Source organism: Rubripirellula amarantea (assembly GCF_007859865.1).
Classification (GTDB): Bacteria; Planctomycetota; Planctomycetia; order Pirellulales; family Pirellulaceae; genus Rubripirellula; species Rubripirellula amarantea.
This window is the reverse complement of sequence record NZ_SJPI01000002.1, coordinates 747,406-805,076: the sequence shown is the minus strand read 5'-3', so window position 1 is coordinate 805,076 and position 57,671 is coordinate 747,406. Positions and strand designations below refer to the sequence as shown.

At 54.2% G+C, this 57,671-nt stretch carries 50 protein-coding genes; 27 read left to right on the top strand and 23 right to left on the bottom strand.

The features are described from left to right. Nucleotides 1–267: 267 nt before the first annotated feature. Nucleotides 268–1,137, top strand: a complete 870-nt coding sequence (locus tag Pla22_RS16355) for a phosphoadenylyl-sulfate reductase (protein WP_242632101.1) — start codon at nt 268–270, stop codon at nt 1,135–1,137. Between the two features lie 11 nt (nt 1,138–1,148). Then, nucleotides 1,149–1,574 carry an RrF2 family transcriptional regulator gene (locus Pla22_RS16350; protein WP_146515893.1) on the top strand — a complete coding sequence of 142 codons (426 nt, stop codon included), beginning with the start codon at nt 1,149–1,151 and terminating at the stop codon, nt 1,572–1,574. An 88-nt stretch (nt 1,575–1,662) separates the two neighbouring features. Here the strand turns inward: Pla22_RS16350 and Pla22_RS16345 are convergent, their stop codons facing one another. The 3 genes from Pla22_RS16345 to Pla22_RS16335 all read right to left on the bottom strand — a co-directional run bounded on the left by Pla22_RS16345 (nt 1,663) and on the right by Pla22_RS16335 (nt 4,029). Further along, nucleotides 1,663–2,622, bottom strand: coding sequence for a lysophospholipid acyltransferase family protein (locus Pla22_RS16345; RefSeq protein WP_146515892.1), 960 nt, complete (start codon nt 2,620–2,622; stop codon nt 1,663–1,665). A gap of 80 nt (nt 2,623–2,702) precedes the next feature. Then, the gene (locus tag Pla22_RS16340) at nt 2,703–3,515 is read right to left on the bottom strand and encodes a sugar phosphate isomerase/epimerase family protein (RefSeq protein WP_146515891.1); all 813 of its coding nucleotides are present in this window, start codon (nt 3,513–3,515) and stop codon (nt 2,703–2,705) included. A 91-nt stretch (nt 3,516–3,606) separates the two neighbouring features. After that, nucleotides 3,607–4,029, bottom strand: coding sequence for a DUF2780 domain-containing protein (locus tag Pla22_RS16335; protein ID WP_146515890.1), 423 nt, complete (start codon nt 4,027–4,029; stop codon nt 3,607–3,609). Nucleotides 4,030–4,674: 645 nt separating this feature from the next. Between Pla22_RS16335 and Pla22_RS16330 the strand changes: the two genes are divergently transcribed. Together Pla22_RS16330 and glgB are read left to right on the top strand one after the other, a co-directional pair. Then, the gene (locus tag Pla22_RS16330; protein ID WP_207310399.1) at nt 4,675–5,454 is read left to right on the top strand and encodes a ribonuclease H family protein; all 780 of its coding nucleotides are present in this window, start codon (nt 4,675–4,677) and stop codon (nt 5,452–5,454) included. Nucleotides 5,455–5,514: 60 nt separating this feature from the next. Next, complete coding sequence (gene glgB / locus Pla22_RS16325; RefSeq protein WP_146515889.1) at nt 5,515–7,782, top strand: 1,4-alpha-glucan branching protein GlgB; 2,268 nt, start codon at nt 5,515–5,517, stop codon at nt 7,780–7,782. Between the two features lie 238 nt (nt 7,783–8,020). Here glgB and Pla22_RS16320 read toward each other — a convergent pair whose 3' ends face one another. Then, complete coding sequence (locus Pla22_RS16320; protein WP_146515888.1) at nt 8,021–8,395, bottom strand: DUF3127 domain-containing protein; 375 nt, start codon at nt 8,393–8,395, stop codon at nt 8,021–8,023. A gap of 306 nt (nt 8,396–8,701) precedes the next feature. Between Pla22_RS16320 and Pla22_RS16315 the strand changes: the two genes are divergently transcribed. The 4 genes from Pla22_RS16315 to Pla22_RS16300 are packed head-to-tail and all read left to right on the top strand — an operon-like array spanning nt 8,702 to nt 12,161. Next, nucleotides 8,702–10,195, top strand: coding sequence for a lipopolysaccharide biosynthesis protein (locus Pla22_RS16315; protein WP_146515887.1), 1,494 nt, complete (start codon nt 8,702–8,704; stop codon nt 10,193–10,195). 35 nt (nt 10,196–10,230) lie between these two features. Further along, the gene (locus tag Pla22_RS16310; RefSeq protein WP_146515886.1) at nt 10,231–10,905 is read left to right on the top strand and encodes a hypothetical protein; all 675 of its coding nucleotides are present in this window, start codon (nt 10,231–10,233) and stop codon (nt 10,903–10,905) included. Nucleotides 10,906–10,965: 60 nt separating this feature from the next. Next, nucleotides 10,966–11,814 carry a sugar phosphate isomerase/epimerase family protein gene (locus Pla22_RS16305; protein ID WP_146515885.1) on the top strand — a complete coding sequence of 283 codons (849 nt, stop codon included), beginning with the start codon at nt 10,966–10,968 and terminating at the stop codon, nt 11,812–11,814. Beyond that, on the top strand, nt 11,811–12,161 hold the full coding sequence (locus tag Pla22_RS16300) for a histidine kinase (RefSeq protein WP_242632100.1): 351 nt from the start codon (nt 11,811–11,813) through the stop codon (nt 12,159–12,161). Before Pla22_RS16305 ends, Pla22_RS16300 begins: the two co-directional genes overlap by 4 nt. 219 nt (nt 12,162–12,380) lie before the next feature. Here Pla22_RS16300 and Pla22_RS16295 read toward each other — a convergent pair whose 3' ends face one another. From Pla22_RS16295 to Pla22_RS16280, 4 genes are all read right to left on the bottom strand, one after another. Further along, nucleotides 12,381–13,385, bottom strand: coding sequence for a DUF1573 domain-containing protein (locus Pla22_RS16295; protein WP_242632099.1), 1,005 nt, complete (start codon nt 13,383–13,385; stop codon nt 12,381–12,383). A 91-nt stretch (nt 13,386–13,476) separates the two neighbouring features. Continuing rightward, nucleotides 13,477–14,130 (bottom strand): Maf family protein, encoded by a 654-nt coding sequence (locus Pla22_RS16290; RefSeq protein ID WP_146515884.1) that lies wholly within the window; start codon nt 14,128–14,130, stop codon nt 13,477–13,479. 17 nt (nt 14,131–14,147) lie between these two features. Beyond that, on the bottom strand, nt 14,148–14,828 hold the full coding sequence (locus Pla22_RS16285) for a DUF3467 domain-containing protein (protein ID WP_146515883.1): 681 nt from the start codon (nt 14,826–14,828) through the stop codon (nt 14,148–14,150). Nucleotides 14,829–14,998: 170 nt separating this feature from the next. Beyond that, on the bottom strand, nt 14,999–16,567 hold the full coding sequence (locus Pla22_RS16280; RefSeq protein WP_146515882.1) for an ABC transporter permease: 1,569 nt from the start codon (nt 16,565–16,567) through the stop codon (nt 14,999–15,001). Between the two features lie 638 nt (nt 16,568–17,205). Here Pla22_RS16280 and Pla22_RS16275 point away from each other — a divergent pair. Further along, nucleotides 17,206–17,517, top strand: a complete 312-nt coding sequence (locus tag Pla22_RS16275; protein ID WP_146515881.1) for a hypothetical protein — start codon at nt 17,206–17,208, stop codon at nt 17,515–17,517. A gap of 279 nt (nt 17,518–17,796) precedes the next feature. Then, entirely contained in the window at nt 17,797–18,729 is a 933-nt protein-coding gene (locus Pla22_RS16270; protein WP_242632098.1) for a DUF6655 family protein, read from the top strand. Nucleotides 18,730–18,901: 172 nt separating this feature from the next. Here the strand turns inward: Pla22_RS16270 and Pla22_RS16265 are convergent, their stop codons facing one another. Together Pla22_RS16265 and Pla22_RS16260 are read right to left on the bottom strand one after the other, a co-directional pair. Next, nucleotides 18,902–20,281 (bottom strand): YhjD/YihY/BrkB family envelope integrity protein, encoded by a 1,380-nt coding sequence (locus Pla22_RS16265; protein WP_146515880.1) that lies wholly within the window; start codon nt 20,279–20,281, stop codon nt 18,902–18,904. 11 nt (nt 20,282–20,292) lie between these two features. Further along, a complete protein-coding gene (locus Pla22_RS16260; protein ID WP_146515879.1) occupies nt 20,293–20,667 on the bottom strand; it encodes a hypothetical protein in 375 nt (124 codons plus the stop codon). A 475-nt stretch (nt 20,668–21,142) separates the two neighbouring features. Here Pla22_RS16260 and hpt point away from each other — a divergent pair, with 475 nt between their 5' ends. From hpt to Pla22_RS16230, 6 genes are all read left to right on the top strand, one after another. Then, the gene (gene hpt / locus Pla22_RS16255; RefSeq protein WP_146515878.1) at nt 21,143–21,748 is read left to right on the top strand and encodes a hypoxanthine phosphoribosyltransferase; all 606 of its coding nucleotides are present in this window, start codon (nt 21,143–21,145) and stop codon (nt 21,746–21,748) included. A gap of 56 nt (nt 21,749–21,804) precedes the next feature. Further along, the gene (locus Pla22_RS16250; protein ID WP_146515877.1) at nt 21,805–23,160 is read left to right on the top strand and encodes a glycosyltransferase family 4 protein; all 1,356 of its coding nucleotides are present in this window, start codon (nt 21,805–21,807) and stop codon (nt 23,158–23,160) included. Next, nucleotides 23,157–24,266 (top strand): glycosyltransferase family 4 protein, encoded by a 1,110-nt coding sequence (locus Pla22_RS16245; RefSeq protein WP_146515876.1) that lies wholly within the window; start codon nt 23,157–23,159, stop codon nt 24,264–24,266. Before Pla22_RS16250 ends, Pla22_RS16245 begins: the two co-directional genes overlap by 4 nt. Next, entirely contained in the window at nt 24,251–26,278 is a 2,028-nt protein-coding gene (locus Pla22_RS16240) for a hypothetical protein (RefSeq protein ID WP_146515875.1), read from the top strand. The genes Pla22_RS16245 and Pla22_RS16240 overlap by 16 nt, the downstream gene beginning before the upstream one ends. Nucleotides 26,279–26,485: 207 nt before the next feature. Next, complete coding sequence (locus tag Pla22_RS16235; protein WP_146515874.1) at nt 26,486–27,469, top strand: DUF1573 domain-containing protein; 984 nt, start codon at nt 26,486–26,488, stop codon at nt 27,467–27,469. Nucleotides 27,470–28,068: 599 nt separating this feature from the next. Further along, nucleotides 28,069–29,061: a hypothetical protein gene (locus Pla22_RS16230; RefSeq protein ID WP_146515873.1), complete on the top strand. Its 993-nt coding sequence runs from the start codon at nt 28,069–28,071 to the stop codon at nt 29,059–29,061. A gap of 215 nt (nt 29,062–29,276) precedes the next feature. Here Pla22_RS16230 and Pla22_RS16225 read toward each other — a convergent pair whose 3' ends face one another. Next, the gene (locus Pla22_RS16225) at nt 29,277–30,110 is read right to left on the bottom strand and encodes an endonuclease/exonuclease/phosphatase family protein (protein ID WP_146515872.1); all 834 of its coding nucleotides are present in this window, start codon (nt 30,108–30,110) and stop codon (nt 29,277–29,279) included. Nucleotides 30,111–30,475: 365 nt separating this feature from the next. Between Pla22_RS16225 and Pla22_RS16220 the strand changes: the two genes are divergently transcribed. Beyond that, complete coding sequence (locus Pla22_RS16220; protein WP_146515871.1) at nt 30,476–32,248, top strand: SulP family inorganic anion transporter; 1,773 nt, start codon at nt 30,476–30,478, stop codon at nt 32,246–32,248. 120 nt (nt 32,249–32,368) lie between these two features. Here Pla22_RS16220 and Pla22_RS16215 read toward each other — a convergent pair whose 3' ends face one another. The 4 genes from Pla22_RS16215 to Pla22_RS16200 form a co-directional block, all read right to left on the bottom strand. Then, nucleotides 32,369–32,830 (bottom strand): TadE/TadG family type IV pilus assembly protein, encoded by a 462-nt coding sequence (locus Pla22_RS16215; protein WP_146515870.1) that lies wholly within the window; start codon nt 32,828–32,830, stop codon nt 32,369–32,371. A gap of 24 nt (nt 32,831–32,854) precedes the next feature. Then, the gene (locus Pla22_RS16210; RefSeq protein WP_165440708.1) at nt 32,855–33,982 is read right to left on the bottom strand and encodes a VWA domain-containing protein; all 1,128 of its coding nucleotides are present in this window, start codon (nt 33,980–33,982) and stop codon (nt 32,855–32,857) included. A 32-nt stretch (nt 33,983–34,014) separates the two neighbouring features. Further along, nucleotides 34,015–34,530, bottom strand: a complete 516-nt coding sequence (locus Pla22_RS16205; protein ID WP_146515868.1) for a TadE family protein — start codon at nt 34,528–34,530, stop codon at nt 34,015–34,017. 216 nt (nt 34,531–34,746) lie between these two features. Beyond that, nucleotides 34,747–35,379: a TerB family tellurite resistance protein gene (locus Pla22_RS16200; protein WP_146515867.1), complete on the bottom strand. Its 633-nt coding sequence runs from the start codon at nt 35,377–35,379 to the stop codon at nt 34,747–34,749. Between the two features lie 187 nt (nt 35,380–35,566). Here Pla22_RS16200 and Pla22_RS16195 point away from each other — a divergent pair, with 187 nt between their 5' ends. The 3 genes from Pla22_RS16195 (at nt 35,567) to Pla22_RS16185 (ending at nt 39,643) form a co-directional block, all read left to right on the top strand. Next, nucleotides 35,567–37,573 (top strand): arylsulfatase, encoded by a 2,007-nt coding sequence (locus Pla22_RS16195; protein ID WP_146515866.1) that lies wholly within the window; start codon nt 35,567–35,569, stop codon nt 37,571–37,573. Continuing rightward, nucleotides 37,570–38,502, top strand: a complete 933-nt coding sequence (locus Pla22_RS16190; protein ID WP_146515865.1) for a putative 2-dehydropantoate 2-reductase — start codon at nt 37,570–37,572, stop codon at nt 38,500–38,502. Before Pla22_RS16195 ends, Pla22_RS16190 begins: the two co-directional genes overlap by 4 nt. Nucleotides 38,503–38,647: 145 nt before the next feature. After that, nucleotides 38,648–39,643, top strand: coding sequence for a serine/threonine protein kinase (locus Pla22_RS16185; RefSeq protein ID WP_146515864.1), 996 nt, complete (start codon nt 38,648–38,650; stop codon nt 39,641–39,643). A gap of 103 nt (nt 39,644–39,746) precedes the next feature. Here the strand turns inward: Pla22_RS16185 and Pla22_RS16180 are convergent, their stop codons facing one another. The 4 genes from Pla22_RS16180 to Pla22_RS16165 form a co-directional block, all read right to left on the bottom strand. Beyond that, nucleotides 39,747–40,739 carry an archaemetzincin gene (locus Pla22_RS16180; RefSeq protein ID WP_146515863.1) on the bottom strand — a complete coding sequence of 331 codons (993 nt, stop codon included), beginning with the start codon at nt 40,737–40,739 and terminating at the stop codon, nt 39,747–39,749. 224 nt (nt 40,740–40,963) lie between these two features. Then, nucleotides 40,964–41,797, bottom strand: coding sequence for a zf-HC2 domain-containing protein (locus Pla22_RS16175; protein ID WP_146515862.1), 834 nt, complete (start codon nt 41,795–41,797; stop codon nt 40,964–40,966). 45 nt (nt 41,798–41,842) lie between these two features. After that, complete coding sequence (locus tag Pla22_RS16170) at nt 41,843–42,448, bottom strand: sigma-70 family RNA polymerase sigma factor (protein WP_165440707.1); 606 nt, start codon at nt 42,446–42,448, stop codon at nt 41,843–41,845. Next, entirely contained in the window at nt 42,435–43,109 is a 675-nt protein-coding gene (locus Pla22_RS16165) for a DUF4864 domain-containing protein (RefSeq protein ID WP_146515860.1), read from the bottom strand. The genes Pla22_RS16170 and Pla22_RS16165 overlap by 14 nt, the downstream gene beginning before the upstream one ends. Nucleotides 43,110–43,454: 345 nt before the next feature. On the opposite strand from Pla22_RS16165, the gene Pla22_RS16160 reads away from it, so the two are divergent. The 3 genes from Pla22_RS16160 to Pla22_RS16150 all read left to right on the top strand — a co-directional run bounded on the left by Pla22_RS16160 (nt 43,455) and on the right by Pla22_RS16150 (nt 49,009). Further along, nucleotides 43,455–44,975, top strand: a complete 1,521-nt coding sequence (locus Pla22_RS16160; protein WP_242632192.1) for a sulfatase family protein — start codon at nt 43,455–43,457, stop codon at nt 44,973–44,975. A 61-nt stretch (nt 44,976–45,036) separates the two neighbouring features. Beyond that, nucleotides 45,037–47,328, top strand: coding sequence for an FAD-dependent oxidoreductase (locus tag Pla22_RS16155; protein WP_146515859.1), 2,292 nt, complete (start codon nt 45,037–45,039; stop codon nt 47,326–47,328). Then, on the top strand, nt 47,282–49,009 hold the full coding sequence (locus Pla22_RS16150) for an FMN-binding protein (protein ID WP_146515858.1): 1,728 nt from the start codon (nt 47,282–47,284) through the stop codon (nt 49,007–49,009). Before Pla22_RS16155 ends, Pla22_RS16150 begins: the two co-directional genes overlap by 47 nt. A 97-nt stretch (nt 49,010–49,106) precedes the next feature. Here Pla22_RS16150 and Pla22_RS16145 read toward each other — a convergent pair whose 3' ends face one another. Further along, nucleotides 49,107–50,333: an adenylate/guanylate cyclase domain-containing protein gene (locus Pla22_RS16145; RefSeq protein ID WP_146515857.1), complete on the bottom strand. Its 1,227-nt coding sequence runs from the start codon at nt 50,331–50,333 to the stop codon at nt 49,107–49,109. Between the two features lie 132 nt (nt 50,334–50,465). Here Pla22_RS16145 and Pla22_RS16140 point away from each other — a divergent pair, with 132 nt between their 5' ends. Beyond that, entirely contained in the window at nt 50,466–50,831 is a 366-nt protein-coding gene (locus Pla22_RS16140; protein ID WP_146515856.1) for a hypothetical protein, read from the top strand. Here the strand turns inward: Pla22_RS16140 and Pla22_RS16135 are convergent. Next, on the bottom strand, nt 50,828–51,739 hold the full coding sequence (locus tag Pla22_RS16135) for a metallophosphoesterase family protein (protein ID WP_146515855.1): 912 nt from the start codon (nt 51,737–51,739) through the stop codon (nt 50,828–50,830). The genes Pla22_RS16140 and Pla22_RS16135 overlap by 4 nt on opposite strands. A 111-nt stretch (nt 51,740–51,850) precedes the next feature. Between Pla22_RS16135 and Pla22_RS16130 the strand changes: the two genes are divergently transcribed. Next, nucleotides 51,851–52,834 carry a tetratricopeptide repeat protein gene (locus Pla22_RS16130; RefSeq protein ID WP_146515854.1) on the top strand — a complete coding sequence of 328 codons (984 nt, stop codon included), beginning with the start codon at nt 51,851–51,853 and terminating at the stop codon, nt 52,832–52,834. Nucleotides 52,835–52,871: 37 nt separating this feature from the next. Here the strand turns inward: Pla22_RS16130 and Pla22_RS16125 are convergent, their stop codons facing one another. Beyond that, nucleotides 52,872–54,059 (bottom strand): lysophospholipid acyltransferase family protein, encoded by a 1,188-nt coding sequence (locus tag Pla22_RS16125; protein ID WP_146515853.1) that lies wholly within the window; start codon nt 54,057–54,059, stop codon nt 52,872–52,874. An 84-nt stretch (nt 54,060–54,143) separates the two neighbouring features. Between Pla22_RS16125 and Pla22_RS16120 the strand changes: the two genes are divergently transcribed. After that, on the top strand, nt 54,144–54,701 hold the full coding sequence (locus Pla22_RS16120) for a hypothetical protein (RefSeq protein WP_146515852.1): 558 nt from the start codon (nt 54,144–54,146) through the stop codon (nt 54,699–54,701). 15 nt (nt 54,702–54,716) lie between these two features. Continuing rightward, a complete protein-coding gene (gene tmk / locus Pla22_RS16115) occupies nt 54,717–55,355 on the top strand; it encodes a dTMP kinase (RefSeq protein WP_146515851.1) in 639 nt (212 codons plus the stop codon). Nucleotides 55,356–55,461: 106 nt separating this feature from the next. Here the strand turns inward: tmk and Pla22_RS16110 are convergent, their stop codons facing one another. After that, a complete protein-coding gene (locus tag Pla22_RS16110) occupies nt 55,462–56,787 on the bottom strand; it encodes a type III polyketide synthase (RefSeq protein ID WP_146515850.1) in 1,326 nt (441 codons plus the stop codon). Nucleotides 56,788–57,671 lie beyond the last annotated feature (884 nt).

The following is a 57,671-nucleotide window of genomic DNA, read 5'->3' as shown; positions in this document are numbered from 1 at the left end:
CCTGGACGAAAGAAAAGTCGCTCAGTCAACCATTCTACCTCGAAAACCGGTGCCGCACTCGATCGACCTCGAAGGCAAGTGCCGCACCTATCTACCTCGAAGGCGAGTGCCACTCGATCGAAAAGCCTTCACGCTCACGGGCTTGGGAAACTCGCGCAAGACAATTTTCCTGCAGCAAGGCCAGGTGGCGGACGATAACCATACTTGACTATCTAGATCAAGTTACTAAGATATCCGGAAATCAACCCCACTTTGCAGGAAGGCGACATGTCCGCCCCATCCGCCAACAGACCAACCACCAAGCCCGGTGAGCCGATTTCAGCCATGAACCAGCCTTTGCCGGACCCCAAACCTGCTGCCCAAACACCACCTTTGCAGGTGTTTTCGATTGATAGCAACGAGCCGCGTGGAGCACTCGCTGCCGATCCTCCGCTTGCGCCAACCGATGAATTTTTAGCTGAGCTTGAAGCCGATAGCCTGAAACTTGAATCGGCTTCTCCACAAGAGATTCTTCAGTACGCAGTCGATCGTTTTGCGCCGAATTTTACGATGGCAACGGCGTTTGGCCCCGAAGGGATGACAATCATTCACATGTTGTCAACGATCGCTCCTGAAACACCCATCTTCAATCTCGATACGGGATACCAGTTCCAAGAGACCTATGACCTTCGCGATCGGGTGAAAGAAAAGTACGGAATCGAAGTCGAGTACAAGCTGCCCGACACCACCGTTGAGGAATACGAAGCTGCTAATGGCGGGCCGGTTTACAAGACCAACCCGAACCAATGCTGCTTCGACCGCAAACTAAGAGTTCTTCATGAGGCCGCGAAGGGTAAGCACGCTTGGGCGAGCGCGATTCGTCGTGACCAGAGCCCGGATCGTGCGAAGGCCCCCATCGTTGGCTGGGACCGCAAGTTCCAACTCGTGAAGATTTCTCCGTTGGCAAACTGGACTAAGAAAGACGTTTGGAATTTGATTCTCGACCAAGACATTCCTTACAACCCATTGCACGACAAGGGTTACCCGAGTGTTGGCTGCTGGCCGTGCACACGCTCAACCCAGTTGGGTGAAGACGAGCGAGCGGGGCGATGGAGCGGATTTCAAAAAACCGAGTGTGGACTTCATTCTTCCGATTAAGGGGCGACGCGATGACAATTTCTGCACGCGCTCATTACGCTTGCCTTGCAATGGTGGAACTCGCCATTCGTCAAAACGAAGGTTCGGTCGTGACCATCCGCGAGATCACGGATCGTCACGATATTCCGGGACCATTCTTGGTGCAAATATTGCGTACCCTTCGTAGCGCTGGATGGGTCGAAAGCACTCGTGGCAGCCAAGGCGGTTACCGCTTGGGCGTAGATCCGGAAACGATCAGCGTTCTCGAGATCGCGGAAATGGTCGGCTGCCAGGAATCAGGTTGTCGAACGGACGCTGCCCCGACACCTGCGGGCGAGTTGCTTCAGGAAATCTGGGCGGAAGCCGCGGAAGCGTCTCGAAGCGTGTTAGCAGCAACGCGGCTATCCGATTTGGTCGAGCGATCTCGCCACGGCCAAGAAACGATGTTCTATATCTAGTTGCCACGTTTACTCGCCGCATCTAGGTGCCATAGCACTTTGACAACTCGCCGCCCAATCGTTTTCTAACCTCGCGCAATGCCGGCGATTAGGCACTCGCTGCCGCTTTTGCCAACCGTTTGGCAACCCGAGCGGGTGGCTTTCGCCATCTCCGATGCAGCCACCAGTACTGTTCAGGTGCCTCCGCGACCGCAGCGGCTAAGCGCTCGTTGTACCACTTCGTCATCGCGGGCACTCCGCTACACTCTTCGCCGCCGCTGAGCGGGTCAGCGATTCCGTAACAGTTCACCTCGAACTGCATTGGCTTCCCACCTATTCGCTGAGTCGAAACGACCAGCATGGGTGCGTCCGATGAAAGTGAAAAGAGAGACAGTGCCTTGTGACAGGACGCCGGTGCACCCATAAAGTCGACCCAGCAACCTTTATCGCCAGCATGCTGATCCGCTAACAACGACAGGATTCCCCCGGCTCGCAGGTGCGCGTCGACCATTTGCGCACAACCTTCCTTGTCGACCATGTGTTGACCTTTGGCGCTACGAAACCGCTCCACCCAACGGTGCAGGTATGCGTTGTCCAGTCGCCTCGCGATCGTCAACGTGGACACCCCCATCAAACCCGAAACATAGCCGCCAATTTCGAAATTCCCGAAATGTCCGGTCACCAAAACGGTCGGACGCGGACCGAGCATGTAGCCCAGCATCGTTTCGTTCTCACGGAACGTGACATGACGATGCCAGTTTGTTAGATGCAGTCTTCGCTGAGCCCAAGCGATTTCGCAGACCATCAACAACAGATGGTGCCACATGGCTTTCTTGAGTTGCAAACGTTGTTGAGCGGTCGCGTTAGGAAAGATCAAGTTGAGATTGTGATCGGTGGCCTTGGCACGCACGGGCAACGGACCGGTCAGCAGCCAAGCCAATCCGCGGCACAACGAATTGCCCATGTCCAAAGGCAGAACTTGAATGACGGCCACGATCACTCGCACCAAGAAATACGCGAGCGCATCGCCAAGATGTGCGAGAGCCGGGCGTAGTCGTGAGCTGATCATGGCACAGTAGCGACGTTCAACGGACTCGAATCCGTTAGCAAATGGGAAATCCGTTTCGATGCGACGTGATTGAGTGCACGCTAGTCCATGGCCGCCCGCATGTTCGCCATGCTCTCGGTCACCAATCGTTCCACACCTGGTTCGTAATCAAACACTTCGACACTGACCCAACCGTCGTATCCCACTTCTTTCAGGGTTTGAAAGATTGGCTTGAAGTCAATCTCACCCATTCCCGGGCCTTGGCGATTCGCATCGTTGGCGTGGAAGTGGATCATCGCATCGGCGTTGTCGCGGATGATGTCGACGATAGGAGTTTCCTCGTCGCTCATTGCCTTGACGTCCAGGTGCAAACGAACATGTTCGCTGTCGATCATCGAAATCAATTTCCGAGCCGATGCAGCGGTGTTCAGGAAATTACCTTCTTGGCGCCCCAACGGCTCCACAGCGATGCGGACGCAGTACTCTTCCAAATCCGGCGTCACATCCCGAATGACACTAGCCGCATTTCGCATCGCGGATTCCAGCGATTGAGACTTAGGGTAGTTCCGCTGCAACGGCGAACCCAAAACCATCACTTCCCCACCGAGGTCACTGCATAAGCGAATCAGCTCTCGCAAGTATTCCGAAGTGTCTTCGCGTGCGACGCGGTCTTGCGTCGTCAGGTGCAAGCCCTTTGTCTTGGCAAGCAACCAATGCAAGCCGATGATTTCGAAACCAGCTCCTTCCACTGCTTTGCGGTACTCGCGTCGCTTGGTGGTCGAGTAGGTCATCAGGTTTTCCGTCAACATGAACGGCGCGATTTCCCAGCCCGTGTATCCTGCTTCGCGCGCAAACGCGAGTGCTTTTTCCAGAGGCCAATCACCAAACGTCTCGTTGCAAATTCCGAATTTCATGGGATGAAGTTTTAGCTATCAGGTTTCAGGTCACCGGCAGAGGGAAAGATCAGCGATGGTTTCTGCCGCAACCATTTCGCCGCCCTGATGCCTAACCCAGGAGGGTTTTCAACATCGGGAACTTAGCAAGAATTTGTTCCGTGACTTCGTCGCCGACCTTGTCCTTCAAAAACTGAATCAGCATCGTCACGAATCCGCCCATCTTATCAGGCTCAACGCCTGCTGATGTCAATGCCGCCCCGAGTTCTAGGCCACCGCCAGCCGATCCGCCCAGTGCACTCGAAGCCATTCCAGCAAGTTTGCCGAGCATCCCGCCACCTTCGACAGGCTCCGCCGCATCCGAAGCAGCCGAACTGGCAATGTCAGCCGCACCGGGAATCGCCGAGGATATTTTGGCAAACAGGTCATCGCCAGCGTGCTGTTTGACCATCGCCATTGCTTTTCCAGTAGCCAAATTGGCAACGGATTCGTCTATGCCGAGTTTGCTAGTCAGTTGTGCAATTAGTTCGTCCATCGTTGGCCTCGATTAGGGGGAGTTCACGTGAATGTTCAGTTTCCAGTATCTCGAGTCGCCCGACAACCATGGGCGAAAGGTTCTCTGAGTTGCTGCACGCGTAGAAACACCTAATCAACGCTGTGCAATCCGACTTCAATCCCGCGCCATCCGACTGGGGTCACCGTAGAACCTGGGTTCACCAAAGAAACTGGGTTCGCCAAAGAAACTGCGTCTGCAACCAAACCGTCATGTCCGCTGCCGGCCTGGCCCCGCAAGCATCGCGTCCTGTCGAGAAGAGCCAAGCCACACCGCAACCAGCTAAACCGAACTAGCCGAACTGAACGGGCCGAAACAAACTAGCCGAACTGAACGGGGCATCCACTCAATCGATGGCATTCCCGTTTCGCTTTGCCAACGAATTCGATTCGGAGGGTAATGCGAATTGGCGCAGTCGCGTCGACGCATGTTAAGAGCTTTCAACTCTTTTCGTCAGTCAAGCTTTGGGGACCGGGTAGAGTTTGACGAAGACGTTCTCTGTGCGGTGTCTGTGTTTCCACATTCGCCGTCTCGATGGATCGCCTCACCTCCCTCACGTTTTGCATTGCGACACCACGGCCGGTTGTCCGCCAAAACGACGAACCATCCAACCCGCATTATCCCACCGTGAAATACTCACTCGAGGACGTTACTCGTCCACTCGCTCCCGGCGTTGCTGCCGATCGGAGCGTCAAAGCAAAAGGCCGATCGGCTGCTGATAGTCGGACACCTACCCAATCGCACCTGAGCGAACCAACGAGTTCGGAGTTCCTGCTAGTCTGCACGGCACAATCGTTGACCTTGGATTCGGGAACGTGGTCGTTCTCGCTCGAGTCCGTTGACGGTCAATCGGTGCTTGAAGCTTCGGATGAAGAGTTCGGCGATCTGAACCGTCTGTCCTTGCTTGCTGCAGTTCGAGGACTCGAAGCGATCGACGGCTCGTCGGCGGTAACGTTGTTGAGCCACAATCGATATCTGATTCGATCTCTATCCGATTCATTACCAAGGTGGCGGCAAAACAATTTTGTATGGGAACACTTCGGTCGTCGCATCGATGTTCAGCACGCGGACTTGTGGCGACGAGTGGATCACGCGTTGGCCATCCATCGCGTGGAAGCATGTCTAGTGTCATCGCGTTTGGTCAGCAATGGAAAAGCAGATGCTGCGCGCGGATTGCGAGTGATGCCTAGCGCTAACGTGGCTGAATCTTCCAACGATTCGGTTCAATGGCGGATCGATGGCGCCCACGGCAAGGGTGTTCCCGCACCAAGCGGACGATCGTCAAGACGCGAACAAGCCGCACCGTCTGACAACCTTCGTCGTTGGTTATTGGGCGGCGCTGCGTCGAGCCGACACGTATCTAGGGGGCAGCGTTTCACTGCGGCTGACTTGATGGAAACGGCCTAATCGCCAACGTCTGCTCCCACCTCGCTTACCTCCCTCAACGTTTGCTTTCACGGACGATCCATGCATACCCAGGTTTCGCTTTCAGCGATTGGTCGACTCCTCGACGGAACCCACGAAGATCCCGCTAGCCTGCTCGGTCCTCACCCGATTTCGTATCGAGGCGAGTCAGCTACCGCGGTACGAACTTTGCTACCCGAGGCACAGGCCGCATGGATCGTTGACACCGTCAGCGGCACCAAGCGTCCGATGCGGCGAATTCACCCGCAAGGCTTCTTTGAGGCAATTTGTGACGGTCCTGTTGATACGTACTTGAGTCCGGATTCAACCGGTGACTCGAAAAGCGTTACAATGAACGCTCATCAAACTAGCTCGCGTTATCGCATCGAGATGATCAACCAGCACGGCGAAACTTCCAACATGCAAGATCCCTACGCCACACCTTCCATTCTGACGGACTTCGATCGCTACCTGATCGGTGAAGGCAAACACCACAAGCTTTACGAACGACTCGGTGCGCAAATTCGCACGGTCGATGGCAAGAAGGGTGTCAACTTTGCTGTTTGGGCACCCAATGCGCGAACCGTGCAAGTGGTGGGAGACTTCAACGGCTGGGATGGCCGTGCCCACGCAGCCCGCGGCAGCGACTCCGGCATCTGGGAGATTTTCATTCCCACGGCCAAGGTGGGCGATAAGTACAAGTTCCGACTGCTCAACGAACATGGGCAATGGGTCGACAAAACAGACCCGATGGGATTTGCCGCTGAATTGCCACCATTAACTGCGTCGATCATCACCGATCTCACCAAGCACACTTGGAATGATTCGGATTGGATGACAAAGCGGGAACAGTGGAACCCGATGCACGAACCGATGAACGTGTACGAGGTTCACTTAGGTAGCTGGCAAACCGGGCCCGGCCGGACTCATGGCTGGCTCGACTACCGCGACTTGGCCAAACGTTTGGTGGAATACTGCAAACGTATGCGGTTCACGCACATCGAACTGATGCCCATCAATGAGCATCCCTTCACGGGATCGTGGGGTTATCAAGCCGTCGGTTACTTTGCGCCAACAAGTCGCCATGGTTCGCCTGAAGACTTCATGTACTTTGTCGACCATATGCACCAACACGGGATTGGTGTGATCGTCGATTGGGTTCCCGCTCACTTCCCGAAAGATCAACACGGGTTGGCTCGGTTCGATGGATCGGCACTGTACGAACATGCGGACGTCCGCCAGGGTGAACACCCGGATTGGGGCACGCTGATCTTCAACTACGGCCGCAATGAAGTGCGCAACTTCCTTGTCGCGAATGCTCTGTTCTGGCTCGATAAGTACCACATTGATGGTTTGAGAGTCGATGCCGTGGCGTCGATGCTGTATTTGGACTACAGCCGAGAAGACGGCGAGTGGGTCCCGAATCAATACGGCGGTCGTGAAAATCTAGAAGCGATGGAGTTCCTTCGGGAGTTCAACGTTGCTGTTCACGAGAAGTTCCCCGGTGTCGTAACAGCGGCCGAAGAATCGACAGCGTTCCCTGGCGTGTCGCGTCCTGTTTATGACGGCGGACTTGGCTTCACGTACAAGTGGAACATGGGTTGGATGAACGATTCGCTTCGTTACATGAAGAACGAGCCTATTCATCGCTCACATCATCAAAACGAACTTACGTTCAGCCTGATTTATGCATTCACCGAAAACTTCATGCTGCCGCTTTCGCACGATGAAGTGGTGCATGGCAAGGGTTCGCTGTTGTCCCAGATGCCTGGAGACATGTGGCAAAAGTTTGCCAACCTGCGATTGCTTTACTCCTACATGTGGACTCACCCCGGCAAAAAGTTGCTGTTCCAAGGTGGCGAACTGGGAATGTGGAATGAGTGGAATCACGACGACGGCGTCGATTGGATGCTGCTTGATTTCGACACCCATCGCGGCATCCAGCAGTTGGTAGCCGACCTCAATCGCGTTGTGATCGAAAACCCAGCACTCTATCAACTTGACTTTTCCCACGATGGATTCGAGTGGGTTGATAATCAGAACGCCGCTGACAGCATCATCGTTTACCTTCGCAAAGGTTTCGAGGGCGAGCCTCCATTGTTGGTGTGTTGCAACTTCACACCCGTCGTGCGCACGGGCTATCGAGTCGGAGTTCCGAATTCAGGTCACTGGAAAGAAATCTTCAATAGTGACAATGAAGCCTACGGTGGAACCAACGTTCTCAATGCACCCGGATTGGACACGATCGGTGTTGGACACCACATGCGGCCTGATAGCATCGAAGTCACGATGTCACCGCTTGCGGTTTCGGTCTTCCGCTTCGAAGGCTAGAAGATGCCTCGCGGTTCGACTGAACCGCGGCGTTGTTCGCCAACGCAGACGAACAAGTGATTTCGTCTGCGTTACAAAGTCGGCTGCGATTTAGTGGTCGCATGCGAATTGAAGTTTGCTTGCGGCCCCGGATCTTCTCGCAAACTAAAGTTTTCTTGTAAACTGTTTTTTTTCGCGAGCAAAGGTTTCTCGCGAGCAAGATGTTCTGCGGATTAAACCGTAGCCTGAGACGTCAAGCTTAGAACGGCGCTTCGTCGTCGCCGGCTTCGGCGAACGCATCGTTGGCATCGCGAACGGTTTCGTTCATCGTTCCACCGCTTGAACCCTTAATTTGAAACGCAATGGCTTCCGCGTTCAGGAAGAACTTCACTTCGCTGTCGGGATCTTTTTGCCAGCGACGACCGTTGAGCCGATAGGTGACTTCGACTTCATCGCCCACATTCATGTCGTCAACGCTGTCACACGAATCGCGAGTGAACTCGACGGGGACGTAGTTGGTGAAACTTCCTTTGTCCTGTTCCAGCACGACCACGCGTTTGCGGAAACCCTTCGCGCCGTAGGTCTTGGTTTCTTCGATCAAGTGGACAATGCCAGTAACTTTTGAATCACTCATTTCTATCAAATGCAATCGCGAGGGATGAAGGTTTTTCGGTGTGCAGGAGTCTAGCGGATCACTTGCACATACGAAAGTAGAACAGACCCGTCTGTGATGCTCTTACTGCCCCACCCGTAGCACGAAACGCGGGTAATTCCGATCAGGTCGCAGAATCGGCACAACCGGAAAGCCTTGCTAGCAGCGGGTATTTTGTTCACTGCCCACGCATTTGGTTGCCAAGCGGTCACGGACTGTGAAGCATTTTTGAGCGGACGAACTCATCAATAATCGTCATTCGCAGTTTTCAGCGCATTCGCTCACGGCATGACCCAGAAACCACTCTCTAAGAACGACGATAGCTTTGTTGCCGACTCGCTCGCCATCGGCATGATGGTGATGTTGGTGATGACGATCATCCAGCGCGGCCTAGGCTTCTTCCGAGGGCTTTGGTTTTGTCGAATGCTCGACGATGCAGTGGTCGGCCAATGGTCGATGGCGTACGACTTCATCACGCTGATCACTCCGGTCATGTTGCTGGGAATCCCCGGATCGCTTCCTCGGTATGTCGAACACTACCGGACCCAAGGCCACTTACGCCCCTTCGTCAAACGACTGCTTGTCGTCACAACGGTGCTGGGCATCGTGGCCCTGGCCGCGATACTGGCGGCGCCAAAATGGTTTGGATGGCTGGTGTTCCTAGAAACGCGAAACATGGCGTTGATCTACAGCGTAGCGGCGGGTGTGGTTGTGACGATCGGTTTCAATTTCGTCTACCAGCTCGTGTCGTCGTTGCGTCAAGTTCGCGTGGCATCGATGATGCAGTTCGTCCAGAGCGTGGGGTTCACCGTCATCGCGGTAGTGTGGCTCGGCATGGGCGGAGCAATCACGGGATTAGTCTACGCATTTGTCGCCGCGACAATCTTGGGTTCGCTTCCGGGTCTGTATTCGTTGCTTTCGGGCTGGGCCGGTTTGCCACATAGCGAAGACGCGTTTGAGCCACCGACCATGTGGCGGCGATTGTTGCCCTACGCGGTGGCCTTGTGGCTGATGAACTTATTGACCAATACGTATGCCATGGCCGATCGTTACATGATCTTGCACCTGATGCCGGGCGGCGAAGAAGTCACACAAGCCGCCGTAGGACAGTACCACAGCGGACGTATCATTCCGATGTTGCTGGTGTCTTTAGCAACGATGGTTAGTGGCGTCCTGCTGCCTTACTTGACCGCCGATTGGGAAGCGGGCAAGAAAGCTGAAGTACGAGCTCGCCTGCAACGCATTTTGTTCGCAATGTCGACCCTGTTTACTGCGGGAGCAGCCTTTGCATTGCTGATATCGCCGTGGTTCTTCGAAACGATGCTTCAAAATCGCTATTCTGCGGGTTTGACTTTGATGCCGATGACGTTCGTTTTTGCAATATGGATTTCGATTGGCACCGTCGGGCAAGAGTACCTGTGGGTGGTTGAACGCGGCAAATGGGCGGCGTTCGCATTGGGAGTTGGCTTCGCACTCAATGTGATCCTGAACTTGGTGCTGTTACCCGTCCTGGGACTACACGGCGCCGTGCTGGCAACGTTAATTTCCAACGGTGTGCTTTTGGCAGGATTATGGTTAGCGATGAGCCGCAACGGATATCCGTTTGATCGAACATCGCTTGTAGCGACCCTGCTACCGATGACGTTGCTCGTTAATCCCTACATTGCGATCGCTTTCGTCGGCATCGTTTGCCTTGGATTTTCGCAGACACGTGCCTGGTGCACGGAACTACTTGATGGGCTTCCGCAATTGATGGCCTCGCGCAAGCCAGTATCAGGCTAACTGATAGTTTATCCGCGATCTGTTATGCTTCGCGGATGAATTTTCTTTGCCACGCGCTGCCCTACTTAGAAACTAACCCGCTTGTTGCAATTTGCACTGGGGTGCCGGATTGGCTTAGCGCCGTCGATCGCAAAGTTCGCGCTCGACGTAAAATGGCCGCTTTGCATCTCGATTCGGACGATCAAAAGTTGCGAGATGTCGCCGCGGGGATCATGAAGCACATCGACGACGACCGGTGGTTTCATTCCACCGAGGCGTTCACTCACACGAACTTGGAACTCGCTGTCGAGCTCCGCGACCTATTACCCGGCGACACTGGCTTTCGTCCCATGTTTGTCGGTCACATCGTGATTGAGATGCTGCTGGATTCGATTTGGATTCGTCGCGACCGCTCTTTCGGCGAGCAGTATTACTCGGCGGTGGAGAACGCCGACGCGCGTGAGATCGAGCGGTGCGTGAACGTCATCACCGGCAAACCCACAATGGCGTTGGCTCCCTTGATCGGACGTTTCGCCGAAGTCGCTTTTCTTTATGACTACGCCGAACCCGAAGGCATGCTGCTTCGGCTCAACCAAGTCATGAAACGGGTAAAATTGCAACCTCTGCCCGATTCGCTGCTCCCCTGGATCGCGCGGACCGACAAGCTGGTAGAATCACGAATGCAACGACTGTTGACGCCGCCCGATGGCCGCCAGTTGTTCCAGTTTTGATCAAGCCTTCCAGGCTATCTTTTTCTTCGCTACCACGTACCCCTAAGAGAACCGCCGACGATGAAATACGGCATGAACCTATTGCTTTGGAATGGTGAAGTCACCGACGCCCTGATGCCTACTTGCGAGGCATTGAAAGAGATCGGCTATGACGGCGTTGAGCTTCCCATGTTCAACCTCGACCTTGATTATGCGGCACTGGGCAAGCGCCTCGATTCCATCGGACTTGGTCGAACGGCAGTAACGATTCGCGGTGAGGACGACAATCCGATTTCGCCTGATGCGAAGGTTCGAGCGAAGGGTGTTGAACTCACCAAGAAGACGCTCGACTGCTGCGCCGCGGCGGGTGTGGAAACGCTCGTGGGTCCTTACCATTCCGCGCTCGGAAAGTTCAGTGGCGCTGGCCCAACGGATGACGAATGGAAGTGGGGCGTGGACAGCATGCGTGAAGTCGCCGAGCACGCCGGCAAAGTTGGGGTCCGGTTGGGCGTCGAGGCTTTGAATCGTTTTGAGTGCTACTTGCTCAACACACATGCTGATAGCGCAAGGTTCGTTCGCGATGTCGATCATCCAGCATGCGGCATCATGTACGATACCTTCCACAGCAACATCGAGGAAAAGAACATTGCCGATGCGGTCAATGCGGGTGGCGATAAACTGTTCCACATTCACATCAGTGAGAACGATCGTAGCACGCCCGGTGAGGGGATCGTTCGTTGGGACGACAACTTCAACGCTATCGCCGAAAGTGGTTACGACGGTTGGTTGGTGATCGAGGCGTTTGGTCTGGCGTTGCCCGAGATCGCCGCTGCAACCATGATTTGGCGACGCATGTACAAGGATGAACTGACGCTCGCCGCTAACGGACTGAAATTCATGAAGAGCGAGATTGAAAAGCGTAAGTCATGATGGACGAGCAATCGCAAGGCGTTGTCGCTCTCTTGTCCGGTGACCTGCTCTTTGCCTCGAAAGTAAAATCAGCCGCAACCAATGGTGGCTACGAGTTCTACTTCGGTGGCAATCTTCCGAAGGAAAATACCGCGTCGATCCGCTTCGTGATCTTGGACTTATCCACGCGAAACGGATTGGTTCCGACGATTGCAAAGCAGTGCGCCGACGAGTGCCCGGACGCGAGGCTGATAGCGTACGGGCCGCACGTCCAAGTGGAAAAACTCAAAGCCGCCCGTGAGGCTGGCATTCCGCGAGTTCTGACCAATGGCCAGTTGGACGCCGGATTATCAGGCCTGTTCTCGTAGACCTCGTCTGCTTATCAGAACTGGAAAACGAAAGTACTAAGCCTGTCGCGACCGCCTGCCGTGCCAAGACGATATGAGTTCAGACTCTTGCTCGAGTCTGAACTTGTGCGTCCAATTTAAAACGAACCTACCAACATCAGGTGCTGATAATGGCACCGGAAAACCTGTACCAACATTCTTAGGCTGTGACTCTAGTGCATCAGCGTTACCGCCGCGTTCTTAGTGCACCGAACCGGTCACGATACAGGACGCTGACTTCTTGCCGGGAAGGTTCGTGACGATTCGAACTTCTTGCGAAATGGGGTCGGTGGTGCCATCGCCGTTGTAGCGCATTTTGACGAAGTGAACCTTCTTGCTGCCGACGGGGACCTCGAAGGTGAAACGCTCATCGGCACAAAGCACATCGTCGATTTCAAACGGTTCTTCGCCGCGGATCACCAATCGTTGTTCAACTTTGCCATCGGAAGTCGTCGATCCCATGCTCACCGCCTTGGGAGTCACGCTGACGGTGGGTCGAATGTGACCCGAGATCGACATTTCAGTCGTGGGAAAACTTCGGTCGTTGCTGATCAAAGTCAACCGTTCGTGAATATCGCCTTCGGCCATGTTCTCGTCCATTTTTACCGACATGCGATATCGGACCAACCCTGGCGTACGCTCAGCGGGATCCAACCGCACTCGCAGGTTGCTGCAGTGGCTTCGAACATCAAGAATTTGCCAGTTGCTGTTGCCGCTATGAGTGATCACGACTTCTCGTTCACCAGTTCGGCCTGAAGGCAGATCCCCAAAATCAACTTCTGGTGGATCGAACGTGATATCCGTTCGAATGAAACCACTGACCTTCAACTGCACTTCGGCGTAGCTCGGTCGATCAAAGATCACCGTGACCGTTGCTGCCTTTTGGCCAATGAACGTGTTGGTGTTGAACGTTGCGACGATGGCGCCCGTTTCGTGGGTCTTCAACGTTTCTTTGGTGATCGTCGGAGTGGTGCATCCGCAACTCGTCCGAACTCCGGCGATGTGGATGTCTTCTTCGTAGATGTTGGTCAGCTCGAAATGATATTCACTCTTGGTTCCACGACCCACGATGCGAAAATCATGAGTGGTATCCTTGAACATCTTCTCGGCCCAGTTTTGGGCGTTAGCGGTGCCCGGACTCAAGGCAAAGAATCCGATAGCGATCGCGAGAAAACCTGTCAAAGGCCGCTGTTGAAGACGCAACATTTCGGCTCACCGTTACTAGAAGGAAAGAAATTGGCCGTGCGGACGCAGCGCACAGTCAACCTGTGCGGCCTGGGTAACTTAGCACGATTATTTAGATCGCCCCAGGAGGTCCGGACACTCCGGTAATAACGTTTTCGGCTAGTGAGTCGAAATTTTCCAGTAATTCCGCCAACCGTTCCATGGGAAGCCCCACGACATTGCTTTCGCTGCCGCCGTTAATGATCCGCAACCAATCATTTCCGTCCTGGAAACCGAATGCGCCGGCCTTGCCTTCCCAACGCATCGAGTCGAGGTGCTCTGCCAGCATTTCCTCGCTTAGCGTTTCCATGACCAACTCGGTCCGAACGGCTTCGACCACGCACTTTGACTGTTTCACGGACCAGACGCAGATTCCGGTGTAGACATCGTGCTTGCGACCGGACAGTAATCGCAGGATAGATTCCGCATGAGCCACATCGCGAGGCTTGCCTAGAATCTGGCCCATGCAAGAGGCGACCGTGTCGGCCGCTACGATCAATCCCTGATCGCTCTTCATAACAATCTCGGCAGCCTTTCGATAGGCGTAGCGAGCAACCATTTCAGGCGCGGTTTCACGGGAACACATTCCGCATTCCGCTTCGTCGCTGGCCACTTGCACCGTGAACTCGTACCCGGCAGCGGTCAATAACTCAGCCCGTCGAGGCGATCCGCTCGCCAAGATCATCGGCTCGTCGGTCGGCAAAACAGCTCGGGGCAGGTTCTTCATCAGTGGCAACATCGCGTTCAAACTTGGTCTGGATTGGACGGGTCGGAATCCGAACTTGGTGGCGGAAGATTTCCGCCGGGTGGATTCTGACGTCGCTGTTCGAGTTGCTTCACGGCACCGCGTAGCGATTCGAGCAAACGAGGGATCTGTCCCGCAGCAACGAACACGCGTGCACTGACGGCCGATTGCGGAAAGAAGCTGGTAAGGAAGTCTAAGCCAAACTCGCTCGCACCATGGCCAATCATCACACCATTGGCGTAGCACCCACTAAGTTCGTCGTCGGGCAGTTTTAAGTCGTCGTAAATTTCTTGCGGTGTGGGACGACGAGCTTGATTGGGCGGTTGAGCCGGCGGAGTGGCGGGTTCGCCAAATCGAGTCTTGTACAAATCTAAGTTGGTATTCAAAGCCTCAATGAACTGAGGCATCACCGGGTGCGGAATCACCACTCGCTTCACCACTTTCTGCGGCCGACCAATCGTTTGCAGAAAGTCCACGATGAACTCGCTAGGCCCCGTCATCACAATCGCTCCGGTGCTGAAACAACCATCACCGATCGAATCAGGCACGCGAGCACGAAGTGCCTGGTTTTGAGACTGTTGATTCGGTTCAGCCGATCCACCGTCGTTGGATTCAGGTCCCGATGAATCACCCGGAGGGTCGTTGCCATCGGGAGGAAAGGGCGGTTGTTCAGAAGACATGGACGCTCAGTTTGGCTGAAATGGGGGCGAATCGAGGGGCATGGTCGTATTCTACGCGATGCCATCCAAATGCAAAGTACAGCGAGTCACTGAGTATCGACGAGCGGTTTCGCTGGAAGCAGGCCAAACGAAACAATCGAACAATAATGCCTTGCTTTTACCGTTTGGCTTCACCGGCTTGCTTTGTTCGCATCGAGTTCTTGTTGAACTCGCTTGGGCATGGCAATTCGTCTTGGAAATACCAGCTTCGGATTCGAAAGTACGGTAACCATGAATGACAAGGTAACGAAGAAACCTACCGGCACCATCAATGCCATCCGCGTACTCGTCCGAGCCACCTCGGAAATGGTCCAGGCCCAATTTGTGATCTGAAACATCGAATACGGGTAGTCGCGGTAGTCATTGAAATGAAGACCGATGGAATACGGGATGAGAGCCGACAAAACGGCGACCGCGATCAACGCGGCGATCCCCAGTTCGACCCGGGGATGGTTTCGACGGCGAATTTGCGCGATGACCCAATAGACCGCTGTTAAGAAACCAATCAAGTAAGTTGAGTAGGCGATGCAAATTCGCGGAAACACGTTCAATTCGCGTCCCATCCCAACGCCGTTGCCTTGGTCGCGCAGCACCATCATTCCGCCGACGATAAACGCGGTCGTAACCACGATGGCGGTGGATGAAAACACCAGGCCAGTCGCCGGCCCGGGTGTCAGCCACGTCAATGCTGCACGCGAAAGGAAACTGCTGGGCAATTCACGTCGAACTCGCGGGGTAACAATCGGCGACTCGGCGCACATCATGCTCGCTGCCACCGTCCATAGCGCAGAAAGCGTCAAACACATGAACACTGCAACGCTAAAACCGGACCGACCAAGCATCAAAATTGCTAACGCCGATAGGCCCAGGGCGACCGACGTCACGATCAGCATTGAACATCGAATCTGAGTCGATCGGTTCTCGCTATCGGGCGTTAACTGCGCCGCTGTGGTGGCAAGCAACAAATGCCCCAACGATAGCGGAATTGCGATACTTGCGAGCACGACGTAGTACAGCTCGCTGGACGATAGCGGATTCCCATACATGATCATGTTGATCACTAAGACCGCTAAACCCCACTCCGCCCCAAGCAAAATCATCATCACAGCCAGCAAGGTAACAATGCGACCCGATCGCGTGCGGGCGAGCGGCGCAAAAAACAGGGCGACAACGGTTAGCAGCAAACCAGCAACCAACAATACCGCGACCATCAACAGCACGGTCGGCAAATCGACTCCCCTGAGCGTGTACGCATAGGCAACGCAGGGAAACAACGCAACAAAATAAAGCAGCATCTGCAAAACCGCGCTGGCGAGTTTACCAATCACGATCTGCCAAGGGCTCAACACGGTGATGGAAAGTAACTCGAGAGTCCCGTCGTCAATCTCGCCTTCGAGCGAACGATAGGCCGCAAGCGGGACAACCATCAACATCGGAATCGCCAATACGATGTAGTAGCCAATAAGCATTCGCGGTGCTGATGGCGACGTATAGATTCGCGGCATCATCATCAGGCTACCAATGATCGTCCACGCCAGTGCCGCAAAGAGTAAGATCGAAAAAGTGATAACGAACTGGCGACTCTTCAACGCCTGTCGCGTTTCCTTGACCAAAATCGGGTTCAGCTTATCGCCAACAAGTTCACAGAACTCGTCGATGCGACGGAGTAGTTTTGATTCGGTGGGAATAGCAGCAGTCATATAACGCAACTCAAGGACAACGGCATCGGTTCGATCGGCTTCGTTTAGGATACCAACTTTTGCGTTCGCAGAACGCTGATGATTGGTTAGTCAAATCCAGAGTTCGAAAAACATTCACATTTTCCGTTGAAACGCGCGGCCGCATGCTTCCGTCTGGTTAGTGCAATTGCGCCTCGCAGATGCATGGTTCCGCTGCGCACCGCCTGTGACGATCAGCGCCACGTATAGCGAATGTTGGCATCGCTCGCGTGGTGCTATGCAATCAAGGTTTGTTCGTGATCGCGACAAGATGTCGACGATGACAGTGTTGTTCGACAACGAAACATTCCAATCGAAGCCTTCATACAGCCTTTTGGAATGCTCGAGCCTCCCTCCCCTCGTGATTGTCGCAGAGACAGTCGGAGGGTTGTCGCGAAGAACTGTGCTGGTCCTGACGAATCATCCCCCCAATTCGTTCTCGCACGTTTCCGCGCCAACCCTCCGAACTGTTCCCTTCGCGATCATTGGCTCACGTTGCGCGTCCGGTCATCCGTTGCCACCTTCCCATTTTGGCGACTGAATTTGATGGGACGTGGATCGCTCGTTTCGTTGCCAGCACCTCCCTTCCCCCAAAACCCACTTCCTTCCCGAGGGTTTCCATGGCCAAAAAAGATACGTTCCGTATTGTCACTCGTGGCAAAGACAATTCCCTGATCATTCGCGACTACCCGACTGCTGACCCGCTCATCCATTCCTACTTGCAAGTCGGTACCGACGACTGCAGCACCGATCTTGCTCTTCGTGGAATGCCAATCTTTCGTGGATTGATCGGCCCGATGCCCGAAGGCAAGAACGTTGTTCGTTACGAAACGCCCGAAGTGTTCGAAGCGCTCACCAAGGAATGGGGATCCGCAAAGCCGCGTCGTCGCACACGACGGAAGAAAGAAGAAATCGCAGAAGCCGTTTCGTGAAGTTGAAATCCGTTTCATCTTTCAAGACGACAACACGAACTTGAACTGTTTCGTTTGATCGCGCTGGCCAAAAAGCTTGGCTCGGTACATCAAACGAAGGTTGTCATGGTCCATTCCAAGACGCGTCCACGAGCGTTCCGATCCAGGGGACGCGCGTCTTGGCTTGGCGATGACGCCAGTTTCACGACACGGTGGCAGAAGTGATCTTGCTGGCAACTGCAAGTTCTAGGTAGCTCTGGGTTAGTCATTCGACATTAGCCCACCTCCTTTTCCGCCTTGATGAGAAACGAAACAGTACCGCCCATCTTTCCGAAGCTTTCCGCAATCGCTTTTCCGACCATTGCTATGGCGCTTTGGTTGTCACTTATGGTGACGGGCGGTTGTGGAACAACGCGTGAATATAACGCTACCTCGCAGCTTGTGATGAGCGATGCGGTTGATCGTAGTATTGCAGCGATCGACTTTCGTCCGCTTAGCGGCCGAAAGGTTTATCTTGACACGAGCTACATGCGGCAGATCAAAGGCGAAAGTTTCGTTAACGCGGACTATACCACCAGTGCGATGCGTCAGCAGATTGCAGCGGCAGGTTGCTTGCTTCAAGACAGCAGCAACGATGCTGAACTAATCATCGAAGCTCGCATCGGAACTCTCGGAACCGACGACCACCGAGTCACATTCGGCATTCCAGAAAACAAAAGCCTGGGTTCGGTGATATCGCTCGTTCCAGGTGCGCCGGCTGTACCAACGATTCCCGAGATCGCATTTGCCAGACGTGAAGCGAGAGAAGCAGCGGCAAAGGTCGCGGCGTTCGCGTACGACCGCGAAACTCGCGAGCCCGTTTGGCAATCCGGAGTCAAACCAGCAAACGCAACCGCCAAAGACACCTGGGTACTCGGTGTCGGACCGTTCCAAGGCGGATCCATTCGCGAACGGACGAAACTTGCCGGTGGTGCTCTTCGCTTCAATCGCAAAAAGCAAACCGGATCTCCGGCGATCGTGTACGACCGGCCGCCGGTTGACTACACAGCCGTCACGCGGTTTCAAGAAGGAGAGCCGCTCCTTCACTTCGATGAAAATGCGATTGAAATGATCGGTTCAGACTCAGAAAATGAATCCATCGCCGAGCTTCAAGACACGAAACCGAGTCAACCAACGAGCGGCTCAGACGTCGAATCGATCGCTGAAAAGCCAACTGAATCGTTGGTTCGCTAGATCAGCGACTTTGGCTGAACCAAGTGAGGACGACTCGATCGCGCTTTCGAAACCGAGTTTCGTTTGCCACCGTTTTCATGGCCCACGATCACTACGCGTTTGATCGCATTCAACGCATCAAGCGAGATCATAAGTTTCGTCGCAATTCACATCGTGCGATGCAATCATGCGGCTAAGCTTGGCCTTCACTCTGGTTGGATAAGTCACGCGATTGATGCGAGCTTGCGTCGGCGTTTGAAATCTCATGGAACAAATCTGCAAGCGTTGCTTCGCGACCTGATGCATTTCCTTTGGCAAGCAATCGCCATGCTTGATGAGTGAAAGGTTGGCTTGAATCGTTGGCTTGCTTCAGAACTTCATTGACGGTGATTTCAGCCGCAGGTCGAGCGAGCACAAATGCCTCGGCTGAACCTTCGGTGGCGCTGACCTTGCGCAATAAGTCCGCATCTACCAACCGTTTTGACATCGCGTGAACGACACGTCCGGTAATCCCAAGACGTTTGGACAGATCCGCCGTAGTGATCGTGTTCCCCTGATCAAATTCCTGCATGACTTCGGTCATCAAGGGCAGCATCCAGTCGGGGTCATGCTCAACGCCGTAGAGCCTTCGATTGATTGCGGTATCGTCCCGCCAATTGCCCCAAAATCCATTGGCCATCATCTGCAGAGTGTAAGTCAGGATCAGCCCCAGCAGAACGATCAACCATGTCAGGTAGATCCAAAACAGGAACAGCGGAATGAGACCGAGCGATCCGTAAATGGCGGAATAGGGAACCGCTTTGGCAACGTAGATTTGAAAGCCGAACTTCGCACCTTCCCATAAGACGGATGCTAGCGACGCACCCACCGCAGCAGCGGGAAGCGATACCTTCGTATTTGGCATCAGGCTGTACAGCAGGAACAGCAACACAAAACTAGCTAGCACTGATAACGCGTGACTGATCAAAAACGCAGGCGATGACCCATCGGTTAAACCCTGGATCCAACTGTCCTTAGAAGCCCAGTCGAGAATGCGAGCTGTGAACGATAGGCTTGCGATCAATAGCCCACTGCCTAAAGTGATGATCGACCAATGGATCGCTAATCGAATGTGAAAGGGCCGGTGCGACGGAGCGTCGTAGATACGATTGAAGACTTTCTCGGCCGAATTGGTCAAACCGATCGCGGCATAGATCAACAGCGCCAGGCTTAACACACCCAGCGAACGCACGTCGATCGCGGCAACCTTGTGAGTCAGGTCGCTCAGCGTGCGACGAATGCTGGCACGGGTTCCTTCGTCACCGATCGCGTCGCTAACGCCAGAGTAGTCTTCCGGCACATCGGGAACACCGAAGAACGAATAGAGTTGGTCTTCAAGCGAAGTCGTGACTTCCTCGAGTCCACCCACGACGCGAATCACAATCAAAGCCAAGACGGCGACCGGCACGAGTGAAAAGATCGTACGGTAGGCAAGTTCCGCTGCCATGCCGTCGGCGTGATGGCGAACGAACTGTCGGTAAACAAGGCTGGCCAATTCGCGTGAATAGCGAATGAAGGATTGGCCTCGGTTCATAGCTGGCGTGCTTAAGCGGCTTTACGTTCCGACGCCTCATCCTCGTTAGTCGATGGCGAGTTTTCCATCGGTTGCGGCATCCGAATAACGTTTGGCATGTCGTTGATGTCGTCGGCCAATTCGGCCATCGACGTGATCTCTTCACTGCCAAGCGTCGCACACAACGTATCGTCGGTTTGGTAGATCTTAAGCTGATCTTCCTCAATGAACCACACCGCCCGGTGGGTGTCCGTGCGAAATCGCCGACCGCAATAGAATTCATCGCGAATCAGTATGGACTCGTTGATGATCTCACCGACCGATTCTTGATCGTCCAAGTCGCCATGGTTCAAAATCCAGGCGGTCAGGGCGGCACGAACAGTAGCCAAACGTTGAGAATTGGTCATGCGGCGACTAAGACGAGGTTGTACGAAACGGCGATCAGGAAGTTGGACCGCCAAGGATTGGTTTCGACGCAAACGACCGCTAAATTCGACTCAATTAAGGCGGCACCGACAGACGCCGCAACGCGCAAGAGTCCCGTAACCCTCCTAAGTCCCCAGCGGCATCCCCAAAACAGCCCGCATCTCGACAGTGTGAGAGTACTTAAGTCCGAGTACTTAAGTCCGAGTACTTAGGTGCGAGAACTCACGAGCGAGTCCCCCGTTGATCGCGTGGACCTTGGATCGAATGGGATCGGCACGCCGAGAGCCAACTGCACGAATCTCTCGTTTCTAAAAGATCGTTAATCCTTCGCGATTCGTGATTCCCGCCACAATTGGCCACCGTTGCGCTCTAATTTGGCCAATATCGGCCCGCCATCTCTGCAAACGCGGCGATTTTCGTTCTACTTTGCTTTCCCCAGCCAAGGAATTGCTTTCAATGCGAACACTACTCAGCGAAGACGAACTGACGACCGGCGTCAATCAACTTGCCGGCGAAATCGACCAGTACTACGGAAGCGACCGTCCGCTTACCGTGATCGCGATTATGACCGGGTCATTGGTCCTATTCGCCGATCTGATCCGCCGCCTTTCCATGCCCCAACGCGTCGGGGTGATTCGAGCCTCTAGCTATCGCGGTGGCACCAGCAGCGGCGACTTATCGGTCGATGCCGAAATGATGATCGACGTCAAAGGACGCGATGTGCTTTTGGTGGATGACATCTTCGACACAGGAAAGACACTCGATCGACTCAGCGGCATGATGCTTGAGTTTGGTGCAACGTCGGTCAAAACAGCAGTCTTATTGCATAAGCAACGCGAGCACGTCACTAAGATGCGCCCCGACTTTGTCGCCTTCAAGATTCCCGATGAGTTTGTCGTCGGTTATGGACTCGACTACATGGACATGCATCGCAACCTACCGTACCTAGCTATCCTTGAACCGCGTGAGATCCTGGAAACGGCCGCGCACGCCCGCGGTGAGATGATCGCAGAAGAGGCAAGTGACATGATTGCTGGTGGTGAGTCCAGCGACGGCGAGTAGACTAAAGCCCCGACCTACGCTGATTAACACTTCTGCCAACGTCTTTTCACTGTTCGATGACTTCAGATTTAGGACACGAACGCTCACCGCGACAACCGGTCCAACAGGATGAACCGTTTCGTGGTGGCAGCCGATTACGAGTCTTGATGCTGGGCCGAAGGTTTTGGCCGTTAGTGGGTAACGACTCCGCAAACTATCTTGTCAAATTAGCAACCGGCCTGTCGCGCATCGGGATGCATGTGGAAGTCGTTACGCCAAAATCGGCTTCGTCATGGACTCAGCAATTTCAACTGCACGACATCCGTGTGCACCGCCCCGTGATGACACCCAAGGGCGACTGGACAGCAAGTCGTTACACTCGCCAATTGACTCAGTGGTTGAGATCACAAGCTGATTCCTTCGATGTCATCTTCGCCGACTCGATCCGCGAGGAGGCGATTGCGGCGGTCGAAGCCTGTCGTGGAAAACGCTGTAAAGTGATTTTGCGATTGGGTAACGAATGCGGGTTGAGCGACGCGGATTGGTGGAAGCACAATCGTGCATCCAAACGATGCGAAGCGATAGGAAGAATGGCGGACGCGATTATCGTGAAAAGCCCCAAAGATCAACGCGCGCTGCTGGGATGCCAATACGATGCGAAGAAGATCCATCGCGTTGCCATTTCGTTTCCCGCTGGCAACGATTATTCAGCGAACCAACGTTCACAAGCACGCCAAACCCTCGCAAGCGTCAACTCGGACCTGACGACGTCTCCCACAACGCCCGTTGTGTTGTGCCATGCGAGAATGAACACGACCAGCGGCATTGATCAATTGGTCCAAGCGGCAAGATTGCTGATCTCTCGCGATCCTGACACCCGGGTTTGGATGATCGGCGATGGTCCAGAACGAGATCGCATCTTCACGACGCTTCGTGGCGATGGTGTTCGAGCTAACATCGCGATGCCGGGATCGTTTTCATCGCTTGATGATGTCTTTGCGGCAGGCAATTTATACGTTCAAACTGGCAACGATGGCCTCGACTACTTCTTGCCGCAAGCTATCGCCGCTGAGTTACCGATCGTTGCCGCGGACATCGAGAACATTCGCAACGCCGTCGCGCCTTCCGCAATTAGCGAGCCTAACGATTCCGTGACTTCATTGTCCGATCTAATCCACTGGTACGATCCCGCCAAAGAATCCTCGTTGCGAAAAACCATCCAATTGGTGATGGCGGATATGAACGAAGCTGCCGAGAAAGCTCGGCGTTTGCGAATGGGCCTGCTGCGTTGGCAACCTGATTCCCAAGCACTTGATCAGTACGCCGCGCTGATTCGAAGTCTGGTGGGAAGTCATCGAGGCAACGACGCTTCCGTAGCTGAAAAGCAAACATCGGTTCCGACCAGCCAAAGCTCTAGCGGGACAGGTGGATGAAAACCAAAATTGCCTGGGTCATCCCCACGATGGATCGTGGCGGAGCTGAGAAACAGCTTTGCTTGTTGGCTCGCCATTTACCACGCGATCAATTCGATCCCCACGTCTTTTTACTCACCAGAGACGGACCGCTTTCGCAAACGCTGCGCGACGATGACATTCCGGTGACCTTGATTGGAAAACGATTCAAAGCTGATCCGACCGCGCTTTTTCGTTTGCGAAAGGAACTGTTGCGACTAAACCCGGATATCGTGCACACCTACCTTTTTGCCGCGAATAGCTTTGGCCGGATGGCCGCGTTGATGGCGAACGTCAAAACGATCATCGCGAGTGAGCGATGCGTCGATCCCTGGAAGACGAACTGGCAGTTCATTATTGACCGTTGGCTCGCCAAGCGGTCCGCTGCTATCACCACTAACAGCAACGGTGTAAAGGATTTCTACCAACAGCGCGGCATCCCCGGTGACTTGTTCAAAGTAATTCCGAATGGAATCGCATCGGCTGGATCGGTGGAGAGCTTTGCATCGCGAAGCGAAATCTGCGAACGGCTTCAGGTGGACCCGGCTCGCAAGCTTATCGTCGCCGTCGGTCGGCTGTGGCCTCAAAAACGTTATCGCGACTTGATTTGGGCGGCTGAATTGGTGGCGACATTGCGGAATGACACCACGCTGGTGATCATCGGCGACGGCCCTCAATCGAACGAGTTGATGCGTTATCGCGACTCGGTTTCGATCCCACAGCATGTGCGTTTTGCCGGACATCGAGACGACGTGGCCGAGATATTGCAGCACGCCGATGTGTTTTGGATCGGCAGCGAATACGAGGGGCAAAGCAATTCGTTGATCGAAGCCATGCAGGCTGGTGTACCCGTCGTCACTAGCGACATCGCTGGCAACCGTGACTTGGTGGTTGATGGCGTAACGGGTTTTCTGGTCGAACTTGGCGACACTGCCGACTTTGCTCGGCAAACCCATGCGATACTGGGATCTGCCGAATTGGCCCGCAGCATGAGCGACGCAGCTCGCGAACGGATTGACCGCGAGTTTACGATTGAAAAGATGATCCAAGGCCACGTCGAACTCTATCAAAGATGCCAAAGCCGTTGAATATCCGAGACATCGTCACCGCGTTTGGACAACTGCTTACCGTTGTGTTGTTGGCATGCTCGATGACGACTCTCGCACGGGCGGGCGTAAGCAGTGAAAATGTGATCCTGGTGGTCAATGGTGACAGCGAAGATTCTCGCACCGTCGCTAACCATTACGCTCAACTGCGTCAGATCCCTTCCGTGAACGTCGTTGTGTTGCGAGACATTCCCGAAGGTTTGTTTTGCAGCTTAACCGAGTTCAAAGACAAGATTTTGAAACCGCTGCTTGCCGAAGTCGATCAACGAAAGCTCTCGCGTCAAACTCAAGTGATCGCTTACTCGGTCGGATTTCCCACCACGGTGAAGATCCCCGAGCATACTGCTTTGCTGACCGACCCGATGCTGAAAAAGTATCAGCGTCCCCGAGGATCGATCACTGGACTGACGTATCTCTATCGGTTTGTGATGTCGGACAATCCGTCGTACCTAGGATTGGTTTCGAACTTCTACGCTCGCGGAAGTTTTGAACGCGATTTCATGAATCCGTTTTTGAAGGAGGAGGACCGCAAGAAATTCGACGTTTCCGAGAAGACGTGGAAGGACGAGAACTACGAAAGATCGGCCAAGCAGTTTGCTGAGCTGTCACGACTCTTTCCCGCCCACGCACCTTTTTCGATCCGAGCCGCCCAGTCGTTTGCGCGCGAAGGCGACCTCGATTCCGCTGCGAAATCTCTTCTTCAAGCGGTCACCGCAGGTTGGCAGTCTGCAAAGTTTATCCGTCAAGACGAAGCACTTGCGAAGTTGCTAACGCGGAGTGATGTTTCGAAGGCGATGGAATCGCTTTCCGAACTGCCGAACGTCTCGCAGTTTCCGTTTGGTGCGAATAGTTCGACCCCCTGGTCGCCGGCCGGTTGGCCCACCGCGGACACAAATTCTGGAATCAACTATCTTCCGTCTTGCATGCTGGGCGTTGTCCATGAACATGCCAGCACCGTCGATCAAGTGATCCAGGTTCTCGATCGCGCTTCGAAGGTAGATGAAACATTCCCGCAGGGAACGTTCGTGTTTTCGAAAACCCGTAACGTTCGATCAACGACGCGGTTTCCCTTATTCGGCAGCGGCGTTTTACTTCTGAAAAGCCTCCAACAAGACGCTCAGATTGTGGCATCGCAACAGCCAAAACCAGGCATGACTTGCGTCGGTGTAATGTTTGGAAGTGCGAATATTCCAGTCGCGACACGATCGTGGAAGTTTGCTGAAGGTGCCATCGCCGAAAACTTGACCAGCTATAGCGCTGCGTTCAAGACCGCCAGTCAAACGAAGATTACCGAGTTCTTACATGTGGGAGCAGTGATGAGTTGCGGTCCTGTGGATGAACCGTACACGCTACCCACGAAGTTCCCGACACCAATGTTGTACGGCTACTACGCAATGGGCGCGACCGCAATCGAATCGTTCTACCTATCGCTTCAATCGCCCTACCAAACCTTGATTGTCGGTGATCCGCTCGCGGCACCCTTCTTGGTAGCACCGAGTGACGTCGTGGAAATAAACGACAGCGACATGAGCGACCGTTTCGTTGTCAGTTGCCGTCCCAGCGCCATCGGAGTGGCAGAGCAACGCGCCAAGGCATTGGAATATTACGTCGACGGGCGGCTCATGCAGATCGCGCCGCCAAAGTATTCCGTCGCGGTGGATCTTCGAGGTGCACCGGCGGGCTATATCGAGGCTCGCGTGACATTGGTGGGCCAATCGGCACTGGCGCCCCGACGGTCCATACAACGGTGGGTGACGATCGGCGATCCGCCGCATATTCCAACCATCGACGTCGAAGATTCCATCGCAACGCTCCGATGCGATGGAGCACAAACGATCGAGTTGTTTCACCACGTCGAATCGTTAGGCACCATCCAAGGCGATCAGGGAACGATCACGCTCGATCGCGCAACGCTTGGCAGCGGACCACTGAGGCTGCGGGCGGTCGCGACCGTCGATGGCAAACCGGTTCAAGGTCGCCCGGTTGCACAGTAACTGCTTCCAATAGGGAAGATCTAGGCAACTGATATGACCCAAGAATGAAAAGCGGCTCAATCTTCGCTGAGTGATGTGTTTTGTGAGCAATCGCTGTTGGCGTGTCAATTTAGGATCTCCGGCGCAGCACACGGTTACCGTGTATATCCTAGAAATTTGCTTGACTGACGATTCCAGGTCGCGGTATCTTTCGTTTGTGCTTGCGAAATGCGGGCTCTTACTCGATTAGGGCAAAAAGATGAACCGGCTATCGGCTATCGGCTATCGGTTTGGATCCTTTTTCTGATCCCTGGTAGCGAACTTTCTTCGGCGGAAGAAATCAGGCTTACGGATGAGCAACTTGCCATGAGAGCAAGGCTTGGAGTGGTAGTATTGTCTGCCGACAACAAGGTCGAGTTGAAAATTCCTCTGGGATTCATGGACGACAAAATCCAAGGTCAAGTCCTCCTGGTCAATGATTCAAAGGCGCCGGCTACGATCGCGAATGTGAAGACTTCGTGTGGCTGCACGTCGGCTGTTCCTGTTGAAGAACTAATTCAAGCGGGAGGTCGGAACATTCTTCTCGTGGATTACCGACCTAAGTCGGCTGGAAAATCTCGCTTGGAAGCGTTGATCACGTTCGGCGAAAAAGAGTTTCATTTGAGCGGTATCGCTGAGACAATGCCTCGGATGGCGCTCGTTTCTACGACCATGGAGTTTGGGAAGAATGACAGGGCCAATATCGTCATCAAGAAGTTTGCACCGACGCGGATCGATCGACTCATTGTTTCACCAGCCAGTATCAAAGTCGAGAACTTCGTCGATGGCGATGAGTCCGTATCTGCCACATTGGTCCGAGCGCCCGATCGATTCCACGACCATGTTTCTGTATCGCCTGCTTTAGGCGACCGTTCTTATGCGGGTCTCAATCTGACTGTTCACTACAAAGGAATGGTCGACGCCTTGCCTCGGCGAATCATCGCGACTGGAAAAACACTTCGGTTTTATTTGCGCGGTGATGTCGAGCCGCTCGTTAAGGCCGATGAGATGAGCATTTCGTTTGATGGGCAAACTCTATGCGTGCCTTGTAAGGTGACACCGCAAAACGGAGTATTGAAAGTTCTGATCGAAGACGTGTTTGAGCCGGGAGAGCACATGCTATCAGTTCAGATGAATGATTTCTCGTTTCCACTTACGATTATCAAAAGGTAAAGAAGATGCGATTATCAATGGTATTTTTATGGATGGTCATCATGATCAGTCCAGTGCTTGGACAGGACCCGTTTGACTGGGTGGTTGGCGATGAAGCAAATCATGGATGTTGGGCGGAAACCGGCGACCCGCCGTCCACGCCCTGCAAAGATTGGTGGGACAGTGAGTCACAGTATGTAATCGACGTCTTTTCCTGCACAGGCCGTTGCACTTGGTCTCAGCAATACGGCCGGATGGGGTGCATCGTGGGCCATTCAAATAACTACAAGAAACCCGGCCCAGATCTTAACGCGGAAGACATAGCCATAGGCTCGGTACCGTCCCCCACGAATCCCGGTCCAGGCAACGTTCCGAGATATCGCGATCTCAAATGTGTTCAGAAGGGCATGTGTCGCTGTATTTCCAATTTAGTTGGCACACTAATTGTATGTCGGAACGATCCGACGATACCAGTAACTTACGACAACCCTACGTCGTATATCACAGATGCTGGTGGGCCGGCATGTAATCCTGCGCCCGGTGGCTGAGGTTTGAGATGACAGCTGAACGTGATTGATTTCTAATACCAATAGACTCTTCCTATTCATCTTGGATTTGCCATGCGACTAATTTGTCTGTTCGTCGGACTGCTGCCTATTGCAATGCGTCACTCCGTTGGTCAAGCACCTAACTCAGCGGAAATCCGTGAAGCCAAGCTGTTCGAGACAATTGGTGAAATCATTGATCGTCGCGATGAAATGTTGAAACGCTTTGCGGTTGTTTTGCAGGGCGAAAGTACGTCAATTCGTCCAGGAAGTCCGCCAAGGGTGATGCCCCACTTTTTTTGTCGCGTCACCGATTCGACCCGACAATTTGATCTCTACGCCAACTTTGTAGTGCATCCCGATGGTCTTGAGCACGGAGCGGAGACCGTTCGAATCGACAAAGTGTGGAAGGGAAGGCATGCTGGAAGCCTGTTCGTGCGTCCCTATGATGTAAAGCCAAAGGGAAAAGGGCCCTCTAGTTGGTCTGAGCAATACTCAATGTCTGACGGCTTCGAGCCTTATGATGACTTCCTCCTGGGGGCTAACGCAATGCAGCTTCGTGATGCACCAGGAGCAATCGAAAAGGTGTATCTGAAGCAAGTCAGTGTCAAGAAAACAGAGGAGTCTACGGGCGGGCGATTGCTAGCTCACTGGGATTTTGTTTTCTCGCCTACATATACATTGCATCAAACAGTCCAGTTTGATCCAGCCTATGAGATGATGCCCGTTCGCTCGAGTGTCCGCGTTGATGGAAAACCTAACGATTTTCAGGAGATGAGAATCCATTGGTCCAAGCATGGCAAACATTTACTACCCCACAAAATTGAAACGGCATCCGGCGATATAGACGACAACGTTACAAGCACTGAGGGAACCTTTAAGTGCCATTGGGCGATGGGGGACGAGGTACCGGATGCGATCTACGAAAGTGAGGATCACCTAGCTGCGTTGTTTGACCACTTCAAGCTCCCGCACGCCGCACTTGTCAACCGCGATGTCATCCACCCCGAATACGATGCTCCCCTCGATCTGTACAAAGACACGAAGGAAACCAAGATAAGGGACTAGAGGCCAAGATCTCGATCTAGGTTTGGAGCGATGCAACTCACTGTGCTTGGTGTCAACTGAAGGGTAAACGATTCTGCGCAAATGCAACTTCCAAACCCAGGCCAAGTTTTCGTAGGACGAAACAAGACGCCCAGCAAGGCCGGGCCGGCAGAGTCTCGTATCTGCAAAATGCCGCGACGGCTTCGCTGCTTGTTCTGGCCTGCTTCTTGCTTTCGTTAAGGTGCCAGCACCAGTTCCAGCGGGCGGTGGTCGCTGGTGGTCTTATCGTCGGGGAAGTCTCCGTCACGCACGATCACTCGCGATGTCGGATGCCAATGCTTGGCTTCCCCGGCCACAAAGGCGAAATCTAGGATTGATCCCGGGTAGTCATCCTCGCCGTCACCATTACCATCGAACCAATTGGAATCGACAAGCGGATTGGGCTTCACCCACTCGAACGTACCGTCTTGAGCAAAGACGTCAAAGGCACGATTACCCTGCTCAGTCGCAAAGACATAGTCAAAGTTGTAGTCGCCGATCGCAATGATGGGACGATTCAGTGCGGACGCCCAACGACGAAGCCCTTCGGCTTGTTGCTGGCGAACTTCGGCCTTACCGCGGGCCAGGTGATTCAGCACGACTGTGAAGACCGTCTTGTTCAATCGGTCGTACAGTTCGTACACATGCGCCGATCGGTAATTGCCGGGATTGATGATGATTCCATCAAACGAACCAAGTTCGCCACGACTCAGGATTTCGAAGCGATCCTTTTTGACGATGTAGGCGGTTCGGTCGTTGAAGCCGGTGCGGCTGTACCAATAGTCGTAGTCATCACCCAACGCTTCCTTGATCGCTTGCCATTCTTCGGCCTTGACTTCTGTCAAACCGTAAATGTCGTAGCGAGGCATCTCTGCCAACTGTTTCGCAATCACATGGATGTCGGCTCCTTCGGATTCGATGTTCCACGAAAGGATGCGAATCGGAGTCTTATGGGTGGCTGAGGTTTCTTCCGCAGCAACACGTGTGGTGAACAAGACAGCGAGTATCAACAGCGGCAAAGCAAGTTTCATAAAGCACGAAGGGGGCAAAGCAAGGACGGGAGCGGTGTCGTTTCGATAGGGAGACGCGACTCAAAGAACGCGTCAAGGTTAATCAAGAACCAGCACCAAAAAGAACGGTTGGTGCCAAAGTCTCGGTACCGCAGTTTATCGCGATGACCGTGTATCAGTATCCCTGAAATACTTTTTGAACGTCTCGGATCGAGCCTGAGCCGTTATCGGTGGCACGCGCTTCCTCAAGGCGTGGCTAACGGGGATTGAAGTCACATCCGTTACCAGTGGTGATCATCAAACACCCTGGGGTTCCACGAATCGACGTTGACCGTCACAGGGCTGACATTATAGTTCACCCTCTCTTTCACATCTCTGGACCCCTCATGCTGAATTTCTTCCGTCAAGAATCTGGATCGATCAAGAACGATGTTCTGTCCGGTCTTACCGTTGCCCTCGCACTTGTCCCCGAAGCCATCGCCTTCGCCTTTGTTGCTGGCGTATCGCCGCTCATTGGCCTCTACTCGGCGTTCTTCATTGGTTTAATCACGGCTGTCTTCGGAGGCCGTCCCGGAATGATCTCCGGTGCGACCGGCGCTATGGCCGTGGTAGTGGTCGCCTTGGTCGCCCAGCATGGCGTTGAGTACCTGTTCCCGACCGTGATCCTTTGTGGACTGCTGCAGATTGCAATTGGTCTTGGACGTCTAGGGAAGCTGATTCGGATGGTGCCTCACCCGGTCATGCTTGGCTTCGTCAACGGTCTTGCGATTGTCATCGGGATGGCTCAACTAGGGAGTTTCAAAACACTTTCTGCGTCTGGCACCTTGGAATTTTTAGGTGGCATTCGTTTGGGACTGATGCTGGCACTGGTCGCGCTGACCATGGCGATCATTTGGTTGCTGCCCAAAATCACTCGCGCGGTTCCCGCTTCACTCGCTGCTATCCTTGCCGTTTCGCTGATTTCGATCGGCATTAACCAGTCCAATTCCGAAGGCGAAAATGTTCTGGCAACGGTCGGTGACATGTTGGAAACGAACACCAAAGCGGCCGCCATTGCTGAACTACGCCAGGAAGCAGAAGCCGATTTAGTAACATTGGCAAGCGCCACCGGCACTGACCTTGTTCCGGACACAACCTTGGTCGCCGACGTGCAGGCGGGCACCGACCTCGAAACCGTGAAAGCGGCCGCTAGCGCCGCCAGTGGCACCGAAGCGATCCTGCTATCCGAAACATCATCAGGAATCAGCGGTGGGCTCCCTCGCCTGTTCTTCCTCGACTACGAAATGGTTCCGTTCAATTTCGAGACCTTGCGAATCATCCTTCCGTTCGCCGTGATCCTCTGTGGCGTCGGTCTCATTGAATCGTTGATGACGCTGACCCTGATTGACGAGATCACCGAAACTCGCGGCCAAGGTAATCGAGAGTGCATTGGCCAGGGCGTTGCCAATTTAGTTTGCGGCGTCTTCGGTGGCATGGGCGGATGCGCCATGATCGGACAATCGTTGATCAATGTGAATTCCGGTGGTCGAGGTCGATTATCGGGAATCACCGCTGCGGTCTGCTTGTTGCTTTTTGTTTTGTTCATGGCTCCCTTGATTGAGCAGATTCCGATGGCCGCGCTCGTTGGCGTGATGTTCATGGTCGTGATCGGAACGTTCGAGTGGGCGTCGTTGAAGATGTTCCGACGTATGCCAGCGAGCGACATGATCGTGATGGTTCTGGTTGCCGGATACACGGTATTCATGCACGACTTGGCATCCGCAGTGATCCTAGGCGTGATCGTCTCGGCTTTAGTATTCGCTTGGCAACACGCAACGCACTTGGGTGCTGAAGTGCGTTACAACGAGGCTGGAAGCAAGATCTACCAAATTCACGGCCCACTGTTCTTTGCTTCGGTTTCGTCCTTCAAAGAGCTGTTCGACGTCGCTGATGATCCTCAGGATGTCGTGATCGACTTCTACTATTCTCGCGTGTACGACCAATCGGGACTCGAGGCTATCAATGGTCTGGCAGACAAGTACGAAGCCGCCGGCAAACGCCTTCACTTGACTCACCTGAGCAACGAATGTCGAACGCTTCTCGATCGCGCCGGTGACTTGGTCGAAGTCAATGTATCCGAAGATCCGCATTACCACATTGCGACCGATCGCCTCGCATAATCGCTATGCTGCGAGGCTAATCACGCTGCGACATGCCTGACATGAAATGATATGGCACGTCACGTCACGTCATTGTGCTGTGGTGTTTCGCAGCCTCACGGCGCCGCGTTTTGAAGCAGCTTACGGCGCTGGACCGGCGGGAACAGCTTCTGCCATTCTAGCGGGAGCTCGTTCAGCCAAGATGCGAGTTCGCCCGGTCATGTCACCGCTGAAGTAGACCGGCGCAATCCAACTGTTACCGTGAACCGGCACGTTCACGGTCACTTCGACAATTTGAGTGTCATCGGTGATCGTCGCTGGATTCACATTCACGGACCCAAACGACAATCCAGCGTTCTGCAAGTGGTTTAACGCCACGCCTTCGGCTTCCGCAGTCGATGCTCCGACCACCATTGCCTGCCGAGCAGCGAGATAGGAGGCATGCTTAACTGCGTGACGAACCATCGACATGCGAGTGAACTCGATCGACGCAAAGATGATGAGCAAGAGAACTGCGGCCGATATTGCAAACTCAACCGCCACCGCGCCCGTGGGTGCGTGTTGCCGTGAACTTGGTCGCTTAGCTAAGGAATACTTCATCATCAAGGGACTTCAATAGTCGTTGGGTTACTGAGTCAAAATGGACGGCAAGCTGCGAGCGATATCGCGGAAAGCCGCGTTGAGTTGGCTTGCGTTAAGAGCGCTGTAATGGTTGCCGCCCGTCATCGAAGCCATGTCTTCCATCAGGATCGTGTTCGCTTCGTCACTAAAGCTGACGGTGTAGATCGGAATCGAACCGGCAATGGCAGAATCCACAGCAACGTACGGATCGGTCCCAGTGTTGTGATTGCCATCGCTTAGCAACACCATCACCTTGGTCGCCCATCTGCGAGCTTTCGAAGGATCGTTCAGACACGCCACTCCCTCTAGGATTCCATCGCCAACATTCGTTGCTTGCCCGTCGAAATCGTCGCTGATGTCGTCGAGTGCATTGCGAATGTTGCTGTAGTACCTCGTCAACATGACATGGGTTGCACTGTTTGTTTCGTAGCTCGAAAGCGATGCCTGCTCTATGCCGTACGTCGCTTCCAGCTCGTCACAAAAGCCATTCACCGCATCAACCACATCTAGCCAACGACTATTGGGCGGAACCGGCCCGCTGTAATTCCATCCCACGGGCGCCGATGCCGGTGGTGATCCGCTCATCGAGTCTTCTGAAGTCGAAAAGCACATCGAACCGCTGCGGTCGACAACGATGGCGATGTCGAGCGCGAGTTGAGTGTGTGCCGCGGTGCAGAGGGGACGGATTTCAGAGTCATTGCCGAACAGAGGAAACGCAGGAGTCAAAGCCGCACCGGTTCCCGAAGCAAAACTGTTGGTCGACAGTCGAACGGCGTTGCCCGGCCCCCCGGCGGCGAAGCTGTATCGGCTGGTAGTGCTACTACGAGTGCTCACACCAAACTCAAAATCCGATGGTGTAAACGTTAGCGTGATGCCTTCGATAGGGTTGGCGGCCGCTATGGCTTGCGCCGCTGAAATCGCAGCCGCTTCGCTTTCGGTGGTCGCGTACTGCGTCCCAGCCGCTCGCGTCGCGGCATCCGTGACCATTTGTGTTTTCGTCTGAATCGATTGCACATAGGACAGATTGATCGCCATCGCGGCCATGATTAGCAGGAACGGCAACATTGCCATCACCGCGATCATGGTGGACCCGTGACGTGAATGACAACTTGTTGAGTTGCGATGTGCTTTCATCTTCGATGATCTTTCGATTCGAGAGGGACCAATCATTCGACACGCATGACCATGGATTCAGTCAAGGTTTTGTCTTGATAGAGAACCGCACCGACGAGTGAGTTCTGAGTGCAAGGGGCGGCGACGGTAACGGTCAACGGTTGGCCTCGCGTGAGTGTCTTGGGGTCGGAACTGATCGTAATGCTGTACCCTTTGATTCCGCGATCTTCCATCAACATGTTGCACTGCGTTTCAATGGCAGTCTTGCTCGATCCTGGAAGCACACCAATTCGCACGCCTTCATAGGCAGCCACCGACAGGTCTTGCTTGAGGTGAATCATGTGGCACGCTTCGATGGTGCCCAACAGAACAAACACCAGCAGCGGCAAACAGATCGCAAGCTCGACGACCGCAACGCCGCGAACAGGATGCGACTTCGCAAATGTACTACGTTGACCAACGTCGCCAACTTGCGCAGGCTTGCGCGGGTGCACCGCGGCCCGGCGTGGTTTGGCCACGCAGCGTCTCGCCAGCGATTGAGAAGCGGATAGTTGAAGTGACCGGATCATGAGATCTTTGTGACAAAGGACAAGTGCACAAAGGCAGCGCCGATCCGACTACAAGTCCGGTGGTGTCCGCCTGCATCGAAAAGCTAGGTTGAGAATCCGTCGATCGGCAGTTTGCCGCGTCTTTGCAACATGATTCAAGTCGCAAAGTGGACAAACGTAACGGTTGTCACAGTTTCACCGTGTTGACACTGCAATTTTGTCGTGTTGATATCGCAATCAAGCAAGATCGTTGCGATCCAAACCACGCTCGATCGCTGTTTGATACTCGCGATCCGTCAAATCCAGCACTTCTCGCATTCTCGCTAGGACCTGCAATTTCACGTCGGACATTTCTGGGTCGACGGTCGCGGCTAAGAACATCGCTTCGATCGCCTTCATTTTTTGCTCTTGTGTCCACCGTCGTGACACCGTCAGCACATAGTTCGTCGCTTCGATTTGGTTCTGACGAGCGACCGAACACAGATGCCCTAGTTCTTCGCGATCAAGGTCATAGTCCAAGACTCCCCGCGATACCTTCAACAAACCATTAATCTCTTCTTCACTAATGGTTCCGTCGACCAAGGTGACCAAAACAGACGCGCGGATTGCTTCGGTGCGAAACTGTTCGGCAATCGCCATCTCGTGCGTTTCCTTGTCCATTTCAAGGACCGAAACGTCCCACGTTGAACGACACTGGTCGCACTGGACGAACAGCTCCGCCGCACCCACAGGCACAGTGGGGATGAAATACAGCGTCAGAAACGGACGCCGCGAACGCAAACGATAAGTTTGATCGACGCTACACGTGGGGCAGTAAAAGTTGCCCGTGTCGCGAGTCCGCGTCAAATTCATCGTGCCGATCAAAATCATGTCTATTCGCCAAGGATGGAACCGACGGTGAACGGGACTCGCCGGAAGGTTCTGAACACGGTGTGGTTACGATTGAGGTGCTGATTCCAATATACTCTTATCGAGCCACGAAACGATGGTGCTTAGCCTCTGAGTTGAGTAGATCAATCGCATCGCAATTCACCTTAACATTTTACCAGGCCATCTCATGAAAACGCTTTTCGCGCTGCTTTGCATCTATTCGCTTAGCGTGGGGCTTGTCGTCGCCGACGAGACCCAACCCGCCAACGTCATATTTATTTTATGCGATGACCTTGGCTGGGGAGATCTAGGAATACTGCACCAGAATTCCGATCCTAACCATAAAGACTTTGCTACGCCTCGCTTGGACCGCATGGCGGCCGAAGGGGTGCAAGTCCGTTCGCACTACTGCGCCGCACCAGTTTGCGCCCCTGCGCGGGCGTCTCTGCTGACGGGCGTGCATCAAGGACACGCCGAGATCCGCGACAACCAATTCGATAAGGCCTTGGAAGACAATCACACTCTCGGAACCGTGATGCAGTTGGCCGGATACCGCACCGCATTGATTGGTAAGTACGGGCTACAAGGCCCAGGCGATTCCGCAATGAACTGGCCCGCTTATCCGACCAAGCGAGGCTTCGACGAATTCTACGGATATGTGCGCCACGTCGATGGCCACATTCACTATCCCGCTCATGATTGGCCGCTGGGTAATGGCGAGAATCACCAAACACCCAAGGAGGTCTGGCACAACAACGAAGAGGTCTCGGCGAGCTTGAAGGGATGCTACACCACCGATCTCTTCACGGCCAAAGCGAAGGACTTTGTGATCTCGCAACACTCCACCCAACCCGATCAACCTTTCTTTCTCTTCTTGGCCTACGATACGCCTCACGCTGCGCTGCAGGTTCCTTCGATGGAATATCCCGAGGGCACGGGCGTGAAGGGAGGAATCCAGTGGCTTGGAAAGCCAGGCCAAATGATCAACACGGCTACCGGCACCATCGATTCCTACTACCACCCTGAATGTAGTGATCCATCTTGGACAAATGTGGAACAGCGGTTCGCGACCATGGTTCGACGGATCGACGATTGCGTAGGCGATCTCTTGGACACGCTTACCGAACTAGGAATCGCTGAAGACACCTTGGTCGTTTTGTCGAGCGACAATGGACCTCACGAGGAAAGCTATCTTGAAGGTATTCGCTACTCACCGGACTCGTTCGATTCATTCGGTCCTTTTGACGGAATCAAGCGAGACGTTTGGGAAGGCGGAATCCGAGTTCCAACATTAGCGTGGTGGCCCAGTAAGATCGCGCCGGGCCAGATCGACGATCAACCCTCGCAGTTCCACGATTGGATGCCCACGCTAGCAGACATCGCAGGCCAGGCTGCCCCCGCCCGCACGGATGGCGTTTCGTTGCTCCCGCGTTGGACCCAAGGCAGCGGCAAGCCTAGCACGATTTATGTCGAGTACCTTAACCGGGGTAAGACACCAAACTATGAAAGCTTTCCTGAGTGGAAGCGCAACCAACGTCGCGGACAAATGCAAGCCATGCAAATCGAAGGCAACAGTGCTGTTCGATTCAATATCACCAAGCCGTCTTCGGACTTCATGTTGTTTGATCGAGAGAATGATCCAACGCAGCAAACGAACATCGCTTCGCAGATGCCCGCGACCAGCAAGAAGCTTCGCAATCAAGTCGCTCGCATGAGGCGTCCCAACGAATCGGCACCGCGACCGTACGACCAAATTGCTGTTCCTGGATACAAGGCTGACCGTTCATCAACCAAGGGAAACGACGCGGTCAAAATTCAGTTTCTACCCGGAGCCTTCGAGTACGTACCTCACCCTTCGATCTTTGAGGGAATCACTCGCGTTCGGACACCACGTCTAGGTGAACTCGCCGAATCGTCGCCTTCGGAACGTGGTGCGGCCGTTTGGACGCAAGACATCCAGATTGACCAGCCAGGACACTACACGTTCACGCTGCAAAGTGACGTGAAGTCTTTCGTGCGTCTGCATGACATCGCTCTGCTGGACGCTGATTTCGGCTACGACGGTTCAACGACTAGGTCCGAAACCATCAAACTAGGTGTCGGTACTCATCCGCTAACGTGCATCGCATTGGTAGAAGGCGACCAAGCGCCAAAGATAAAGTTGGAATTCAATCGCACGAGTGATAAGAAATGACGAAACAAAGCTACGCGATCATCGGCTCGGGTGCGCTCGGCGGACTCTATGGAGCATTGTTGGCAAAGGCTGGCCACGAGGTTCATTTTCTGCTGCACAGCGACTACGAGTTCGTCAAGCAACATGGATTGACGGTCGAATCCATCTGGGGTGACTTTCATTTGCCGTCGGTTCATGCCCACAACCGTGCCGAATCGATTCCGCCATGCGATGTCACGTTGTTGGCGCTCAAGACGACCAACAACCATTTGCTCGAAAAATTGTTGCCACCGTCCACCTGCGGCGCGGGCGTGGTGCTGTGTTTGCAAAATGGGCTCGATGTAGAAAGTGATGCAGCGGCAATCGTTGGCAACGATCGTGTCCTGGGTGGTTCTTGTTTTCTATGCAGCAACAAGGTTGGGCCTGGTCACATCCGCCACCTCGATCAAGGCCGCATCGTGTTTGGCGAATGGGGGCCCACCGCGATCCCAATCTCGGAACGCGCACGACGTATCGAATCGGAATTTCAATCGGCTGGAATTGAGGTTAACGCAACGCACGACTTGCCGATGACTCGGTGGCGCAAGTTGCTTTGGAACATCCCCTTCAATGGCTTGTCCGTCGTGCTCAACGCGTCGACCAAAGAACTGATTGAAGACAACAACTCAGTCGCACTGGCCAAACGCATCATCAACGAAGTGCATGCGGGGGCCGCGGGATGTGGCGTGATGATCCCTGAGATGTTCAAAGAAAAGACAATGGAGGCGACACGCGTGATGGTGCCCTACGACAGCAGCATGCGGTTGGACTATTTGGCCGGGCGTCCGATGGAAATTGACGCAATCTTTCGACGTCCACTCGCGGCAGCGGAGCGTGCAGGTGTTATGATGCCTGCTGTTGCCACACTAGCGGATCAGCTTTCGTTTTTGGGTCGAAAACACTCGGCATAGCATGCAACTTTGATCACACACGCGATTTGCGGCACGAACAAGTCGCTACAGTTGGCAAAGCTGCCACGCCGAGGCGAATAGCTGGTGGATTAAAGGACAGTGAACCGGTACCTACCTTACATCAAATTTCATTGAATGGCGTCTCATGCTTTTCATCTCCAATACTGACACTCAGTTGCCATCCGACGTTCCACACGGACTCGAACGTTATACCGATCGGCATGAAATCGCTCGCGGTGGCAACGGGCTACTGGAATCGGGTTTTGATGTGATCATCGGTCGCACTGTCGTCATCAAGACGTTGCTGCCAGAGTACCGACTCGACCGCAAACACCGTCGACGCTTGCTTCGCGAGGCTCGCGTGACCGCGCAATTGCCGCACCCGGTCACGGTGCCGGTTTACGAGATCGGTGAAGATCGCAACGATGGAATCTTTTACACGATGAAGCGGATCTCGGGCGAAAACTTCTTCGATGTGATTCGCAAGATCGCGCAAAAGAACGAAAGCACGATCCAGGCTTATCCTACCAAGCGACGTTTGGAAGTTTTGCACGATGTTTGCCACGCGCTCTCCTTCGCTCACGCGCGAGGCGTGATTCATCGCGATGTTAAGCCAGAGAACATCTATGTCGGTAACTTTGGCGAAGTCACCTTGCTCGACTGGGGCTCGGCCAAGGTCTGGGGACAATCCTATTACGACCAAGCGGAACCGAATCCCGATCGAAAACCGATTCGCAGCAGCCAAACCGAGCCCGAGGAACCCGTACAACATGGGGAAGAACCCTTCCGCATGGAAGCCTTGACGCCGGCACAACAGGTCATCGGAACGCCGACCTACATGTCGCCCGAACAAATTGCAAACCGCAACGTGGATGAACGAAGCGATGTGTTCTCCGCTGGAGTCTGCTTATACGAGGCCCTGGCCATCGCCGAACCTTTTCGAGGCGTCGATCAAAGCGACACGTTCGACAACATCTGCTCTCGTTCACCGACGCCGCCGAGCGAACGTTCGCCCGAACGAGATATCCCAAAGTTAGCCGACGCCATCTTCGCACGCGCCACCGCAAAGCAGGTTGCCGCCCGCTACCAAACGATGCGTGAATTCAACGAAGAGCTAGAAAAGCTAATCGCGCTCTATTAGCCTCGGCGATTCACCACGCGAATTTCCTATCGGGCGGACGTTTTCCTCGGGTCAACGTGCAGGGTCTACATGTAGGGTTAACTTGCTGGCTCAACTTGCTGGGTCAACGTGCTGGGTCGATTGAGGCACAACGTCGTTGCAACCACAACGCCTCGTCTTCCCATTGAGCCGTTTCGGCAAAGCGTTTGAGAGTTGAGTAACGATCGGCAACGTCAAACTTGCACGCCCATTGCAGCTTTCGCAAGCAGACCGGACACAAGTGGTTCGGTTGCGCGTCGGCTTCGTCGAGATGATTCGAACCGTTCATCAAGCAACGGAAGTAGACGCAGTGCTTTAGCCCAAACATGTGTCCGGTCTCGTGCGACAAAACTTTGCAACTACGCCGAAGCATAAGCGATTGAGATCCGCCGCGTTTCTCTTGGTGGGTAGCATCCGGACGATATCGCACAAAGCTGTAAACACCAACGCGATTGGTTAACGATGCTTGGCCAAACACAAAGTTCCATTGGTCATCCGGGTACAGATCGACCATCGTCACAGCGAGCAAACAGAACGCATCGTCGGGAACCCTCGATTCAAGCCACCGAAGAATGTCCGTCGATAGGATTTGTCGATTCCCTGCGTTCAATCGTTCGGTAAACGGCAAGCGATCGTCCGCTACCGCTGGAAGCAGCTTGACAGGCAACGAGAAGAACGACTCAGCGTAAAGAACCAATTGGTCGAGAGAAGGTCCGTCCTGCGAATCGATATCGCCAATCGGTTGCAGATAGATCGTTTGGCGTCGAGCGTTGGGACGATTTGGATGCGAACGAACGTACTGTTGAAAGGTTTGACCTAACTCCTGCTGATTGGCCAACCAATCCGAGAGCCCCGGTTTGGGAATAGGTGCAAACGATTGATCTCGAGGATCAAACGCAATTTGCAGGGACTCCGCCAATGATCCGAGATTCCCAACGGCCTCGGATCGCTCTACCGCGCTCGGCGGCCGAAAGGACGTCCCGTCGTCGGAATGACCGTTGGATCGAAGTAAAAGACTCGCGGCAATAGCAGCGACCAGCATCACCGACAAAAGAAACATTCGCTGCGTTCGATTCATAGCCAAGCCGCCAACAAAAACTAGGATACGCAAAGTCGTCCGCAACGGTCTGACTAGTACCACTCACTCTGCAAACCAAAGAGGACAACGGAGCTTTCATTGTAGCGGACCGCCACCGCTCAGATGTCCGTGATCGGATCGCATTCTGCTGGTGCTTGATCCACCAAACGCCAACGCAAGCGTTTGGCTGGGCTTCGAGACGTATTGCCTAAGAATGAACGCTATTAGAGCGAAGCGCGGATGGCATCGCCGACCGTGTCACTTACCAAAGCGACCGCCGATTCCGGATCGAGCGAAGGATCGTCAGTCGTGGTAACGATTGCCGCGTAAGCGATCGGGCTATCGGTTTTGGGGACATCGATCACTTTGCCAAAGTGATTGCTGCTGAGTCGGTCCAATTCACCCGCTTCGATCCATTCTTGGTCCTCAGTGACAAACCAAACGGTGAAAGAGTCACCGTTGGGTATTTCGACATGCACATGAATCTGCTTGGCGTTGGTATCAAAGAACATCGACCCCGCAACTCGTTCTAGGCGTTCAGGTTCACGAAACGAAACCAAATGCGAAGCCGGTCGATCTCCCGATTTCGGAAGCGCCCCGTCACTGAACTGACCTACCGGAACGTTCGATGGTGAGGTCGGCGGATGGTCGGCGGAAAAGTCGCCAGCGGTGCGTTCAGGAGCCGAGCTGACAAAATTAAGACCTACGATCGCAATCATAAACCCGCAAGCTACCGCAAGCATGGCCGCGAATCCGTGTTTCAGCCACGACGGGGTTTCTTCGAGCGACGACGAACGATCAACTTGGTTTCGTCCGGCTGACTCTGGCGATCGATCGCTTTCGATGGCTTCCTCCAACCGCTCCCAAGTTGCATCGCTAGGACTCTTCAAAGCAGAATCCTCGATCAGGCACTCGACCGAGTTTCCGATCGAAGTCAGTTCGCTTAAACAGCTCACGCATCCACTTTCGATATGTTCCTCCACCGCGTGGGCGACGGACGGATCCAGGTCACCCAAGACGTACTGAGCCAAATGTCGTTGGCACGTTTCACAATTCAATGATGTGACCTGTACGATGGAAATAGTGTGTTGAAAAGGCAGTGATCAATGGGTCAACCAATCTTCGCTCAGAGCCGTCAAACGCTCTCGCATTTGTGACAATCCGCGACGAATTCTCGACTTCACGGTACCGAGCGGAACTCCGAGTTCTTCTGCGATACCTAGATGGGTCAATCCTCCGAAAAAAGCGAGGTCCAATACTTCGCGAATATCGGCAGGTAACTCTTGCGCGACTGCCCGAAGCTGTCTAGCCCGTTGGCTGTTCTGTAGTTTTAAAGCTGGATCGACCGTTTCCTGTAATTGTGTTCGGTGATGCGTTAACTCTTCGGCCAAGCCACGATTCTCAACGCTGTGCCTGGCTTCGGATCGCAGCAAATCGCGAGCACGACTGCGAGCGAGCAACAACAAATAGGTACGGATGGGACCACGCTCTGGATTCCAGCTTGTCGGTTTTTTCCAGATTTCCCAAAACACCGTCACCGTGACCGTCTCGGCATTGCACTCCTGACCGCAGACCCGCAATGCCACGGTGTACACCAAACTACGATGCCGATCATAGAGTTCACGGAAGCTAGCCCGATCGCCACCGCAGATCCCCAGCATCAGATCTTCGTCAGTCGCGGTAGGATCGATCGCTCTATTTTCCTTCATCGGGAGCCTGAGTGGCGTCATGTTTATTCGGCTCGGGAATAGGCAGCACGGGTAAGACGCCGTCCGTCATCCAACATCCGCCAGCCGGCTTGGCGGCATCGGTTTGGCCATTATCTGCAATTGCTGCGCCATTCAAATCTGACGCAACTTGGCGGCTCAATCGAAAGGTAAAAGCGTGTGTTTGACCATCTTTTGCGACAATGGTCGCCAAAACGAGCGCCTCGTCACCATCGATCGAGGCTCGCCCGATCATCGCATCTTGATGTCCCACCAGCGGAAAATAGGGGCCGTCACGAAACAAGTCCGCAAATCGACCAATCGGACCGGTAATCGAACGATTCCCTGGGGAAGCGAGGCTGTAGCAAACCTTCAGACTTTTCGGATTCGTCCCGGAATCCTTCAAAGACCGCAATTGTTTTGAAACGACTTCGCCAGGGGTCAGCGTTGGATCGGCGATCGACGGGTCAAATCCTTCGTCCAGGTCTACGCCGGCGGCGATTGGTACTCGCGAATTAGCAGAGGACGTCCCCAGCAGCGGTTGCCCAAACCCGGACGACCAAAGAAACCACGCCAAACCTACCACGATGCCTGAAAAGAATGCGGCGCAAACCGTTATCAGAATTCGATGATCAGGCCGGTAGTTCAATAGAAACCTGCGCATTCAATAGAAACAAAGCCCGTTGTCGACACAAAAACCATCAGGCAGTCGGAATCCCGTGTGAGATTGATTGTATCCGGCCAGACGATAACCTCACAGCTTCGCACTTTTATTACAATTGGTAGTCCCTCCCTGAGTGCAAATCGCCAAGTTCAAGCCCGTTTCGTGACGTGCAACACCAAAGAAGCTGCCACGAACCAAACCGGCTAACTGTTTGCGCTTCCGACTTTCCCAATCCAGACCTTTTCGATTCAGACTCATTCTAGGAGAAACTTCTTGTCCTCGACCGCTGACCAACCCAAACCCATGCGCTTGATGTCGCTAAATGCGTTGCCGATTGTCGTCACCATGGCGATTGTTTCGTTACTGTGCCTTAACCAACAACTGGTGGCACAGACTAACGATCGACCCAACATCATCGTGATCATGGCGGATGACTTGGGGTACGGTGATGTGTCTTGCTATGGCGCCACCGCGATCTCGACTCCCAACATCGATAAGTTGGCGAGCGAGGGAGTCCAGTTCACCAACGGGTACTGTTCCGCATCGACCTGCACTCCGACTCGATATTCGTTCTTGACGGGGACTTACGCTTTTCGCGGCAAGAACACGGGCATCGCACCGCCCAACGGTCCAGCAATCATTCAGCCTGGCACCACTACCGTTGCCTCGCTGCTTGATGATGCCGGTTACGCCACCGCAGTGATCGGTAAGTGGCACCTCGGACTTGGCGGCGAGCAGGGCCCCGATTGGAACGGCGAACTAAATCCGGGACCACTTGAAATTGGCTTCGACACTTGCTTTCTGCTTCCCACCACAAATGACCGGGTGCCTCAGGTCTACGTCAAGGATCATCGGGTCTTGAACCTTGATCCCGAAGATCCATTGTGGGTCGGCGACAAAATTCCAAGTCCCGATCACCCGACGGGAATCACGCATCGCGATTCGTTAAAGATGGATTGGACGCACGGGCACAACTCGACTATCCACAATGGAATCAGTCGTATCGGTTTCTACACGGGCGGACACTCAGCACGGTTTCGCGATGAGGATTTAGCGGACAAGTGGGTGGAGCAATCGAATCAGTTCATCAGCAACCATAAGGACGAACCATTCTTCCTTTTCTTCGCGGCTCATGACATACACGTTCCTCGAATGCCTCACGAACGTTTCCAAGGCAAAACCAGCCTCGGACTTCGAGGCGACTGCATCATGGAACTTGATTGGTGCGTCGGTGAATTAATGAAGACACTCGACGAGCAAGGCATCGCCGAAAAGACGCTCGTAGTATTTTGCAGCGACAACGGCCCGGTTCTCGATGACGGCTACGCGGACGGGGCGATCGAAAAAGTTGGCGATCACCGCGCCGGCGGACCGTTCACCGGCGGAAAGTACAGCGTTTATGAAGGCGGTACTCGGACTCCGCTGATCACACGCTGGTTAGGCACAATCAAGCCAAGCGTGAGCGACGAAGTCGTTTGCACCATTGACATGGCATCATCGTTCGCCGCGCTAACCGGCCAGGAACTTCCCGATGATCAGTGCCGTGACAGCTTCAACGTGCTCGATTGCTTACTTGGCAAAGCCGACGCTGAGGGCCGCGATCACTTAGTTCAGCAAGACAACGGCAACACGGGTACTTACGCGCTACGCAGTGGTCGCTGGAAATTGCATCGCTACGACCGCAAACGAGCCCGTAACGTGGTAGTCGAGCAGTTGCTAGAAAACACTCCGGTGGATCGACTACAATTGTTCGACCTCGAAAACGATCCCTCCGAAACGACGAATGTGATTGACCAGTATCCCGATATTGCCAAGCGTTTGGAAACTAAGCTTGCGACAATCATCGAATCCGACCGAAGCCGCTAGGCCATTGCTTCGTGGATCGTTCGGCTTCCTCGACAACTAACGTCCCTCCTTGAAAACATCTATGTCTCTATCTCGACTTGCTCTGGCGTGCGTCTGTGCACTGACATGCATCGCTTCCCTTTCTCAAGCGGCTGAAGTGTTCGTTGAAGCCGAAAGCTTCGATAACCATGGTGGTTGGAGCCTCGACACTCAGTTCATCCAACAAATGGGATCGCCTTACCTGCTAGCCCATGGAATCGGCAAACCGGTCGAGGATGCTGTGACCGTCGTCGAACTGCCCGAGGCATCGAAGTACCGAGTTTGGGTTCGCTCGATCGACTGGGTGGCACGCTGGGATGCTGAAGGTTCGCCGGGGAAATTCCAACTTTCGCTTGGCGGCAATGACTTGGAAACCACCTTCGGCACGAAAGGGGAAGATTGGACTTGGCACGACGGCGGCGTTGTTGAGTTAGCCAAAGGCGAGAACGAGATTCGATTAAAAGACCTTACCGGTTTCGATGGTCGATGCGATTGCATCTACCTGACCACTGAACTTGAATCGACGCCACCGAATGATTCGAGCGTACTTTCGCCTTGGCGCCGCGAACAGCTTCAATTGCCTGCTGATCGACAAACCAAATCGGGTTACGACTTGGTCGTAATCGGTGGTGGGTACTCGGGAATGGGCGCCGCGCTATCGGCCGCTCGCATGGGCTGCAAGGTCGCCTTGATTCAAGATCGTGGAGTTCTCGGCGGCAATGGGTCGAGCGAAGTTCGCGTGTGGGCGATGGGAAACATTCGTCGAGGAAAGTATCCACGCATTGGCGAAATCGTCGAAGAGTTCGCTGATAAAGCGACCAAGTCACCAGGCACTTTCGAAGAATTCGGCGACGCCGAGAAAAAAGCTTTGGTACGTGCGGAACCCAATATCGATTTGATGCTCAATCACTTCGCCTACGGCGTTTCGATGCATGACGCACCAGCGGATGCGCCGAAGCGGATCGAATCGGTGGCGTTGCTCAACACTCGCACCGGCGAAGATTTGTCGGTCGCCGGGAAGTGGTTTGTTGATGGCACAGGCCACGGATGGATCGGCAAATGGGCGGGTGCCGATCACGAAATGGAAGAGAAGGGAAGGATGGGAATGAGCAACATGTGGCGTTGGGACGAAGCGACCTCGCCGACCTCGTTCCCTGATACACCCTGGGCACTCGACCTGACCATGGAAGACTTCCCTTACCCTCGCGATCACCACGGGCAATGGTTTTGGGAAAGTGGATTCGATAAGGATCCGATTGGCGAAGCCGAAGCTATCCGCGACTGGAATCTACGTGCGGTTTACGGAGCGTTCAATGCAATGAAGAACGGCGATGGTGCCGCGGACCACGAAAACGCTTACCTATCGTGGGTGGCCTACGTCGGCGGACCTCGCGAGAGCATTCGATTGATGGGCGACGTTGTGCTCACTCAGGATGACGTGATCAGCAAACGCGAATTCGATGACGGTTGCGTTCCCAGCACGTGGTCGATTGACTTGCACTACCCCAAGAAAGAGTATGCGGACAAGTTTGCCGACAACCCGTTCATCAGTGTTGCGGTGCATGATCGCCGAGTCGATCGTTCGTACGGGTACCCGGTCCCCTACCGTTGTTTCTACAGCCGCAATGTCGAGAATTTGTTCATGGCTGGTCGCTGCATCAGTGTTACTCATGAGGCACTGGGTACGGTTCGCGTGATGAAGACTTGCGGAATGATGGGCGAAGTGGTCGGCAAAGCCGCATCGATCTGCACCGCCAATCAATGCGATCCGGCGGAGGTCTACCATCGTTACCTGCCCGAACTTAAGGAACTGTTGGAATTGCCGGGTAAGGCTAGGCGGGCCACTTCTACCGCTCCGATCGAGATTCCCAACGATGCAATGGACCGCGCAACGTCAGTCGGACCATCGACGGGGCTCGCACCTTCGACATTGGGTGGCCTCGTTGTTGATGACAGCGATGCGAAGCGTTCAGGAAATTGGACGTTGGGCGAAGGTCTTAAGCCCTATGTCCACAGCGGATACCGTTACGCGTCAGCCAATTCCAACAGTACGATCCAATTCGAAGCCTCACCTAAGACTTCGCAAACTTACCAGTTGCGATTGTATAGCGTCGGTCACGACAATCGATCCTCAAAGACCACCGTCACGGTGGCTCGCGAAGGTTCCGACCCGATGACTCAGGTCGTGGACCAGCGGCAAGTTCGCAGCGAGCCTTGGATCGACCTTGGGAAATTTGACTTGCAAGCTGGGACTCCCGTGACCGTCACCATGTCAACCAAAGGTGCCGATGGCTTCGTTCACGCGGATGCGATTGTGTGGGTCGGCATTGATTGAGAAGCCCGCCAAACGGGGGCGAATGACCGTTGTTCACACCATCCGATGTTGCCTCGTTGTCGCGTTGCTGGCGCTGTTGCCATCGCCACACCGCGACATGGACGCATTAGAAACGGCGACTATTCCCGACATCGCCGACATCCAACGATTGCTTCCCAACGCAGCGTCGATAGTGGAACCGGCCGATCGACTGGGATGTTGGTCAGTCGAAGACGCTAATGGAAATCACCTGGGCTTAGTCGCCCGGACGCTACCGGCGGCCCAGGACCAACGCGGATACCGAGGTCCTACCGAAGCGTTATTAGTGATGGACAACGACCATGTCATCACTAACCTTTGCATTCTGCAAAGCCACGACACCGGCGACCATGTCGACGCCATCGAAAAGGACGAGAAGTTCCTTCATCAATTCGTTGGTTGGGAATTGGGGCAGCAGTCAACTGACCCCAAATCGATCGACGGAGTTTCCGGAGCCACGCTGACCAGCCTCGCCATGGCAGCGGGCATCATGCAAAGAGTCTCACCGTCGCCATCACTAGCCCCGGCGTCGCTTGTATTTCCTGAACCATTGACGGCGGAAGAGATACAATCGTTATTTGGGGCACCATCAACTGCAACCTTGGAAAACGTGGTTCGCACCGGCCCGTTCTCGGATTCGATCATCGGCTACCAAGGGCCGACGGAACTGGTCCTTCAGCTCGACGATTCACAAACGATCGTCGACCTGCGAATTCGCAAGTCATTCGACAACGAACCGTATGTCGGCTACCTGCGAGACGACAAGTACTATTGGAAAAAGTACATCGGAAAACCGCTCGCAGAATTCAGAAATGGTGACGAACTACTCGATTCAGTCGAAGGTGTATCCGGAGCCACCATGACAAGTGAAGCCGTCTTGTTGACGACGATTGATTTCGCGGATGCCTATTCAAAACACCAAACCGAAACGAAGCAAACACAATCGCCACTAAGTTCGGCATGGGCCGGTATCCGCTGGTCGACGCATGAGTTGGCTTCGCTACTAACACTGCTGATACTCTTTTGCCTTAGTCGCTCGAAGGCGATGAAACGAAAGCGTTTTAGACAAGGGTGGCTGTTAGCCGTGATTGTGGTCATCGGCTTTTGGTCCGGCAACCTGGTCTCTATTGCTTGGCTTGCTGGTGCCGCTTCCGCAGGCGTGAGTTGGAAGTTGGCGATAGGGCTGACCGCGATCGCGGCGGTGGCATTTATCGTCCCGACCTTTTCAAAGGCAAACCCTTACTGCAATCATCTGTGCCCTCACGGTGCAATTCAACAATTAGTTAGACCAGGGATACAATCCAAACGCCGGCTAACTATCCCAACCACGTTGCGAACGCTTTTGAGTGTCGTTCCTGCAATTACGTTGGCGGCTAGCTACGTGGCACTGTTGTTCGCGCCTCAGTTTGACGTATCACAACTTGAACCCTTTGACGCCTACGCATGGAAGGTCGCTGGATTGGTTGCCATCGCGTTGGCGATCACCACGATCGCATTTTCGATGTTTGTCCCGATGGGATACTGCCGCATGGGGTGCCCAACAGGACGCTTGATCGATCACCTTCGACTCTCGGCGGCATCCGGTCGTTGGACGCGTTTCGACAGCGGCGTCATCGTTATGCTAGTGATTGCGGTCGTCACTCGATACACGTCGTCACCGTGATCTGAAAGCCAATACCTCTGGTCTCTAGCAACGACATCGAAACCAGATCGAACCTTCGTCAAGCAGACATTAAGCAGACGTCAAGCAGACATTCCGGCTAATCCTGAGTCGTCAACCGCTCGATCGAATTGCGCAGCAACGCCAAACTCGGGTAATCGTCCGGAAAGTCAATGACCAACTTCGCAAGCCGTTGCGATGCGCTGGCGAAATCGTCGCGTTCATACATCTCAAGTGCTGCCTCGAACTCTTCTCGCAGTTTCGGGAACCAAGAACTGGACCTTTGATGTAGTTCGTAGACATCAATCGTCACTTCGTCCTCATCGAGTTCAAGTTGCCTCAGCCGACGTATCGTATGCTCATTCTCGATTGCACTTGCCGTCGCACCCGAGATCAAGATCGGCGTACGTAGCGTTGACGAAAGGCCTCGCAACCTCGCTGCGATCTCAAGCGTTCGACCCATCGGCCCGTACTTGAATTGAAGTCGCGAGCCAAGATTGCCAACTCGGGTATATCCCGAATGCAGGCCAAACTCAGTCGCGAAGGATTTGGGAGTCACATCCTGCCAGCGTTCTCGAACCGCTTCTGTCGCCGCAAGCATTTCGATTGCCGACTGACAGGCTCGGGTTGCGTGATCAGTTGACTCGACCGGCGCCCCCCACATCGCAGTCAAACACTCGTCCGAATGATCCACCAGGACACCATCGGAATTCAAAACCACTTCACCTAGTGCACCATGGACATCCTGGATCCATGCTATCGTTCGCTTCGCCCCCACTCGCTCGGCAACCTCGTGGAGGCCTCGAATTTGGCACGCCACCACCGTCACATTCGCATCTTTTCCATCCAGTAAGGTTTGATCCGAACGCAACGCGTCGGCAATTGAATCTGAAAAGTAACTTTCAAGTGGTATCTTGGTCAGATCGTGCTTCACACTCGTTGTTGCCGGATACAAGCCAGAGTCCGCGCCAACCTTGCGAACTCGCACGGACAACTCATCCGGCAACGAGACAATGATTTCTTCGTCGGACGAAAAGCTCGATCCGGGGTCCAACGGTGCACCATCGCCCGTTGCGAACTGAAGCACGCGATGAATATTCGTGACAACCAATTCACCTTGCGGGCTTTTGCTAACGCGAATCGCGGACCGAGGAATACTGCGAGCCGAAAGGGGCGCGATCGACAATCGACATGACTTACCCGAGTCGTGCAACGTCAAAGGTTCGGCATCGTTCTCTTGCTGGCGCCCAATGTCTAAGGGTGACCGCGCAATGCCCGACCAGATTTGATCGGATCCACTAAAGACAGTAATTTTGACTCGGTGCATGGACAAACCTAAGGGTGAGGTGCGACATTCTATTTCGTATTCGATTCGCGTGCACCCGTCGAGTCAAAATGTCTCGAAGAACTATGCGAGATGACTATGTTGGACTTTCATTTTCTTATATAAAAGGATGTCATGAGTGCACTAACAAACATTCGACGTGAAAAAGATGGCTGGGTCGTTCGCATGGTTCGCGATGGCACCGAGTACTCTCGTTACTTTCGGTTCTCGGACGGTGGAGTGCGGAAATCGCTGCAGCGAGCCAAGACGTACCGTGACGAACTCCTCGACGAACTTGGCGATCGCCAATGGAAAAGCGGCCCGAATCGTGCCAAACCGATCAACAACAGCTCGGGAACGGTCGGCGTCAGCAAGAACAAGTACAACCGTTGGGTGTCGTCGTGGAACGAGGATGGCAAACAAAGGTTCAAGACTTTCCGCACGAAACGTGAAGCGGTCGCCCATCGTAAAGAGCAGGTCGCGCGACTGACAAAGTCCTAGCGAAATGCAAGACGATGTTCACCCAGATGAGTCGGGTGCTGATCGTCGAACGCATGCATGGTCATCGACAACGAAGAACCGTCGACCTTTGCGTGGACCCAACCATTGGGCATCGTTTTGTTGAACACGTATGCGGTGGGCGGTAAATTCACCAAATGGACTTTGCCCGCGGTCTCGGTCATTTTCCAATGGTGAGTATGACCGTAGATGTACGCCTTGACGTTGGCGTGTGCGTGGAACACATCAACCAACTCCGCAGTATCCACCAGCCCCGTGACTCGCTCACTCGATCCTTCGGGCAGGTACTGCGGATTATGATGCCCCATCACAATCGCTGGCTTATCCGAATGTCGGTCCAGCGCTTCGGCGAGCCATTTACGTTGGGCATTGCCAATTTCCCCGGTGACGTTGTCAACGATCTGCAGCGAATCAATCAGGAACCAATTCACATGTTGGCCTTCGATGATCGAGACGTGCTTGCCTTGGACCGGTGATTGTCTCGCGTGTTCCGACAGCGCGTTGGCAAACGGTCCTCGGTCGTCATGATTTCCCATCGTCATGTGCAAGTCGATTCCCGCCTGGCTTACCCGACGAATTTCGCTGGCAAAGGTCGCGTAATCTTCAGCCAAACCTTTCAAATAGGCGCAGTCGCCGTTCACGAACAACGCCCGGGGCAACTGGGGAAGCGCCAGCACTTCATCGATCGCGCGTGACAAGTTGGCGAACATGTTGGCGTCTGACACAATCTTTGTCTTGTCGCCGCAAATGTGAGTGTCCGAAAAAAAGACATAGGATTCGTCACTTTGGGAATCTAACGCGACGCTGGAACGGCCGGCGATTGCGATTGCGCCAACGCCGACCGCGGTTTGCAAGAATGAGCGACGAGAACCAGGCAAGTGCAGTGACATACGGCGGGATCCGAGTAGGTGGGAACGGTGGGGAATTAGCTCTAGAATAACCCAATCCGTGAAACTGTTGTGGCTTGACGTCGCAGGAACGAACTTCGTATCCCTGGCCGCATGGTTCGAAAATATGTTCTGGCGATGCTTACCTTGATGACGATATGCGGCGGATGTCGCATGAGCACCGGTATGCACGTATGGGATCCGCCGCAACTCGAAAGTGCGGTCGGCAAGCGAATCGGGATTGCCTCGGTCGGCGGAGATCCTGAACTAGCGGGCCCCATTCGCCAAAAGATGATCGCGATGGCTCCCAAGGATTCCGGACGCGGACTCAACGCCTTCGACCCCGCTCAGCTTGATACTCAGCAAACCATTCGACAAGTGTCTGCCATCGATGGCCAGCCCAACGACATCGCGACCGCCTCAGTTGCTCGCAGTGCGGGCTTGGATTACCTGATGCAAGGTCAAGTGCTAACCAAGCACCACGATAAGGGCGCGAAGGATCCGGTCGAAGAGGTGAAGAAGATGCTTGGCCAAACCCCTAACGACTCCAAAGCCGATAACCCAACCCTTAGCGTCTCGTGGCAGCTAACGTCCATCAACGACAACCGTCATGCCGGTGGCAAACCCGTGGTGATTGACCTGGAAACGGCGAAACAGCGTTATCCGGACCTTGCCATGTTGTCTGATCCTGACGAGATCCTATCGACCGCCTCGGTTCGCGAAGCCTATCGCTTGGTGACTCCATCGGTGAACCACGAACGAGTTCAGCTAGCGATCCCCTACGGATTGCCGGGCAGCCGCGAAGTCCGCCGCGGCAACATCCTCGCACTGGCGGGCCAATGGGGCGAAGCAGCGAAGGTATGGCAGGCCGTCGCAGACGAACATCCGCTTCAATCAGCGGCGCTACACAACTTGGCGTTAGCCGCTGCAGCTTCGCAAGATTTTTCTCGAGCAAAGACTCTCGCACGCAGCGCCATTCGCCGAAACCCCGCTCCGCTGCATCAGAAAACTCTGGTATGGATCGAACAACGTCAACGCGACTACCACGAAGCATTCAACTTGCCCGATCCGCCCGAAGGCTGGTTCGTTAGCCGGTGACGCCTGTCTTCGAATTTAACATCGCCTGTCTTCGAATCTAACATCGCCTGTACCGCTCTAACATCGCCTGTACCGCGGTTTCTACCTTCGTCGTCAACGTCGTGGTTTGCGTCTTGTCCTTCCGGTCATTGCTAACAGAAATCGCGGCACCGAATTGAATTGTTGCTCGACGCGCCGCCTTAATCGTAGCCGTCGAATGCTTTAAGACGTCCTCTTCAAACTTATCGATCGTTTCTGCCAAGCGTTCTAGCGACGGCTTATCGACGACGTAATCACCCGGGTAGCTAAACGACTGAACGACAAGAAAGAGATCTTCGAGATCATCTCGCAAAGTCGTTTCCGCTGGCTCATCCAGTTCGTCCGCGTCCAACTTTTCAATGATCGTCTTTCGAGCGGCTTTGACGCGTTCAGGAATGGACTTACCCGCATCCGTCAATCCGTGTCGTGCTTCAACCTGATCCAAGATGTAGTCACCCAGAGCCCGAATCCGCTCGGGAAGTCGCCCCGACTTGGTCTCGTTGTAATATTCCAATTCCTTAACAGCGAGCAACGCTTCGGCGAAGCGATAGATACGCTCGTCGAGAGGGCGATGAGTCTGTCTTCGCCAAAAGATTGCTTCTTCAAGTTGCCCCATCGTTTCCACAAGCGACTCGGTGGGATCGTCAAGGTACTCGTACCGAATGGCGCAAGGCACACACACAATCGGACGAGTGGCTTTTCGAGCGGCCGCAACCGCGATCGCAGCGGCGCCTTCGCGAAACGGCGTCACTCGATCGTTGCAGTGATAGATTTCGCCTTCTGGGAAGATCACCAACGGTTCGGGCTGTTGACGCAGCAAGTCGGTGGCAATTCGAAACGCGCCAATGTCATTGGCCTCGCGATCGACGCTAAAACAACCATGCTTTCTTAGCAGCCACTGCGTTAGCTTGGACTTATCGTGAAAGACATGCCATGTTGCCATGATGTACAACGGAGTATCAATCTTATCCGCCGCCGCGTAGATCATGTACGGGTCCGCATGCGAAGCGTGATTGGGCATGATCATCACACCATCGCCTCGATCAAGCGCCTCGCGAACGTGATGCTGGCCGCTGACATGGATCGTTGCGATATTCACTTCGCGCTGCTGTTGCTTAACTCGCAGCGAACGTAGCCAACGAACCAAGCTTGGCGAAAGGGCTGGCTTCCAAACCTGAGGCGCAAAACGCATTCGGTAGCGGTTCATAAAAATTTCTCGTTCAGTGACGTTTCATGGCGGTGCACCTACAATAAGGTCTCTTCTCTCGCTTCTCTAGCAAAGGTCCACCAGATGAGCACTCAGCTTGCCGAACAACCCTGGATCGTATCGATCATGTTGGTTGCCTTGGGTGTGGCAGCAATATCAGCGTGGTTGCAAACTGGCAAGAAGCCATTAGCGGTGATTGGTGGATTGTGTTTCCTTCTGATCCCGGGCGCCTTTGCCCTGGCCTCGTCGTGGGTCACCGATCGCGAAGCCGTCGAAGCGGTTATTTACGAAGCTGCCGCTGCGGTGGAAGCAAACGATCATCAAGCCGCGGTCGCGTTCATCGGTGACGAAAAGTCCAAACAAATGGCGCTCGCCGAATTGCCCCGATTCAAATTTAGCATGGCGCGAGTCAATCGCCTTGATTCAATCATCGTCCGCGACGAAGGACTGCCCAAGACGGCGGACGTCGATATGTCCGTCAAGGTCGACGTCAGCGGCAGTCGCGGTGGGCTGCAGAATGTACGTGTGCTAAGGAGATTGCAACTCGAGTTCGAAAAGCGAGGCGATGAATGGGTGATTATCAATTATCGGCACTTGCCCGTCATCGGCGGTCCTGACCAATACACGACAAGCACTCGTTGAGTTAAGCTCTTCCAAATGGAAGAACATCACTCAAACAGCCCCGGCAAACTCATCACGCTTGACGGTATTGATGGTGTCGGCAAGTCCACCCAGATCGAACGTCTCGCCAATGTGATCCGCGAACAAGGCTTCGAGGTCTTAACCGTTCGCGACCCTGGCAGCACCGAAGTCGGAAGCCGATTGCGAGCGATCCTGCTCGACAGCGACCTCGTATTACATCGACGGACCGAAGCGATGCTGTTCATGGCCAGTCGCTGTGAAATGATTGAAACGATCATTCGCCCGGCGCTCGCAGAAGGAAAGATTGTCATCTCCGATCGCTTCCTGCTCGCCAATGTCGTCTATCAAAGCGTCGGTGGGAACGTCAGTACCGAGACACTTTGGCAACTCGGGCGGATCGCAAACGGGGGCCTGAACCCTGACCTCACCATCCTGCTCGATATGCCCGCATCCGAATCACTCAAGAGGCTCGGCGGAACAGCGGATCGAATGGAAATGCGAGGCGAAGAGTATATGGAATCCGTTCGACAAGCGTTCCTACGCGAGCTACCCAACGCAGGCGGGACAACATGCGTAATCAACGCGGCGCAAACACCTGAAGAGATCCACAACGAAATTGTCGGGCTGAGCTTTATTCGTTCTGCTCAATCGTGATCAATCGTGATCAATCAATCGTTTGAGCATTATCAATCGCTGCATGACACCAGCGACCGGCAATGCGAGATCAAACATTCGCCGGTTAAAATTCTGAGTTCGCAAACTAGCGAATCAGCGTCACTTCGATTTCTAGCCCTGGACCAAAGCCGAGCATCAACCATGGCTTTGGTTTGCCAGCCTTCGCGAATCGCTGCAAGATAAACAGCATCGTGGCCGACGACATGTTGCCGTGATCTGAAAGCACGCTACGAGACACCGCCAAGGCGTCTTTGGGCAAATCGATCGCCTTTTCAACCGCAGTCAAAATGCGACTGCCGCCGGGGTGAACAGCCCAACCCTCAATGGAATCAATCGTCTCGCCGTGCTTGGCGAGCCAGTCCACTAGGAATGCCTTCAAGTCAGATTCGATGAGTCCTGGAACTCGCGCCGACAACGTCATCTCAAACCCGCTGTCGCCGATTCGCCATGTCATTGCATCGCGGCTATCGGGAACCAAGTAAGAACCACTGGCCGCAACGTCGCCCAACAGCGTCGATGCGTCCGGCGTGCTTGCCTGCAAAACCACCGCCGCTGATCCATCGGCAAACAAGGCACCGCTGACGATGCGATCGGGATCGTAACCGTACTGGTAATGCAGAGTGCATAGTTCAACACTGCACATCAACACCTTCGCCTCGGGATTCGCCGCGACAAGCCCCTGCGCCACTCGCAGTCCATTGATCGCCGCGTGACATCCCATGAAACCGACCTGAACTCGCTGCGTCGTCGCGGGCAATCCAAGATCGTCAATCAGTGCGACGTCGATTCCCGGAGCACTGAATCCGGTGCAAGAGATCGTTACTAAGTGGGTGATTTCCGAAGCATCCATCTTCGCATCGGCCAATGCCTTCTTCGATGATTCAATTGCCAACCGCGGCGCTTCGTCGGCATAGCGGTCGCTGCGTTGCTTCGTCCCTGGACCACGGTCTTCGGGTGACGTCGCCGGAGGGTAAAAGTCGTTTACGATCTCCTCCGCTGGGTTGCAATCAAGCAACACGCTCCCGCGATGCTCGATGCCCGTTCGTCGATACAGTGCTGCGACCTTCCTCGACTGAATCGCGGTCGAACACGATAGCTCTTTGGCGAGTTTAAAGCTCACGTTGCTAGCCACACGATGCACCGGAACTGCGGTTCCAATGCCCAGCATGGTCGCCGTAGCCCCAGCCGTTGAAGTTGAACTCGCTTGCTCTGCTTTTGCCGTTTGCCCATTTGCCGTTTGCCCAGAAGACGCGTCTTGGCTCGCCGACGCCCCTTGGCTTGGATGGTTGGCCGCTACGCCCGTTCGACCCGAATGCTCTTCGGCGGGTCGAGGCTTTTGAATAGGGTCAGGACGATGGGCGGGCACGAGAAGTTCGGGTTTCAGGTGCTCTGGATTGCCTAATTGGCTCATGCGCCGCAGTCTGGTTAGAGAGAAAAGTTTCAGCGATTTCGTATGTTTTGACCGCATCGTAAACTGCACCCGTGCTTTGGTCTGCACTAAAATGCCCGCGGGAGCAAGAAAAGGCCGCTCGGGGAGGCCATCGACCCTCATGATATGAACAGTGTGAACACTACCTTCCCACCCGCTTTTCTGCCAATTGTCGGGCAGCAATGATGATGAAATTCGGGGATGATGATAGGGTACAGCGCCGGAACCTCGAGCGCCGCGACACGTAAACCACGGACTTGCCGTCCTCAAAACCACTTCGCTCACCGCGAGAATGCTGGCTCGGCCTGACCAATCCCCCCGAATGACCGGGCGACACGCTCCTATGAGTACCGTTCCAGCGTGCAAAAATAATCAGAACTGGATACTCAGCGTAGACACTCCGATCAGATAACCCCGGTCGGGTAAAACTGGCCAGACGATCCCAGCCAGACGACCCCAGCCAGACGACCCCAGCCAGACGATCCCAGTCAGACGACCCTGGTCAAACGACTCAGAGCGGATATTTCAGAACGGATAGTGACGGGACGACCAAAATTAGCATAAGTACAAGGAATCGCGGAACGATGGCCACAACCGGTAGTGTGGACTCAAGCTCCCGTGCTGAAATGAACGCGAACACGATAGGAACCAGGCGCATGGACCAACGAGGCAAACGCCAAAATTCCAGTTACCTGAGTGCAGGTTGCGCTTGGAATGGATACTCGAACATCGCGCCGACTGATCGCCGTTTCGCAGTCGGAACTCATTCCAGGGCTAGGAACGCAAATTGCACCCGCGAATGTGAACGCAACCCGACTGCCGCCGTAAAACGTAGATCGAGTCACCGAGGCCATCTGCAACTCGCT

Excerpts from the sequence above, each read along its gene's own strand:
- Pla22_RS16355 (WP_242632101.1), top strand. The coding sequence starts at position 268 with ATGTCCGCCCCATCCGCCAACAGACCAACCACCAAGCCCGGTGAGCCG.
- Pla22_RS16350 (WP_146515893.1), top strand. The coding sequence starts at position 1,149 with ATGACAATTTCTGCACGCGCTCATTACGCTTGCCTTGCAATGGTGGAA.
- Pla22_RS16345 (WP_146515892.1), bottom strand. The coding sequence starts at position 2,622 with ATGATCAGCTCACGACTACGCCCGGCTCTCGCACATCTTGGCGATGCG.
- Pla22_RS16340 (WP_146515891.1), bottom strand. The coding sequence starts at position 3,515 with ATGAAATTCGGAATTTGCAACGAGACGTTTGGTGATTGGCCTCTGGAA.
- Pla22_RS16335 (WP_146515890.1), bottom strand. The coding sequence starts at position 4,029 with ATGGACGAACTAATTGCACAACTGACTAGCAAACTCGGCATAGACGAA.
- glgB (WP_146515889.1), top strand. The coding sequence starts at position 5,515 with ATGCATACCCAGGTTTCGCTTTCAGCGATTGGTCGACTCCTCGACGGA.
- Pla22_RS16320 (WP_146515888.1), bottom strand. The coding sequence starts at position 8,395 with ATGAGTGATTCAAAAGTTACTGGCATTGTCCACTTGATCGAAGAAACC.
- Pla22_RS16315 (WP_146515887.1), top strand. The coding sequence starts at position 8,702 with ATGACCCAGAAACCACTCTCTAAGAACGACGATAGCTTTGTTGCCGAC.
- Pla22_RS16310 (WP_146515886.1), top strand. The coding sequence starts at position 10,231 with ATGAATTTTCTTTGCCACGCGCTGCCCTACTTAGAAACTAACCCGCTT.
- Pla22_RS16305 (WP_146515885.1), top strand. The coding sequence starts at position 10,966 with ATGAAATACGGCATGAACCTATTGCTTTGGAATGGTGAAGTCACCGAC.
- Pla22_RS16300 (WP_242632100.1), top strand. The coding sequence starts at position 11,811 with ATGATGGACGAGCAATCGCAAGGCGTTGTCGCTCTCTTGTCCGGTGAC.
- Pla22_RS16295 (WP_242632099.1), bottom strand. The coding sequence starts at position 13,385 with ATGTTGCGTCTTCAACAGCGGCCTTTGACAGGTTTTCTCGCGATCGCT.
- Pla22_RS16290 (WP_146515884.1), bottom strand. The coding sequence starts at position 14,130 with ATGAAGAACCTGCCCCGAGCTGTTTTGCCGACCGACGAGCCGATGATC.
- Pla22_RS16285 (WP_146515883.1), bottom strand. The coding sequence starts at position 14,828 with ATGTCTTCTGAACAACCGCCCTTTCCTCCCGATGGCAACGACCCTCCG.
- Pla22_RS16280 (WP_146515882.1), bottom strand. The coding sequence starts at position 16,567 with ATGACTGCTGCTATTCCCACCGAATCAAAACTACTCCGTCGCATCGAC.
- Pla22_RS16275 (WP_146515881.1), top strand. The coding sequence starts at position 17,206 with ATGGCCAAAAAAGATACGTTCCGTATTGTCACTCGTGGCAAAGACAAT.
- Pla22_RS16270 (WP_242632098.1), top strand. The coding sequence starts at position 17,797 with ATGAGAAACGAAACAGTACCGCCCATCTTTCCGAAGCTTTCCGCAATC.
- Pla22_RS16265 (WP_146515880.1), bottom strand. The coding sequence starts at position 20,281 with ATGAACCGAGGCCAATCCTTCATTCGCTATTCACGCGAATTGGCCAGC.
- Pla22_RS16260 (WP_146515879.1), bottom strand. The coding sequence starts at position 20,667 with ATGACCAATTCTCAACGTTTGGCTACTGTTCGTGCCGCCCTGACCGCC.
- hpt (WP_146515878.1), top strand. The coding sequence starts at position 21,143 with ATGCGAACACTACTCAGCGAAGACGAACTGACGACCGGCGTCAATCAA.
- Pla22_RS16250 (WP_146515877.1), top strand. The coding sequence starts at position 21,805 with ATGACTTCAGATTTAGGACACGAACGCTCACCGCGACAACCGGTCCAA.
- Pla22_RS16245 (WP_146515876.1), top strand. The coding sequence starts at position 23,157 with ATGAAAACCAAAATTGCCTGGGTCATCCCCACGATGGATCGTGGCGGA.
- Pla22_RS16240 (WP_146515875.1), top strand. The coding sequence starts at position 24,251 with ATGCCAAAGCCGTTGAATATCCGAGACATCGTCACCGCGTTTGGACAA.
- Pla22_RS16235 (WP_146515874.1), top strand. The coding sequence starts at position 26,486 with ATGCGGGCTCTTACTCGATTAGGGCAAAAAGATGAACCGGCTATCGGC.
- Pla22_RS16230 (WP_146515873.1), top strand. The coding sequence starts at position 28,069 with ATGCGACTAATTTGTCTGTTCGTCGGACTGCTGCCTATTGCAATGCGT.
- Pla22_RS16225 (WP_146515872.1), bottom strand. The coding sequence starts at position 30,110 with ATGAAACTTGCTTTGCCGCTGTTGATACTCGCTGTCTTGTTCACCACA.
- Pla22_RS16220 (WP_146515871.1), top strand. The coding sequence starts at position 30,476 with ATGCTGAATTTCTTCCGTCAAGAATCTGGATCGATCAAGAACGATGTT.
- Pla22_RS16215 (WP_146515870.1), bottom strand. The coding sequence starts at position 32,830 with ATGATGAAGTATTCCTTAGCTAAGCGACCAAGTTCACGGCAACACGCA.
- Pla22_RS16210 (WP_165440708.1), bottom strand. The coding sequence starts at position 33,982 with ATGAAAGCACATCGCAACTCAACAAGTTGTCATTCACGTCACGGGTCC.
- Pla22_RS16205 (WP_146515868.1), bottom strand. The coding sequence starts at position 34,530 with ATGATCCGGTCACTTCAACTATCCGCTTCTCAATCGCTGGCGAGACGC.
- Pla22_RS16200 (WP_146515867.1), bottom strand. The coding sequence starts at position 35,379 with ATGATTTTGATCGGCACGATGAATTTGACGCGGACTCGCGACACGGGC.
- Pla22_RS16195 (WP_146515866.1), top strand. The coding sequence starts at position 35,567 with ATGAAAACGCTTTTCGCGCTGCTTTGCATCTATTCGCTTAGCGTGGGG.
- Pla22_RS16190 (WP_146515865.1), top strand. The coding sequence starts at position 37,570 with ATGACGAAACAAAGCTACGCGATCATCGGCTCGGGTGCGCTCGGCGGA.
- Pla22_RS16185 (WP_146515864.1), top strand. The coding sequence starts at position 38,648 with ATGCTTTTCATCTCCAATACTGACACTCAGTTGCCATCCGACGTTCCA.
- Pla22_RS16180 (WP_146515863.1), bottom strand. The coding sequence starts at position 40,739 with ATGAATCGAACGCAGCGAATGTTTCTTTTGTCGGTGATGCTGGTCGCT.
- Pla22_RS16170 (WP_165440707.1), bottom strand. The coding sequence starts at position 42,448 with ATGAAGGAAAATAGAGCGATCGATCCTACCGCGACTGACGAAGATCTG.
- Pla22_RS16165 (WP_146515860.1), bottom strand. The coding sequence starts at position 43,109 with ATGCGCAGGTTTCTATTGAACTACCGGCCTGATCATCGAATTCTGATA.
- Pla22_RS16160 (WP_242632192.1), top strand. The coding sequence starts at position 43,455 with ATGGCGATTGTTTCGTTACTGTGCCTTAACCAACAACTGGTGGCACAG.
- Pla22_RS16155 (WP_146515859.1), top strand. The coding sequence starts at position 45,037 with ATGTCTCTATCTCGACTTGCTCTGGCGTGCGTCTGTGCACTGACATGC.
- Pla22_RS16150 (WP_146515858.1), top strand. The coding sequence starts at position 47,282 with ATGGCTTCGTTCACGCGGATGCGATTGTGTGGGTCGGCATTGATTGAG.
- Pla22_RS16145 (WP_146515857.1), bottom strand. The coding sequence starts at position 50,333 with ATGCACCGAGTCAAAATTACTGTCTTTAGTGGATCCGATCAAATCTGG.
- Pla22_RS16140 (WP_146515856.1), top strand. The coding sequence starts at position 50,466 with ATGAGTGCACTAACAAACATTCGACGTGAAAAAGATGGCTGGGTCGTT.
- Pla22_RS16135 (WP_146515855.1), bottom strand. The coding sequence starts at position 51,739 with ATGTCACTGCACTTGCCTGGTTCTCGTCGCTCATTCTTGCAAACCGCG.
- Pla22_RS16130 (WP_146515854.1), top strand. The coding sequence starts at position 51,851 with ATGGTTCGAAAATATGTTCTGGCGATGCTTACCTTGATGACGATATGC.
- Pla22_RS16125 (WP_146515853.1), bottom strand. The coding sequence starts at position 54,059 with ATGAACCGCTACCGAATGCGTTTTGCGCCTCAGGTTTGGAAGCCAGCC.
- Pla22_RS16120 (WP_146515852.1), top strand. The coding sequence starts at position 54,144 with ATGAGCACTCAGCTTGCCGAACAACCCTGGATCGTATCGATCATGTTG.
- tmk (WP_146515851.1), top strand. The coding sequence starts at position 54,717 with ATGGAAGAACATCACTCAAACAGCCCCGGCAAACTCATCACGCTTGAC.
- Pla22_RS16110 (WP_146515850.1), bottom strand. The coding sequence starts at position 56,787 with ATGAGCCAATTAGGCAATCCAGAGCACCTGAAACCCGAACTTCTCGTG.